Consider the following 56,531-nt stretch of genomic DNA (forward strand, 5'->3'; position numbering starts at 1 on the left):
TTGACGCCGGGCCCGGGCAAGGCGCGCTCCAGGCGCGGCAGGTGAAAGCGCAGCAATTGCGCGGTGGCGCTGGTTTCCACCAGGGCCAGCCAGTGTTGCTCCTCTTCCACCAGCCGCACCCGGTCGCGCAGCGCTGGCGGCAGGCATTCGCGGGGGTCGCGCTGGGCTGGCCCGCTGTCGCGGGCGGCCCGCGCCAGCCGCTTTAAAGCCGGGTTGCCGCCCAGCAGGGCCTGAAGTTCATCGGGTAGCCTTTTCTTGCTCATACCATTTCCCTACGCTACCCTCCGGATTGTAAAAAGAATGATAACTGAGACCGCGCCGGGATACCCGGCATCCAGGGCTCGAGCCGGACCCGTGTCAATCGCACTGGTGACCGGCCCTGATGCCAGCCCTGATGCCAGCAAGAGTACGGTGCCGTGGCATTGGGCGCCAGCCCGGCCAGGCGCGACCGGCTGGCGAGCACTCGCTGGCAACGACTAATCCGGCAACGACTAATAAAGACACGCTTCATCGCATGGATGCCCCACGGAAAGGATTTCTGGCCCGCCTCATGCATATCCCGTGCCGGGGCACCGGACGGATGGGGCCGGCCATTTCTGGTCGACTTGGGGTCTGGCAAAGCGTGCGATTGAACGGCCCGGGGCGTGTGGTCCCGCTCCCGGGTTAAAGCGAATTAATAAAAGGCGCGACCACCACCATGAATATCATAGTGCTTAACAGCAAGCGCGGGCATTCCCGCACCTTCAGTTTGCCGCGTTTCTTGCCGGGTCTGTTGTTGGCCGCGCTGCTCGTGGTTCCCGTGTTCGCCGGGGTCGGCGCCTACTGGCTGGTTTATCGGGTGGCGCCGCCGGCGTACACCGATGCCGTTGCACGGCGCTTTCAGTCCTATTTGGACACCCAGACCAGCGAAGTGGCGGAGCTGCGCCGGCTCAGCAAAGAGCAATTTCAGGCGCTGACCCTGAAGCTGGCCGACGCCCAGGCGCGCCTGGTCCGTTTGGACGCCCTCGGCGAGCGGCTGGTGGACGTGGCCGGCATCGACAGTGACGAGTTCGATTTTGGCGGTGAACTGGCGATGGGCGGCCCGGAACCCCAGGAGAGCAGCGCCTTTACGCCGCCCTCGTTTCTGGAGGAGCTGGATCAACTGACCGCCACCCTGGAGCGGCGCGAACAGCAGCTTGATATCCTCGAGAAGCTGCTTGCCAACCGCCATCTGGAAAACGCCACCTTTCTGGCCGGGCGGCCGATTCTGCACGGCTGGATGTCAAGCCGTTTCGGGCGCCGCGCCGACCCCTTCACGGGCAAGCTGGCCTGGCACGAAGGGGTGGATTTCGCCGGCAAGGACGGCTCACCGGTGGTGGCCACCGCCTCCGGGGTGGTGACCTACGCGGGCGCCCGTTCCGGCTACGGCAAGCTGGTGGAAATCAACCACGGTAATGGCATCAGCACCCGTTATGGCCACGCCAAAACCGTGAAAGTGCAGGTCGGCGACATCGTGCGCACCGGCGACGTGGTCGCTTTGATGGGCTCCACCGGCCGCTCCACCGGGCCCCACGTGCACTACGAAGTGCTCAAGGACGGCCGCCAGGTCAACCCGCACCCCTATATTTACCGCGCCCGGCGCTAACGCCAGCGACAAGCTCCAGGCCTCAAGCTACAAGCGGCGGCTCCAGGCGGGAGCTTGTAGTTTGAAGCTTGTGGCTTGAGCCTTGAATAGTCACGCCCCGCACCTTATCTCCCTGGTCTATTGTGTTTAGAATGATCCCCTTTCGCCCCACCCACTGAGAATAAACGGACGTTTCATGCTGGCTACCATCGTCAAGAAAGTCTTCGGCACAAAAAATGACCGCGAACTCAAGCGGATATCGCGCCTGGTCTCCTCCGTGAACGCGTTGGGCGATGAGATCGCCCAGCTCGACGACGAGGCGCTGAAAAACAAAACCGCCGAACTGAAAGCCGCTTTTGCCGAGGGCAAGACGCTGGATGAGCTGCTGCCGAGCGCTTTCGCGGTGGCCCGCGAAGCCGCCACCCGGGTGATGGGCATGCGCCATTTCGATGTGCAGATCGTGGGCGGCATCGCTTTGCACGAGGGGCGCATCGCCGAAATGCGCACCGGCGAGGGCAAGACCCTCACCGCGACCCTGCCGGTGTATCTCAATGCGCTGTCCGGCAAGGGCGTGCATGTGGTGACGGTGAACGATTATCTGGCCGAGCGGGACGCCAACTGGATGCGTCCTTTGTATGAGTTCCTGGGGTTGAGCGTGGGCGTGATTCTTTCCCAGCAGCCACAGGCGCAAAAACGCGAAGCCTACGGCTCGGACATCACCTACGGCACCAACAATGAATTCGGCTTCGATTACCTGCGCGACAACATGGCGTTTCGCCTGGAAGACCGGGTGCAGCGCCCGCTCAACTACGCGGTGGTCGACGAGGTGGATTCCATTCTTATCGATGAAGCCCGCACCCCGCTGATCATTTCCGGCCCGGCGGCGGATTCCTCCGAGCTGTATAAGCAGATCAACCTGTTGATCCCGCAGCTTAAGCCGCAGGTCGAGGAAGAGGGCGAGGGCGACTACTTCGTGGATGAGAAGCAGCGCCAGGTGGAACTCACCGAGCAGGGCCATCAACTGATCGAATCGCTGCTGGTGGAGAACAACCTGCTGGAAGCCGGCGAAAGCCTGTACGCCGCCCACAACCTGAACCTGCTGCACCATGTGCACGCGGGGCTGAAAGCCTACGTGCTGTTCCACAAAGATCGTGAATACGTGGTGCAGAACGACCAGATCGTGATCGTCGATGAGCACACTGGCCGCACCATGCCGGGCCGCCGCTGGTCCGAAGGCATTCACCAGGCGGTGGAAGCGAAAGAGGGGGTGCGCATTCAGCAGGAGAACCAGACCCTGGCCTCCACCACCTTCCAGAACTACTTCCGGCTGTACGACAAGCTCGCGGGGATGACCGGCACCGCCGACACCGAGGCGATGGAATTCCGGCAGATCTATGGCATGGATGTGGTGGTGATTCCCACCAACCGGCCGATGGTGCGTAAGGATGCCAACGATCTGGTCTATCTGACCCTGGAAGAAAAATTCGACGCCATCGTCGAGGAAGTGCGCGCCTGCGTGGAGAAAGGCGCGCCGGTGCTGGTGGGTACCGCCACCATCGAAGCCTCCGAATACATTGACCAGCGGCTCACCAAGGCCAAGATCAAGCACCAGGTGCTCAACGCCAAGCAGCACCAGCGCGAGGCGCAGGTGATCGCACAGGCCGGGCGCCCGGGCACGGTGACCATCGCCACCAATATGGCGGGTCGCGGCACCGACATCATGCTGGGCGGTAACCCGGAAGAAGAAATCAAGCACATGGACGAGCCCTCCGAGGAACTCGCCGAGAAGATCCGCGCCGAATGGCAGGACAACCACGAGAAAGTGCTGGCCGCGGGCGGCCTGCACATTATCGGCACCGAACGCCACGAATCGCGCCGCATCGATAACCAGCTGCGTGGCCGGGCCGGCCGCCAGGGTGACCCGGGCTACACGCGCTTCTTCCTGTCCATGGAAGACGATCTGATGCGCATCTTCGCCTCCGACCGGGTGCGTAACATGATGCGCTCGCTGGGCCTGAAAGACGGCGAAGCGATTGAACACCGCTGGGTCTCCCGCGCCATCGAGAACGCCCAGCGCAAAGTCGAGGCGCGCAACTTCGACATTCGTAAAAACCTGCTCGAATACGACAATGTGTCCAACGATCAGCGCCGTGTTGTCTACAGTCAGCGCGAGCAGATTCTCGAATCCGAGTCTTTGCAGGCCTCCATCGAGAGCATCCGCAAGGATGTGCTGCCGGAGGTGGTGCACAGCTATATGCCGGTGGGCTCGGTGGAAGATCAGTGGGACGTGGAAGGCCTGGAAAAGATGCTCGAGGCCGAGTTCAGCTGCGCGGTGCCGGTGGGCCAGTGGCTGGAAGAAGACAAGGGCATGCACATCGAGGGTGTGGTCGAGCGGGTCGTCGAGCACCTGGAAGCCGATTACGTGGCCAAGGAAGAGCAGATTGGCACCGACACCCTGCGCCAGATCGAGAAGCATCTGATGCTGCAGATTCTCGATCGCCATTGGAAAGAGCACCTGGCCAGCATGGATCATCTGCGCCAGGGCATTCACCTGCGCGGCTACGCTCAGAAAAACCCCAAGCAGGAATACAAGAAAGAAGCGTTCGAGCTGTTCCAGACCATGCTCAACCAGATTCAGCATGAACTGATCCGCGTGTTGCACAGTTTCGAAGTGCGCCGTGACGACGAAGTCGAACGCCTCGAAGCGCAGCGCCAGGAAGAAGCCCGCATTCAGTCCGAGAGAATGAAGGCCGAGCAAGAGCAAATCGCCGCGCCCACCGCGGACGGCGAAGGCATTCAGACCCAAGGGCCGCCGGAAGTGCCGCGCACGGTGGTGCGCGAGGGCCGCAAAGTGGGCCGCAATGAGCCCTGCCCGTGTGGTTCGGGCAAGAAATACAAGCAGTGCCACGGCCGCTTGGAATCTTGATTCTCCACGGCAAACCCGGTTAAAACCTCTGTTGTGGGCGGGCGGCGATTCGCCGTGCCGCCCACACCCGCCGCCCACGAGAGTGGCACCCGTGCCAAACGCAGACGCGGTGAGCACCGCGCTTTCAATTGAAGAAGGGCCGATCATGTCGCAGACCCAATGGTTCCCGGTTACCGGCGTTAAACTGGCCGCCGTTGAAGCGGGCATCAAAAAGCGCAATCGCAAGGACCTGGTGGTGATTGAGCTGGCCCCGGGCAGCCGCGCCGCCGGCGTCTTCACCAGCAACCGTTTCCAGGCCGCGCCGGTGCAGGTGGCACGCCGCAACCTGGCCGCCAGCGCGCCGCGCTATCTGATGATCAACACCGGCTATGCCAACGCCGGCACCGGCGATCAGGGCTTCGTCTACTGCGAGGAAACCTGCCTGCTGCTCGCCGAGCTGGCTCACTGCCAGCCCGATGAAGTGTTGCCGTTTTCCACCGGCGTGATCGGCCAGACCTTTCCCATGGAGCCGTTCGAAGAGGGCTTGCCCCAGGCGCTGGACCAGCTCGACGAGCACGGCTGGGGCCGCGCCGCCGAAGGCATCATGACCACCGACACGGTGCCCAAGGCGGCCAGCCGGCGGGTGGAAATCAACGGCACAACGGTGACCGTCACCGGCATCGCCAAGGGCGCCGGCATGATTCGGCCCAATATGGCGACCATGCTGGGCTTTATCGCCACCGACGCGGCGGTGGCCCAGCCGCTGCTGGACGCCTGGGTCAAAGCGCTGGCGGATCTCTCTTTCAACCGCATCACCGTGGATGGCGACACCTCCACCAACGACGCCTGCGTGCTGATCGCCAGTGGCCAGAGCGGGCTGGCGGAGATCGACGACACCGAAAGCGAGCACGCGCAACTGCTGTTCCAGGCGCTGGAGCAGGTGTTCGTGGAATTGGCGCAGGCGCTGATTCGTGACGCCGAGGGCGCCACCAAGTTCGTCGACATTCAGGTGCGCGGCGCGCGCAGCGATCAGGACGCCCGCGCCGTCGCCGACACCATTGGCCACTCGCCGCTGGTGAAGACCGCGCTGTTTGCCTCGGACCCCAACTGGGGGCGCATTCTCGCCGCCATCGGCCGCGCCCCCATCGACCAGCTCGACGTGGACAAAGTGACGGTATGGCTGGGCGACGTGCAGATTGTCGCCGAAGGCGGTGTCGCCGACAGCTACCGCGAAGAGCTGGGCGCCGCGGTGATGGCGAAGCCGGAGATCAGCATCGTGGTTGACCTGGGCGTCGGCAGCGGCAGCGGCCAGGTGTGGACCTGCGATTTCAGCTATGACTATGTGAAGATAAACGCTGAATATCGGACGTAAGGCGCTGGACGCCGGACGCCGGACGCCGGACGCTAGACGCTTAAACCCGTGGTCCGAGGGGCTTGCGGGTTTGCAGAAAGGCATATGCGTATTGGCAAAACCGCGGGTACGAACACAAGAGTATCAGCCACCCCGGGTTTTGGTTTTAAGCGTCCGGCGTCTAGCGTCCGGCGTCCAGCGTCCCCCCCCAAGGAGCCTCTCTTGACCACTGACGCATCGCTGCCCGAAATCGTGGTGGTAGCCGGTATTATTCGCGACGCTCAAGGGCGGCTGTGTCTGAGTCGGCGGCCGGAGCACAAGCACCAGGGCGGGCTGTGGGAGTTTCCCGGCGGCAAGGTCGAGGCCGGCGAGGCGTTGGGCGACGCTCTGGCCCGCGAGCTGGACGAAGAGCTGGGCCTGCGCGATCTGGTCTCCACGCCGTTTATGAGCGTCGAGCACGCCTACCCGGATCTTCGCGTGGTGCTGCATTTTCGTGAAGTGCGCGCCTGGTCCGGTGAGCCCCACGGCCGTGAGGGCCAGCCGGTGGAGTGGGTGCCCTTGCAGCAGGTGTCCGAACGCTCGTTGCCGGCGGCCAATCGGCCGGTGGCCGCCGCCCTGCGGCTGCCCCGTGAGCTGGTGGTGCTGCCCGACGGCCTGGGCAGCGCCGCGCTGCTGTCCGGGCTGGCCAGCCTGGACCCGGCCCGGCAGGGCATCTATCTGCGCCACGCGGGCGAACAGCTGCGCGGCCTGGCGGCGCGTTGCCACGAGCTGGGGCTGCGCTTCTGGATCGCCGATGACGCCGATCTGGCCCGTCGTCTGGATGCCTTCGGGCTGCATCTCACCGCGCCGGTGCTGATGGCGCACACCCAACGCCCGGCGTTCGAGGGGATGATTTCCGCCGCCTGCCATGACCGCGCGCAAATTCAGCGGGCCATCGATATTGGCGCGCACATGGCGACGCTCTCGCCGGTGCGGCGTACCGCCAGCCACCCGGGCGCCACGCCGCTGGGGTGGCCGGGCTTTCAGGACCTGGTGCGCGAACAGCCCCTGGTGTTCTACGCGCTCGGCGGAGTGGCGCCGGACGACCTCGCCCTGGCCCGTGAGCACGGCGCTTTTGGCGTGGCCGGCATCCGCGCGTTCTGGCCGGGCTGATCGCCAGGCTTCAACGGCCGGCGTTCGCCGCCGCCCGTTGCGCTCTCTTCAGTACAAATCGTCCAGGTCGTCGCCCGGTTCGGAGGGGTCGCCGGGGATGCCGTGGCGCTCGGAGGCCCAGTCACCCAGGTCGATCAGTTTGCAGCGCTCGCTGCAAAAGGGTCGCCATGGGTTGTCGTCCCAGCGGCTGGGTTTGCGGCAGTGTGGGCAGGGATAGATCAACGTCGGTTTATCAGGCATAACGGTCGGCAAGCTGCAGGTAATGTTGGTGGAGTGCATTGAGGCGCTGGTGCAGATCCTCCAGCGGGCCGTGATTTTCAACCACATCGTCGGCCAGCCGCAAGCGTGTTTCCCGATCCATCTGGGCGCGCATGATCGCCTCCACCTGACTCTCGGGCACCTCATCACGCACCACGGTTCGGGCCATCTGCAGCTCTGGAGCCACGTCCACCACCATCACCCGCTGCACCATCTCTTTCTGGCTTCCTTCCAGCAGCAAGGGCGACACCAGGATCGTGTACGGGCTGGCGCTGGCTTTGATCTGACGGCGCAATTCCAGGCCGATGGCGGGGTGAGTGATTGCTTCCAGGTCGCGCCGCGCCTGCTCGTCGGCGAACACGATATCGCGCAGCGCGCGGCGGTTGAGGCTGCCGTCGCTCTGCAGAACATCGCCGAAGCGATCAGCGATGGCAGCCAGCGCCGGGCTGCCAGGCGCCACCACCACCCGGGAGGCGAGATCGGCATCCACAATGGTAATGCCCAAGCGGCCGAGATAATCGGTGGCCGCGCTTTTGCCGCTGCCAATGCCGCCGGTAAGGCCAACCACGAACATAGGGGGGCTCCAAGAATTCGGTCAGCCGCGAAGGTACCGGCGTGGAAAGGAAAAATCCAGGGGGAGTTGCTGGCTTGAAGCTGCAAGCTTCAAGCTTCAAGCCGCAAAAACACCTCCAGATAGGCTTCAAGCCGCAAGCCGCAAGCTACAAAAAGACTTCCAGAAAGGCTTGACAGGCTTTGCGGGGCCACGATCCTTTTCTGGCTTGCAGCTTGCAGCTTGCAGCTTGCAGCTTGCAGCTTGCAGCTTGCAGCTTGCAGCTTGCAGCTTGCAGCTTGCAGCTTGCAGCTTGCAGCTTGCAGCTTGCAGCTTGCAGCTTGCAGCTTGCAGCTTGCAGCTTGCAGCTTGCAGCTTGCAGCTTGCAGCTTGCAGCTTGCAGCTTGCAGCTTGCAGCTTGCAGCTTGCAGCTTGCAGCTTGCAGCTTGCAGCTTGCAGCTTGCAGCTTGCAGCTTGCAGCTTGCAGCTTGCAGCTTGCAGCTTGCAGCTTGCAGCTTGCAGCTTGCAGCTTGCAGCTTGCAGCTTGCAGCTTGCAGCTTGCAGCTTGCAGCTTGCAGCTTGCAGCTTGCAGCTTGCAGCTTGCAGCTTGCAGCTTGCAGCTTGCAGCTTGCAGCTTGCAGCTTGCAGCTTGCAGCTTGCAGCTTGCAGCTTGCAGCTTGCAGCTTGCAGCTTGCAGCTTGCAGCTTGCAGCTTGCAGCTTGCAGCTTGCAGCTTGCAGCTTGCAGCTTGCAGCTTGCAGGTTGCAGCTTGCAGCTTGCAGCTTGCACCCTAGCTGAGGTTAAACAACCCCAGATACCCGCTGACAATCGGCTCGCCCCAGAGCAGGGCGATCCAGCCGGCGATGGCCAGGTAGGGGCCGAAGGGGATGCCCTGGCCCCGTTTGACGCGGCCGCCGGCCATCATCGCCAGCGCAAACACCAGGCCCACCACCGACGACAGCAGAATCACCAGGGGCAGGTATTGCCAGCCCAGCCAGGCGCCCAGCGCGGCGAGCAATTTGAAATCGCCGTAGCCCATGCCCTCCTTGCCGGTGACCAGCTTGAACACCCAGTAGAGACTCCACAGAGCCAGGTAGCCGGCCATGGCGCCGGCCACCGCCTCCGGCAGAGGCACTGGTGACAAGTCCAGCAGGGCGGCCAGCAGGCCGGCCCACAGCAACGGGTAGGTGAGGGCGTCGGGCAGCAGGGTGGTGTCCAGGTCGATCACCGCCAACGCCAGCAGGGTAAAGCTGGCGAACAGGGTGAACGGCAACCACGGGCCGTAGCCGAAGCGCCAGGCGCACAGTGCCGCCACCAGCGCGGCCAGCAGCTCGATGATCGGATAGCGTTTGCTGATCGGCGCCTGGCAGGCGCTGCAGCGTCCGCGCAGCGCCAGCCAACTGAGCACTGGAATGTTTTCGTGCCAGGCAATGCCGTGATCGCAGTGCGGGCAGCGTGAGCGTGGCACCAGCAGATTGAACAGCGGCTCGTTGTGTTCGGGCTGGCCGAGCAATTCGCGGGCTTCGCGGCGCCAGCCGCGCTCCATCATCAGCGGCAGGCGGTGAATCACCACGTTCAAGAAGCTGCCCACCAGCAGACCCAGCACCGCGCAGACGATGATCAAGGCGAGCGGGCTCGCCGCCAGCCAATCCAGTCGCAGCATCATCAGACCACGTTGCCGAGTTGGAAAATGGGCAGATACATGGCGATGATCAAGCCGCCGATCAGCACCCCCAGCACCGCCATGATCAGCGGTTCGAGCATGCTGGTGAGGCCGTCCACCAGGTTGTCCACTTCGTCTTCATAATAGGTGGCGACCTTGGCGAGCATGGCGTCCAGGGAGCCGGATTCCTCGCCGATGGCGGTCATCTGCAGGGCCATGGGCGGAAACACACCGGTGGAACGCATGGCGAACTGCAATTGCTGGCCGGTGGAGACGTCGTCCTTCACCTGCAGCACCGCCTTGCGGTAGACCACATTGCCGGTAGCGCCGGCGCAGGCGTCCAGGGCGTCAATCAGCGGCACACCGGCGGCGAAGGTGGTGGAGAGCGTGCGCGAGAAACGCGCCACCGTGGCTTTATGGGCGATCTGGCCGACAATCGGCAGGCGCAAGGTCAGCCGGTCGACGGCGTCGGCGAACGCCCGGGATCGCTTCTTGCCCTCGATAAAGCCGTAAATCAGGCCGGCGACGACCAGCAGGATGATCAAAAAATTATTCTGCAGGCCCTCGGAAATGCTGATCACGAAGCGGGTAAAGGCGGGCAACTCGGCACCAAACCCCTCGAACAGCTCCTGGAACACCGGCACCACCTTGAGCAGCAGAATAGCGGTGACGATCACCGCCACCGCGACCACCGCAATGGGGTATTTCACCGCTTTTTTGACCTTCGACTTCAACGCTTCGCTTTTTTCTTTGTACAGCGCCACCCGGTCGAGCATGGTTTCCAGGGCCCCGGAGGCTTCGCCGGATTCCACCAGGCTGCAGTACAGATCGTCGAACAGGGTGGGGTGCTGCCGCAGTGCGCCGGCGAAATTGTTGCCGCCTTCCACGTCCGCTTTGATCTTCAGAATCACCGCTTTCATGGAGGGATTCTCCAGCCCGTCGGCGACGATTTCGAACGACTGCACCAGCGGTACGCCGGCTTTCATCATGGTCGCCATCTGCCGGGTAAAAATGGCGATGTCCATGGACTTGATCTTTTTCTTCCCACCGAAGGCACTCTGGCGTTTCTTCACCACCTTGCGGGCCTGAATGCCCTGGCGGCGCAACTCGGCACGCACCAGCGCCGGGCCCTTGCCGTTGACCTCGCCCTTGACCCGCGCCCCTTTGCGGTCGGTGCCTTCGTAAATAAAGGTGGCGGTCTTCTGTTGTGCCGCTGCTTTTGCCATACCCTGATTCCCCGCTAAGCCGACCGAGCGCGTCAATGACCGCTGGTGACCCGGCTCACCTCTTCAAGACTGGTTACCCCCTGCATCACCTTATTCAAGCCGGAGCGGTACAGATCATTGAACCCCTCCTTGCGGCACTGATCGGCGATCTCGATGGAGTTGCCTTCCTCCATGATGATGCGGCCAATGCCGTCGGTGATGCGCACGACTTCGTAAACCCCCAGGCGGCCCTTATAGCCGGCCTTGCATTTTTCGCAGCCGGCCGGGCCGTACACAGTAAAGCCGCTCTGCAGATCGCTGTCCGTGAAACCCATCTCACGCAAGGACTGATCGGGAATCTCCACCGGCTCCTTGCAGTGATCGCACAGCCGCCGCGCCAGCCGCTGGGCGATGATCAGAATCACCGAGGTGGCGATGTTGAATGAAGGCACGCCCATATTGCGCAGCCGGGTCAGCGTTTCCGGCGCGCTGTTGGTGTGCAGGGTGGAGAGCACCAGATGGCCGGTCTGCGCCGCTTTCACCGCGATTTCAGCGGTCTCCAGATCGCGGATTTCGCCGACCAGAATCACGTCCGGATCCTGGCGCAAGAAGGCGCGCAGCGCGGACGAGAAATCCAGGCCCTGCTTGGGATTCACGTTGACCTGGTTGATGCCGTCCAGATTGATTTCCACCGGATCTTCCGCGGTGGAAATGTTGCGCTCCGGCGTATTGAGAATGTTGACGCCGGTGTACAGCGACACGGTCTTGCCCGAACCGGTGGGCCCGGTGACCAGAATCATGCCCTGGGGCTTATGCAGCGCGTCCATGTACATCTGCTTTTGCTCGGGCTCATAGCCGAGCGCATCGATGCCCATCTTGGCGCTTTCCGCATCCAGAATCCGCAGCACGATCTTCTCGCCGAACAGGGTCGGGCAGGTGTTGACGCGGAAATCAATCGAGCGGGTCTTGGAAATTTTCAGTTTGATGCGGCCATCCTGAGGCACCCGCCGCTCGGAGATATCCAGCCGCGCCATTACTTTCAAGCGCGCCGCCAGCTTGCTGGCGGTGGTGATCGGAGGCTTGGACACGGTCTCGAGAATGCCGTCCTGGCGGAAGCGCACCCGGTAGGTCTTCTCATACGGCTCGAAATGCAAATCCGAAGCGCCGCCTTTAATGGCGTCCAGCAGCAGCTTGTTAACAAAACGCACGATCGGCGCATCGTCCGCCCCGGACGCCGCGTCGTCCTTACCGGCGTTGTCCGGCTCTTCCGCTACGTCCAGCCCGTCCAGATCGTCATCGAGATCGTCGAACGCCTTGCCTTCCTGCTCCGACTCCAGCTTATCGATCCAGCGCAGCAGCTTGTCGTCCTCGGCGATCAACGTTTCCACGTTGAGGCCGGTATTGAATCGGATCTCTTCCAGCGCGGGCAGATTGGTGGGGTCGGACACCGCCACGAACAAACGGCTGCCGCGCCGCATCAGCGGCAAAATGGAATGCTTCACGATCAGCCGGGTATCGACCAGATCGCGGACCATCATGTCCCCGGAAAAGGCGTTCAGATCGATCAGCGGATCACCGAATTCCTCCGCCGCCGCCCGTGCCAGCGCCATCGACGACACCTTGCCAGAGGCGGTCAGATGCCGCACCAGCGGCACCTGCTCCCGGCGCGCATCGGCGGCCGCCTGCTGGGCGATTTCCACGGTCAGATGGCCATCATTCACCAACCGGCGGGCCAGGCCACTCAAAGACGACGACGAAGTGCTCATGGGCAACAAATCAGCAGGTTATGATTTCTATTATGAGAAGAAGGGCTTACTTGCGAAACAGATTGGCAGCGTTGCTCCCGGCTGTAAAGTCCGCCCCGTCAACCACTTGGCGCCGCTGCTTAAATCACGCCTGAAGTGACACAACCGGGCACCCGGGCGTGACCATTTGCGTCACACGATGACAAAAAACGGCAATTTCCCAAAGAGCGGCCATCGCAAAAACGGCCGTCCGCCGGGCGTGAAAAGATTGGCCCGATAGCTGCATAGAGGAGACAGGCGCTCGCCGGGGGTGGGCACAATAAAAAGTTTTCCAAGACGGAGAAGCTGAACATGAAACAAGTGCAGAAGGGTTTCACTCTTATCGAACTGATGATCGTGGTGGCGATCATCGGTATTCTGGCTGCCGTGGCTCTGCCGGCTTATCAGGATTACACCAAGCGGGCGAAGATGAGCGAAGTGATTGGCTTTGCTGCTGCTGCTAAGACTGCGGTTACTGAAACTTTTCAATCCAGTGGGACTTTGCCCGCTGACAACGCAGCAGCGGGAATCGATTCAACGCCAGGTAATATCGAGTCCGAATATGTCGAAAGCGTGACCATTGCTACCGGCGTAATTACAGTTGCTGTTCAAGGCACCAACGACACCGCACTAGACGCTGCTGCAGTTGTGTTCACGCCTGTCGAGCCTGGTACTTCCACCACTATTACTACCGGTTATTCCGGCTCAATCGCTTGGCAATGTACTGTGACTGGGACCGAAGTGGCTAAATATTTCCCGGCTAACTGCCGTGGCGGTGCAGCTGCTCCTACTCCGTAATGTGATCTGCTATTCGCTACAAAAAAAGGAGGCTTTCGAGCCTCCTTTTTTTTGGGGATTGAAATGGGAAATGTTCAAATAATAAATCCAAATTCCGCTGTTAAAAATACTACGGGGGACGAAGGTTATCTTTGGGGGCCCTATCTGGACTTCTTTTTGCTGGGTGGTGGCTCGCTCTTTGTATTGGTTCCGGTGGTTTTTCTTTGGTCTGGGGATAGGGATATGGCAAGCCTTGGTGCGCTGTTTCTCCTTTTGGCTAATTTTGTAAACAATCCTCATTTCGCTCATTCTTATCAGATCTTTTATAAAGATTTTGGGGGGCGAGCTTTTGGTGCGCTATTTCCGGCTTCCCTTCGGGCGCGATATATTTTTTCTGCAATCCTGGTGCCTGCCATTTTGCTTTGCTTCTTTGCATATGTTTATTTTCAGAGCGATGTCTTAGCGTTGGGATATGGTGCCAACTTGATGCTGTTTCTTGTTGGTTGGCATTATGTCAAACAGGGTTATGGAATGTTGCAGGTGGATGCGGCATTGAAGAAAAATTTTTTCAATGACAAAGAGAAAAAAATTCTGGTAGGGAATGCCTATATCGTCTGGGTGACATCTTGGGTTCTGGCTAACCATTTATTTCATGAAAACCAAATATGGGGTATCTCCTATTATGCATTTGACATTCCTTATTGGATTCTTTGGGCCTTGGGGGCGGTTTCGTCTTTAGGCGCTATAATTGTGACGCCTATTCTCTTTGGAAAGGTTGTGGCCCAGGAAAAAGGGGCGTCATTACTTAATGGCTCGGTTGCCTATGTGGTAAGTCTATATGTGTGGTTGCTTGTGCGGCACCCGGCGATGCTTTTGGTTATCCCAGCATTCCACTCTCTTCAGTATATGGCGGTGGTTTGGAGGTACAGGCTAAATGTCGAGAAGAAGAGAAGCGATCAATCTTTAATATTTAGTCGCTCATACAGCGTGAGAATGCGACTTTCTATGTTTTTCGCAATAGCAGTGATTTTAGGCTATCTGATGTTCTGGGGATTGCCTTTGTTTTTTTATGAATTTTTTGACTATGATCAAAGTGTTTTTGGTTCGTCGCTCTTCCTCTACTTCTTCCTTATCTTTGTAAATGTCCATCATTACTTTATGGACAGCGTGATATGGCGGAAGGGGAATCCAGACACAGGTAAGTATTTGTTTGGCTAGTAAGCGTTTAAATGAGATCTAACAGTGAAGGATCATTTTCCATCACCGCCGACGCCCTGTTGGGCGTCCTACTTTCTTGCTTTTCCAAGAAAGTAGACACATCCCGCGCAGCGGGTGAACGCACGCAGTGCGGGCCGTAGGCCGGAGCGAAGCGGAGTCAAGAAGGACATCCCGTTGTGTCGCCCTCCGGGTACCCTTCATTCTCCAAACAAGAGGCGCGGGAAATTGATGGCCGGGTCGGCGACGCGACGAGCCTGCGGCCCCGGCCCCGAGCTTGCATGCGCGGGGCGCTACGCCGGGCGAAGCATGCTTCGCTGATTCCAGCTTCGCCCTGTCGTCCGCCGCCTCAGTTGGCTGTCCCTGGCCAACTGACCCTATCAATTTCCCGCGCCTCGGCGACACAACAGGGGGAATGGCTCTCCAGAGATGTACGGTAAGGCCTTGGCCATCAGAGGTGGAGATCGGACCGAGGAGCTTGCCCTAAGAACATTGATGGCTCGACGCCATCCCGCAGTCGCGGCCTGGCGGTGTTATGACCCGTGGCGGCGACGCTGGCCAGTGAGCAGGGCAAGGACGGTCCCGGAAGGCACCGCCCTTGCCCCGCGCCCCTAATCGGCCGCCAAATCACGATCCCCAACTTCCCGCTAAACCGCGATGAATCAAGAATGGCCACGAAACGCGGCCATTTTGTTAAGCGGAGCAGAGCTCGGACCTACTTACTAAGCGGAATCAGTTGCGAGCGCTGGTAACTGCCCTCTGCTGTATCGGTATATTTGATCATCAGAGTACCGGGTTCCGCTTCGGCGAAATCTTCCGGATCGGTTGATCCCTGAATAATGATGGGACAGATGATGGCCTCGGTGGTGTTCTCCGCCTGACAAATCACCGAACTGCCAGGCAGCGAGAAGTCGGAATCCAATGTGATGGTGGCGCGAAAGGTGCTGAATGGCGCGTTACCATTGGAATCCGCGATCACTGCCCAGTAGCGATTGAAGCCCGGGACGACCTGCAACTGGCTTAGTGGGCTGATGCCGGCCGGGGTTGCGGATCCCCATTGAGAAACGCCTTGCCAGCCGATGCTATTTGGAATCGCATCAACGAAGTACGCATGTATTTGATCGGTCGAGAGCACCATCACTTGTGAATCGCGCACGTTTGCCAGGTCATCACAGTGATTCAGGTTACGAGCTTCCGTGCTGCATCCGAGGCCACGGAAGTGGGTGCCGGCCTGATCGTATTCGCCGTTGGTGTTGTGATCCCGAAAGTCTTCGCTGTAGTCGACGCCGCTGTCGTGCAGCCCGGTTTCGTTGTCGTCCCGGAACGCCTCGGGCAGAGCCAGCCAGCTTTCATTGCTGTCGTAGATATTGTTGCCGTTAACGTCGACAAACGATTCTTCGCCTTCGGTCCATGCGCTAACGGTATTGCGCCCGTAACGATCCGTCGCCAGGCACGGGATTCCAAAAACAAGTCCGGTCTGTTCAGCGGTAGAAGAATCACCCGTGAAGCACTCCCGAGTGGCGCGATCCGTATCGAAGTGGGCGGTTTGCACGCCCTGGCTGGTCCAGACCACGCTGCATTGGCCTTCGCTGGTCGTGCAGCTTCCATCGATGTCACCGAGCTCAGTGGTGAAATTGATGCGTGTGCCGTCCGGCGCCCAATTGCCGAAGCGATCAGCGGCGCGCACGTTTACGTCGACCGTTACGCCCTGGTGGCTCCCCGCCCTCGGGTTAATGGTCTCCAACGCCAGCGAGAAACGGTTCTGGGTGATTGGCCCGGATTGCACGGAGACCGAGCCGGTCGCGCGGATGTCGGCATTATCAACCAGCTTGGCGATCACAAAGGCGGACAGGGGCACGGTGCCGCTTCGCACCGTCACCTGAACCAGGCCATTGCTGTCAGTGGTGCTTTGCTCACCGGAGGTGATCGAAAAGCCACCATTGCCGGAAGACACCTCAAAGGCGATCTCCTGCCCCGCGCTGACGGGGTCGCCGTTGCTGTCTTTAACCTGGAAGCTCAAGGTCGACGACTCCGGGACACCGATCTGAGACGAACCGAGTAAGCCGATGACCGGAGGCTCGGCACCTTGAAACGTCATCGAGGCAGCTGTGGATTGGATCACGGTGATGGTGTCCGAGGTGGCGGTGCTGGTCTCGCCAGCCAGGGTGACGGACGCTGTGATGACGTCGTCGGCACAGTCGTTCGCTGGCGTGTAGCTGGTTATCGCGGTGCCGCCCACCGGAATGATTTCCGCCGGATCGAAGCTGGCTTTGCCCGCACTGGCACAGGTTGAGGAAAACGTCACCGTAGCGGTGCCGCTCCAGGGTATGTTGCCTTCGGCGTCGACGAGATTGACCAATGCCGACAGTGATGACTTGGCGTTGACGGTGGTGTCAGACAGCTCTATTTCGCCCTCCTGGAAGTCGCCCCCGGTACCGTTGCCCAACAAAACCGAAACGGCGGTATCGTCGTTGTCATCGCCGTCAGCGCCATTGCCGCTGGTCTGGAAGTTAATGTCGCTGGTTACTTCCTCGCCATCGACCGTGGTGGTGGCGGTAATGGTGCCGGCGCCGGCATCCTCGCCCGCGTTCAGCGCAATCTCCGCGACACCGTCGGTGTTGGTCAGGGCGGTACCCGAGACCGGATCAAGTTCACCCAGAGTCGTTTTGAAGGTAACCACCATGCCGGCCAGGTTGCTCTGGTCGGCGGAGATCATCGCGCGGACCCGCGCCGACCGGTTGCCGGTAATAGGGCGATCGACGGTGCCAACAACCACGCCTTCGGCGTCGGCCAGCGTTAGTGCCATGGTCGCATTCGCGACGTTATCGTCCGATCCGTTGTCCTCGTCGCCGGTGTCGCCCCCATTGTTATTGCCCGGGTCGATTTCGGTGTCGCCATTACCGGGAATCAGGTCTTTACTGTCACTGCCGCCACAGGAAGCGATCAGCACTGAGACCAGAATAAGGGCAATAAAGCGAATCCCCAGGAAATGCGACAAGCTGGAACGGTTGAATCTTGATTGCGACATCACTGTCTTCCCCATGTGAAGCTGGTTGTCCAGGCCGAAGAGCGAAGCGCTCTCCCTGGCCGTGATCCGGTATTTTTATGCTTGCGATAAAAGGGCATAACTTACACGCAACCACCACGACCGGTTCGAGGCGACTCAAAGCCCGACGGGTGGACAGCGTTGGATTGTCTTATGCGTTTTCAGGAGGCATGAATGGCGATGCTTCGCTCTTGTCGGCCCCCGTTGCAATGCCAGCCCCTTTAGCCCCTTTTTGGCGTTGCGTTGTGGTTATGAATGCTACCAATCAATAAAGATCGTTATCGGAATTTACCTTTTTAAAGAGAGGGCGGCAATGGCCAGGCGTCGCGCCCATGGCTTCCCGGTAGAGACGGTTTTCCGCAGCCTGCTAAATCGATGACTCGCGAAACACCACCTCCAGAGCATCAGCGTCCAGCATGCGATCAGCCCAGCTATTGAGCTGTTCCGGGGTGGCATCACGGACCTGGTTCTCGATGGTCTTGGGCAGTGCCACATAACTGCGTTCCAGCAAGCGCAGCAACAACTCACGTCCGCCTTCCCGCCTTCCCGCCAGCCCTCCAGATGGCCCTCCTGTTTGGCGAGGCGTTCGAAACGGGTCACGTATTGCATGGTGTCCGCTCCTTCCAGGGTGGCGATTCTCCGCCACAGGCTCTGTGCGCTTTAGCGGGAAATCCATGCGGGCGGTCTCTATCCGGGACGCGAATCTGTGTGGGTGCCTTCCGGGATCGCTCAAGCCGTCCATGGGCGCTCCCGTTTTTGGCACCTGCCAAAAAGGGTCCCGGAAGGCACCCACACAGCTCCGCTTCGAGATAGCGGAACCGTTCCGGGTACCAACAACGATGAACCACGTGGGGTAGAGGTGGCGGCTCCGTGGGGGCCCACCTTTGAGCCGGCAGGCTCCGATTTTCGCTCCACCCGGCGTCTGCAACGGCCGATGTCGCCGAGGCTCATTGCTAAGCGGCTCAGGGCGCGGCGCCCTGAGCCGCGCCCCCGGCCGCTCATCCGCGAAGAACCAGAAGTAAGGCCTGACCCCCGGCACCAGGCACTACTGGCATCAATCCTTGTTGCGTCATCAAATCTGATTCAAAATGGAATCAAATATGGTTCTGGAGGTTTGGCTGATGAGAACGACCGTGACGATCGACGACGATCTTTACCAACAGGCCTTGGCCATGGCCGGACCGGAGGTGAACAAGGCGGATTTATTTCGCGAGGCGATGCGTACTTTCGTGCGTGTTCAGGCGGCGAAGCGCTTGTCTTCTCTGGGAGGGGCAGCGCCGGATATGCAGGATATTCCTCGTCGTCGTGATGACGAGCGCGCTGTATGAATGTTTTGGTCGACACTTCCGTCTGGGTCTCGCATTTCAAGGAAACCAACCCGGTACTATCCGCCCGTTTGCTGCGGGATGAAGTGTTAATTCATCCCTTCATAATTGGAGAAATTGCCTGCGGAATACCTCCGGCTCCTCGCCAGCGAACGCTTGCCGACCTTTTCTTGCTGGCTCATGTCAATGAGGCGACGGCCACGGAAGTGATGGCGTTTATTGATCGTAAGGAACTTTATGGGAGGGGATGTGGCTGGGTGGATATCTCCCTGCTGGCTTCAACCTTGATGACCCCGGATTGCCGTTTGTGGACTCGGGATAAGCGCTTGGCAATCCTCGCGGATCAGTTTGGGGTTGGACTTGAGAGCTGATTGGGAGGGAGAGCCCGGAGGCGTTTTGCTGATTCGAGCCTTGCTTACTGGTCTGCTCTCAATGGCCATGCCGCTCGGAAACCCCGCTTCTGGTTGAATGGTAGTATGGCGCTGTGGCGATCATAAGTGGCGGAACACCGCCTCCAGGCAGTCAGCGTCCAACACGCGATCAGCCCAGGCATTGAGCTGTTCCGAAGTGGCATCACGGATCTGGTTCTCAATGGCGTCGGGCAGCGCCCCAAAACGACGTTCAAGCAAGCGAAGCAACAGGTCACGTCCGCCTTCCTGCCGACCCTCTTGATGGCCCTCCTGCCGACCCTCTTGCTTGGCGAGCCGCTCGAAGCTGGTGACGTATTGCATGTGTCTCTCTCCTTCGACGGTGATAAGGCGTTGCCGCAGGCTTTGTTCCAGGTGGGGCGGCAGCGCCATCAGCCAATCGATGATGCGTAATAGTTGAATAATACGGCGTTTCTCCCAGCCCCGGCCATAGAGCAACCGGATCAGCCGGTACTTGGCGCGATAGCGCCGTGCGCTCTGGTTGCGGGTGCCTTGTGTACGCAAATGAGCAAGCGTCACCAGGCCAAAGGGATTGTCGCTGCTGGCGAGGGTCTTTTCCCCGCGACGGTAGTCGAGCAGTTTGACGCTGGGGTACTCCAGCGTCCAGTTGCAGCCAAGCACTGACTGCCGGTAAGGTCCGGGCCGCCATCCGGGCCGGCTGTCGGCCAGCATGGCCAGGCTGGCCACGGGCCGGCGGAAACGGTCGAAGATGCGGTAGTGGTAGATCATCATGCGTTCGGCGAAGTCGGCTTCGGGGCTGCTTTGGATTTCGATGTGCAGATGAATCCACTGCTCGCCGCGGCCGCACACCAGCGCCACTTCCACCAACTTGTCCACCACGCGCCGCCCGGTGTGGGATTCCGGCACGATTTTCTGTAGCTCCTGATCCAGGAAACGATAGGGCTGTTGCCAATCGATGGCCCGCCAGGCGCCAGGAAAATAAAACGCTATAAAATCCGGCAGCATTATTTCAATGGCTTCTTTCCACGGTGAGTCGTACTGATCCTGAGTCATGCCTTCGCGCCGCTGTTTCAGGGGACGAAAAGTCTGGCACGGCAAAGCCGCCGTGGCTGTCAGCCACGACGGGAGAACGATGTAGGTGGAAAACCCTGAGACAGGTAAGCCAGCGAACACCAGGCGTTCATCGGGTGCCAGCGGGGTGTCGGGTCGCGGCGATCCGGGTGGCTCAGTTCAAAACGCGATAGCCACGCCCGCGCATGCAGTTCTTCAATACCTGTTTCTTCTCTTGCTGGGCATCGCCGGCTTTGCCGGCGCCGCCGACCACCGCCCCGGCGCCGGCACCCATGCCGGCGGTGCTGGAGTTGCCGAAGATGGCGCCGAGCAGCCCGCCGATCACGGCGCCGCCAACGGCGCCTTCGGTGGCGTCACGGCCGGTGCCGACCTGGTCGGCGACCTGCTGGCATTCGTTGAGATCCTGCTGGTATTGGGCCGGGTCGACGCCTTTCTGGTCGACGATCACGCGGTCGGTGGAGGCACAGGCGCTGAGCAGCAAACCGGCGAATAGGGCAGTGCAGGGTAACAGGTGGCGCATCATAGAGGCTCCTCGGCACGGGCCGACCGAATATCATTACAGTCATTCTAGGGCCTGTTCTCACTACTTGCATCCCACCTGCTGGAGGCCAGAAAGCCACCAAGCTTTTCTTCTCGCGCCTTGATGGGTGGATTTTTAGCCGCAACAGGAGTGATGTAAGTAGTGTGAACAGGCCCTGGCTTGCACGCCGACGCGCCAAGCCGACGAGAATTGTTTGATAAGGTTTTCCGATTGCCGCGTCAGGCGTTGTGCTGAATAACCGTGCGGGCGAAGCGGGACAGATCGTCCAGTTGGCGCTTGATGATGGCGACAACAATGGGAAGAAGGATTTTCTGATAGTTGTGAACGGCGGTATTTCGGAAGCCCACCATCTTTCTGAGCACACCGCCGAGAGGGGGGTCGATGTAACCGTGCTGGACCAGCAGCTCAAACAGCTCGCCGGAACTTTGCGGCATCCCCAGGCGGTCTCGTTTCACGAGGTAGGCGGCCAAATCAATGGCGGCTTCACAGGCGCGCTGAATATTCAGAATGGCGGCATCCTGGCGTGTGAAATCCTGATCGAAACGGTCGCCAGCGTTGCGGTATTCTTCGCGGGCCCGGTTGCAACAGTGCTCAATGGTCGCGGCCTTATTGATGATGACATCATCGACCATAGATGGAACCCGACTCTTTAATGCGATCAATAATGGGCCGGCGAATAATTTCCCAATCCCAATACTCGCGTTGGGCCGCCGTCGTAAACAAATCTCCGGCGTGATCAGCCTGCCAGAGCAGCTTGCCCTTGCTGACAATCTGGAACTTCATCACCGTGCTCGCGCCGCCAAGGTCGACAAGATCGACATCACGATGGGCCACTTCCGCCAAGCGCGAAGAGAGCTCCCACAACGCCACCGGGTCCAAGGCGTGATCGCTCAACACGGCAATGTCCAGGTCGCTGTTCCGGTCAGCGCTGCCATCGGCTTCGCTGCCAAACAGGAACACCGCCCGCAGGCCAGCCACATCCCTGCGGATCAAACTAATGAGCTTTTCAAGGGTATGGGTCATTTCAGGCACCTTGCCTCCAGCGAAATGGAAGTCACTGACTCTTGTGAGCCGCAAGCCACGACGCCGAGGTTCGCTGAATTCACTATATCGAATCCCTTGTGGATGTCACCCCGCGGGTTTACACGTAAACCCGTATTGGGTCACGAGGGCACCTCAATTAAGCCGCAGGGACAGGTCCACGGCCTGAACATGCTTGGTCAGAGCGCCGGAGGAAAGATACAGATCCCGCACGCCGGGCAGGCGGGTGGCGTCGTCCACGGTGCAGTTGCCGGAGATTTCCAGGGCGCTTTCCGACGCCAGCTTCACCGCCTCTTCGATCATCGCTGGCGAGAAGTTGTCGAGCATGATCTGGTCCGGCGCCAGAATGGCGGCCTCGCGCAGTTCATCCAGGTTTTCCACCTCGATGATGATCATCTTGCCCGGCGCGTTTTCCCGGGCGGTGCGAATGGCGGCGGTGATCGAGCCGCAGGCGGTGATGTGGTTTTCCTTGATCAGGAAGGCGTCATAGAGGCCCAGGCGGTGATTCTGGCAGCCGCCGCAGAGCACCGCGTATTTCTGCGCGGTGCGCAGGCCCGGCAGGGTTTTGCGGGTGTCGAGCACGGTCACCCGGCTGCCGGCCACGGCGTCGGCGAAGCGCCGCGCGCTGGTGGCGGTGGCCATCAGGGTCTGCAGAAAGTTCAACGCGGTGCGCTCGCCGGTGAGAATGCGCCGGGTATGGCCGTGCAGGGTGCACAGCACGGTGCCGGCGGCCACCCGGTCGCCGTCGCGCACGTGCCATTCCAGGTCCACGCCGCCGAGGCGCCGGAACACTTCGTCGGCCCAGGCGCGGCCGCACATGACCGCGTCGTCGCGGCAGGTGATGGTGGCGCTGGCGGTGGCGCTTTCGGGAATCAGCGCGGCGGTGATGTCACCGTCGCCGATGTCCTCTTCGAGGGCGAAGGCGACGGTGCGGGCAACGTCCTGGCGGGCGTATTCGGGCAGCAGCGGGCCCTGTTCGGGAGATTCGGGAGTATTAACGGTCATTGAAAAACTCGTTGCTAAGGCGCACCACCACGGGCGCCAGAAGTAACAGGGCGATCAGGTTGGGGATCGCCATCAGGATGTTCATGATGTCGGCCAGCGCCCAGACCAGGTCCAGGCTGACAATCGCGCCCAGCGGCACCGCGATCACCCAGACCACACGAAACGGCAGCACGGCGCGCTCACCGAACAGGTACTGGGTGCAGCGTTCACTGTAGAGGCTCCAGCCGAGCAGGGTGGTGAAGGCGAAGATCGCCATGCCGCAGGTCACCACCACGTCGCCGAACGTGCCGAAGGTGCTGGAGAAGGCCAGGGTGGACAGAGGCGCGCCCTTGGCGCCGCTGGTCCAGGCACCGCTGGAAATGATCGCCAGGCCGGTGATGGAGCATACCACAATGGTGTCGATGAACGTCCCGAGCATGGCGATGCTGCCCTGCCGGGCCGGGTGGTCGGTATTGGCCGAGGCGTGCGCGATGGGGGCGCTGCCGAGGCCCGCTTCGTTGGAAAAAATGCCGCGCGCCATGCCGAAACGGATCGCCTCTTTCACGGCGGCGCCAGCGAAGCCGCCCGCCGCCGCGGTGCCGGTGAAGGCGTCGTTGAAACACAGGGCGATGGCGCCGGGCAGCGCACTGGCATGATCCACCAGCACCGCCAGGCCGGCGGCAATGTAAGCCAGCGCCATGAACGGCACCACGAACGTGGCGACCCGGGCGATGCGTTTGACGCCGCCGAGCACCACCAGCCCGACCAGCACCGCCAGGGTCAGCCCGGTGGCCCAGGTGGGCACGCCGAAGCTGTCGGCGAGGCCGTGGGCCACCGAGTTGGTTTGCACGGTGTTACCGATGCCGAAGCCGGCGAACATGCCAAAAAACGCGAACACCAGCGCCAGCCAGGTCCAGTTCTTTCCCAGGCCATTGCGGATGTAATACATCGGCCCGCCAACGAATTGGCCGAGGCTGTCCTTTTCCCGGTAGTGCACCGCCAGCACCGCTTCGGCGTATTTGGTGGCCATGCCGAACAGGGCGATCAGCCACATCCACACCAGAGCGCCGGGGCCGCCGGAATGAATCGCCGTGGCCACGCCAACGATATTGCCGGTGCCGATGGTGGCCGACAGCGACGTGGCGAGTGCCGCCCCGGCGCCAATGGTGCCCTCGCCGGTGGCCGGCCCGAGAATCTGCCGGATGCCGAAACCGAGCCGGCGAAATTGCAGAAAGCCCAGCCGTATGGACAGATACAGGCCGGTGCCGGCGATCAGCGCCAGCGCCGGCCAGCCCCACAGGAACGAGCTGACCGCTTTCAACAGGGTAACGAGATCGGCCATGGTCAAGGATTCCGGTTGGTTGCGCGCACTGCTCCGGCGCTGCGGTGGTTGGCCCAAGCCGCCGGGTGCGTCTGTTTATTGACGGTATTTCACGCCGCTATGGTGGTGAAGCGCTCAAGATTAGGGAATTTATTGCTGTTGGAAAAGGCCGCTGTTTCGTGAATCTGACTGTCCGGTGCTGGCAATCGGGGCTTTCGGGCTCGTCGCTGTTGGTTGGCGCCGTTGCTCTGGAGCCGTGGAGGGCGATTGCCGTGCCTGCCAACTGGTTCAAAATTCGTAGTTGCGGTTCGTGATAGCGTACCAAAAGGTGATCGCCAAGCCAGCCAGATTCGTTTTCCGAGCCCGCTGTCTGTTGCCCGTTGTGCCCGTTGCGGCTGTTGCCCATTGTGCCTGTTGCCCATTGCGCCTGTTGAGAGTGGCCATGTCCAAGGTAACCCGATTAACACCGAAACCCGCCAATGTGCGAACCGCGCCAAACGCGCCGCTTCCCCGTGCCCTGGAAAAGGTGCGCGAACGGGTGCTGGAGCGGGCCGGCGGGCTGCTTTCGGACATGCTCGATGGCGCCGACGACACCCTGTTTAATCTGTCCGAGAAAGAGACCGACAGCGAGCGCGTGCGCTATTTCGATGCGATGCGCGAGCTGCGCATCCAGCGTGCCGGGCTGGAGACCGGATTCCGGCAGGCACTGAGCCGCCATTTTCAGGAAGCCGGCCAGCCACGGCCGGACGCCATCCCGGCCAGCGAAGTGGATGTGGAAAGTCTTGCCCTGGTGCAGGAAGAAGAGCTGGAAACCCAGGTGGCGCTGGATAACCTCGCGCGCCGGGCGCGCAACGGCTGTGAAGAATCCCTGCGTGCCTTTATGCACCGCCTCGAATACCTGTTCGAGGGTAAGCGCGCGTTCACCGAAAAGAACAATCCGCTGGACCCGCGCCAGCTGGCGGCCAGTTTCGCCGGGGCGCTGGAGCGGTTGCCGCTGGATATCCGCTCGCGGTTGATCGTATTGAAGCTGTTCGAGCGGGTGGTGCTGGACGAGGCCGGCGGGCTGGTGGAGGAAGCCAACGGTATTCTCGCCGACGCCGGTGTACTGCCGACGATGACCCGCGTACCGGTGACGCCGACCCGGCCTCACGCTGGCGCCCGGGCTGGCGGCGCCCGGCCGGCGTCGCCGACGGCCCATGGCGAGGCGCCGCCGGACGGCGCCGACAATCCCATGTTCGGCCTGCTCCAGGAATTGCTCGCCACCCTTAACGGCCTGGGCGGCCCCGCGCCCGCCCCCGCCGCGCCGGCTCCGCTGGACAGCCGCGCCCTGGCCGGTGCCCTGGCGGTAATGCACGACGGCGTTGCCCATGTGAACGGCGCGCCGCTGGCGTCCGGTGAACCGGTGCAGGCGCTCAGCAGCGGCGATCTGTTCGGCTTGCTGAACCGGCTTCAGCGGTTGGAGAACGCGCTTGAAAGTGGCGCGTCGTTGGCCGGCGAGCGCAGCGTTCGCAGTGAGCTTTCCGGCCTGCTCGAAAGCGAAAATGACGGCGCCATTCACGCACTGGAACGGGCCGACGACGACGTCATCAACCTGGTTTCCATGCTGTTCGACTTTATTCTTGATGACGAAAACCTGCCGTCGGAGATCAAGGCCCTGATCGGCCGCTTGCAGATCCCGCTGCTCAAGGTGGCGATCAGCGACAAAACTTTCTTCAGCAACGAACGCCACGACGCCCGGGTCTTGCTCAACACCCTGGCCCGGGCCGGGTGCCAGTGGGACCCGCAGCAGGGCATCGCCGACGAGCTCTACCAGCGCATCCATCGCGCCGTACACGTGGTGATCGACAACTACGACGACGACGCCACCCTGTTCCGGGACTTGCTGGACGAATTCGACGGCTATTTTGACGAGCAACGCCGCCGCGCGGAGCGGGTCGCCGAGCGGGTCCGCGAAGCGGAGGAGGGCAAGGCGCTGGGCGAGCAGGCCAGCGAAGCGGTGAGTGAGTACTTGCGGGCACGGCTGGCCGGGCGCGCGCTGCCGGACGTCACCGTGCGCCTGCTTCAGCAGGGCTGGCAACAGGTGCTTTATCTGACCTGGTTGCGCAATGGAGTGAACAGCGAGCAATGGCGCCGGCACACCAAGGTGGTGGACGCCCTGGTGTGGAGCGCGCTGGCCCACGAAAGCCGTGCCGATCTGGAAAAACTGCGCGACCTGAGCCCCAAGCTGCTGCGCGCGGTGCGCCACGGCCTCGAATCGATCGAATACGACGGCGCGGAAATCGAGACGCTGTGTGACCAATTGCAGCGGCTGCACGAGACGCTGCTGGCCGGCCTGGACACCGAGCGGGTGGCGCTGCCCGCGCCGCCGCCGGCACCGCCGCCCGCCCCGACACTGCCCGAGGACCACGAACTGATGACCCTGGTCCGCCATCTGCCGGTGGGGCAATGGCTGGAAACCGGCGAGGGCGAACAGGCCCGGCGCATGCGCCTGGCGGCGAACATTCGCGACGGCAGCAAGCTGGTGTTCATCAACCGCCGGGGCATTAAAGTCGAGGAATTCGACGGCGCCGGCCTCGCCGCCGCACTGCACCGTGGCGAAGTCAGGCTGATCCAGGAAGGCGCCCTGTTCGACCGTGCCCTGGAAGCGGTGATCGGCGACCTGCGTCGACGGCATCAAGGGTTCAAGCCACAAGCCACAAGCAAAAACACCTCTAGAAAGGTTTGACGAGTTTTTCGGGGCCGTCACGCTGTCCTGGCTTGCAGCTTGCAGCTTGCAGCTTGCAGCTTGCAGCTTGCAGCTTGCAGCTTGCAGCTCGAAACTACCCCCATGCTGACTCTCACCGACCATTGGATCGATCAGGCCCGCCGGGTGCCTTCGCCGAACCATAACGAGCGTCCGGACCCGCACGACATTGCCTTGCTGGTGGTGCACAACATCAGCCTGCCGCCGGGGCGGTTCGGTGGCCCGGAGATCGAGGCGTTTTTCCAGAACCGCCTGGACTGCCAGGCCCATCCCTATTTCGAGCAACTGCGCGAGGTGCGTGTCTCCAGCCATTTTCTGATTCGCCGTGACGGTGAGTTGGTGCAGTTCGTGCCGTGTCACCGGCGCGCCTGGCACGCCGGCGTGTCCCACTGGAACGGTCGCGACAACTGCAACGACTTCTCCATTGGCATCGAGCTGGAGGGCACCGACACGCTCGCCTACGACGCGCGGCAATACCGCGCGCTGAACCTGCTGCTGGAAACGCTGATAGCGGCCTACCCGAAGCTGTCGCGGCACACCGTGACCGGCCACCAGCAGATCGCGCCTGGGCGCAAGACCGACCCCGGCCCGGCATTTGACTGGAGCCGCCTTGATCCCGGCCAATGAGGGCAAGCAGGGCGGCGTTGCCTCGCGCCCGCGCACGGACCATGATCGACACAGGATCGGATTCGAGGTACTGCAATGAAACTGCTTGTCATTCTTCTGGTGCTGGCACTGCGCCGCCTGGACGGAGGCTGGCCGGCCTGGCTGGCGCGGCCTGATCGTCATCAGCGCTGGCTGGCGGCCCTGGCGCCGGGGCGCGAGGGAACCCTGGGCTGGTGGCTGGCGGTGGCCCTGCCGTCGATCGTGGCGGCGCTGTTGTTCGCCTGGTTCGACGGATTCTGGGGCGCCTTGGCCACCTTGCTGCTGGGCAGCCTGCTGTTGTTGTGGCTGGTGGGCGTGGAAAGTGAGTTCCGGCAGACCGATGAGTTGCTGGTGCGGGGGCGGCTGAACGACCCCGAGGCGCTGATGAAGCGCGCCGAGGAGGATTTTCAACAACCCGCGGGTGAGCCCGACCAGGACTGGTTCCATGCCCTCGGTGCGCGGCTGCTGATGCGTGTGTTCAACCTGTTTTCCGCCCTGTTCTGGTTGTGCGTGCTGGGGCCCGGCGCGGCGCTGCTGCTGGTGCTCAACCGCGCCTGGCTGGTGCGTCACCCGCGGCACAGCGACTGGTCGCGCAGTCTGGACGCGGCGTTAAGCTGGATTCCCTGCCGGCTGACGATTGTCGCGTTCGCGCTGGTCGGCCATTTCGCCGCCGTGCTGCACGCGGTGGCCGGGCGCCTGTGGCGGCTGGACGACAGCCGCGAGCTGCTGGGCGTGGCCGCCGGCGCGACGCTGCGTGAAGAGGTCAAGGAAGCCGGCTCCGTGTTTCAGGCCGGTCTGGATTGCCTTGAGGCGATGCACGGCTTGCTATTGCGGGCGCTGGCGGTGTGGTTGATCTTCATTGCTCTGTGGACCCTGCTCGCCTGGTGAGGTGAGGTGAGGTGAGGGGCGTCCGACATCCGTCGTCCAACGCCATGAAGGGTTGCCGTGGCTGCCCGGTCACGCTACCTGTTAGTATTGCCTCAACGGCCTATATACCCAGTGCCGTTCGTTCCCATGCCAGCGCGGCGATCCCGCGCCGGTACAGGCAAATGCGAGTAAAGGACGCAAGCCCATGCAGAAAAGAAATTTTTTTGACGATGTGGACCCCGCCGAAACGCGGGAATGGCTCGAGGCCCTGGAATCGGTGCTCGAGCGGGAAGGGCCGGAGCGCGCCGCCTGGCTGCTCAAGACCCTGACCAATGAAGCCCAGGAGCAGGGCGCGTTAAGAACCCGTCTCGACACCCCGTACCTGAACACCATTTCCCCCAAGAATGAAGCGCCGATCCCCGGTGACATCTACATGGAGCGCCGTATTCGCTCGCTGATCCGCTGGAATGCGCTGGCGATGGTGGCGAAGGCGAACCTCGACGACGATGAACTGGGCGGCCACATCGCCAGCTTCGCCTCCTCGGCGACGCTCTACGACATTGGTTTCAGCCATTTTTTCCACGCCCCCCATGAAGACAACCCCGGTGATCTGGTCTATTTCCAGGGCCATTCCGCGCCGGGCATTTACGCCCGCGCCTATCTGGAAGGGCGTATCACCGAACAGCAGATGGACAACTTCCGCCGCGAAGTGGACGGCGAAGGGCTGTCGTCCTACCCGCACCCCTGGCTGATGCCGGACTTCTGGCAATTCCCCACCGTGTCCATGGGGCTGGGGCCGATGCAGGCGATCTACCAGGCGCACATCATGAAGTACCTGCAGAACCGGGAGCTGATTCCGGATCGCAAGCGCAAGGTATGGGCGTTTCTCGGCGATGGCGAGATGGACGAGCCGGAATCCCTTGGCGCGCTGTCGCTGGCCGGTCGCGAACAGCTCGATAACCTGGTGTTCGTGGTCAACTGCAACCTGCAGCGGCTGGATGGCCCGGTGCGCGGCAACGGCAAGATCATCCAGGAGCTGGAGAGCCTGTTCCGCGGCGCCGGCTGGAATGTGATCAAGGTGGTGTGGGGCCGGCTCTGGGACCCGCTGCTGGAAAAAGACACCGACGGCCTGCTGCGCCGGCGCATGGACGAATGCGTGGACGGCGAATACCAGGCCTACAAACGCTACGGCGGCGAATACACCCGCGAGCACTTCTTCGGCAAATACCCGGAGCTGAAGAAGATGGTCGAGCACATGAGCGATGAGGACATTTACCGTCTCAACCGGGGCGGCCACGATCCGTTCAAGGTGTACGCGGCCTATCACGCGGCGGCCAACCACAGCGGCCAGCCCACGGTGATCCTGGCCAAGACCGTCAAGGGTTACGCCACCGGTGCCGGCGAGGCGGTCAACAAGGCCCACCAGATGAAAAAGATGGATCTGGACAGCCTCAAGGAATTCCGCGACCGCTTCGACATTCCCATCGCCGACGACAAACTCAAGGATCTGCCCTACTACCACCCCGGTGACGACTCAGCGGAAATGCGCTACATGAACGAGCAGCGCGAGAAGCTGGGTGGCTATATGCCGGTGCGCCGCCGCGAGGCCAGCCAGCAGCTCACGATTCCCGAGCTGGATGTGTTCAAGAGCTTTCTCGAAGGCAGCGGTGATCGCGAACTGTCCACCACGATGGCGTTCGTGCGCATGCTCAGCACCCTGATCAAGGACAAGAACATCGGCAAGCGGGTAGTGCCGATCGTGCCCGATGAGGCCCGTACCTTCGGCATGGAAGGCATGTTCCGGCAGCTCGGTATCTATTCGTCCAAGGGCCAGCAATACAAGCCCGAGGATTCCGAGCAGATGATGTTCTACCGCGAGGACAAGAAAGGTCAGATCCTCGAAGAGGGCATCAACGAGGCCGGTGCCATGTGCGGCTGGATCGCCGCCGCCACCAGCTACAGCGTGCACGATTTCACTTTGATTCCATTCTTTATCTATTACTCCATGTTCGGCTTTCAGCGCACCGGGGATTTCTGGTGGGCGGCCGGCGACAGCCAGGCGCGTGGCTTTTTGCTCGGCGGCACCGCCGGACGCACCACGCTCAATGGCGAGGGCCTGCAGCACCAGGATGGCCACAGCCTGGTACTGGCCAGCACGGTGCCCAACTGTGTCAGCTACGATCCCACCTACGGTTATGAGCTGGCGGTGATTCTGCAGGACGGCCTGCGGCGCATGTATCAGGACAACGAGAACGTGTTCTATTACCTCACCCTGATGAACGAGAACTACGTGCACGGGGCGATGCCGAAAGGCGCGGAAGAGGGCATCCGCAAAGGCATGTATCTGCTGCGCGAAGGCAAAGCCAAGCAGGGCAAGCAGGCGAAACAGGCCAAGCAGGCAAAGAAAGTGCAGCTGCTCGGGTCCGGCACCATCTTGCGCGAGGTGGAAGCCGCCGCGGAACTGCTGCGTGACGACTTCGGTGTGATCGCGGACGTGTGGAGCGTCACCAGCTTCAATGAACTGCGCCGCGAAGGGCTCAGCGCCGACCGCGAACGCATGCTCAAGCCGGACAAAAAAGTCGCGCCCACCTGGGTGGAACAATGCCTGGATAAACGCCAGGGCCCGGTGGTGGCCGCCACCGATTACATCAAGGCGTACGCCGATCAGATTCGTCCCTGGGTGAAGGCGCCGTATCGGGTGCTGGGCACCGATGGTTTTGGCCGCAGCGATTCACGCGCCAAGCTGCGTCAGTTCTTCGAAGTGGACCGTTACTTCGTGGTGCTGGCGGCGCTCAACGCCCTCAAGGAGCAGGGCGACGCCACCGACGCCAACATCAAGCAGGCGATCAAGAAATATGGCATCGATCCGGAGAAACCCAATCCGGTGAACCACTGATTCTCATGGCGGGCCAGGCGGTCCGCGGCCCCGCCACGCGGGGCGAAATCAAGCACCACCCAGGCTTGATTTCCTGTGCCCACCCGCACGGCCACGCGCCGCGAGGGTGGCTTGAGAAGATCGGCATCCGGTCTTTTCAACACACTGATGAGGAGTAGAGCGTGAGCAAGGAAACCATCCGCGTACCCGATGTGGGCAGCAGCGATCCTGTTGACGTTATCGAGGTATCGGTAAAAAAAGGCGACAACATTGCCGCCGAAGACACCATCGTGGTGCTGGAGTCCGACAAGGCCTCTCTGGAAGTGCCGGCCCCCAAGGGCGGTACCGTGCTGGAACTGCTGGTGAAGGCCGGCGACCGGGTCAAGCAGGGCGACCCGCTGTTGGAGCTGGATGCCGAAAGCGGGAACGACAGCGGTGACCAGGACGCCGACGACGATCAGAAAGCCGGCGCATCCGGTGACAGCGACGATCAAGAAGCCGCGCAGAGCGACGAGAAAGGCGAACAAGAGGACGAACAAGAGCGCCAGAAAGAGAGCCAGAAAGACAGCCAGAAAGAGAACGAGCAAAGCGAGAAGGCGGGCGACGACGCCAACACGCCCAAGGGCGGTGGCTCGGCCGGCGGCGGTGAGCAAGCGGTCAAGGTGCCCGACCTGGGCGACATCGACGAAGCCGAGATCATCGAGATCAGCGTGGCCGAAGGCGACAGTGTCGAGGCCGAGCAGACCATCCTGGTGCTGGAATCCGACAAGGCGTCTCTGGAAGTGCCGTCGCCGGCCGCCGGCACGGTGAAAAAGCTGCACGTGAAAGTGGGCGATAAAGTCACCGGCGGCAGCGAGATGATGACCCTGGCCACCGAAGGCGGCGACGCCTCCGGCGACGACGAGAAAGCCAACGGGAAGCAGGAAGCCGAAGCGGCGCGCAAGCCCGCCGGCGACGACAAGGCGGCGAAAGGCAAGCAACCGGCAGCGGAACAAAGCAGCGGCAAGAGCGCGAGCAAAAGCGCGAGCAAGAGCGATCCGCAGCCCGCCCCGGCGCGGCGCGAAGGCCAGCCGTCGAAAACCGTGCACGCTGGCCCGGCGGTGCGCAAACTGGCCCGGGAAGCGGGCGTGGATCTGGCCGAGGTGTCCGGCAGCGGGCCCAAGGACCGGGTCGTCAAGGAAGACGTTCACGCGCACATCAAGAATCTGCTCGAGCGCCGCGCCAGTGGCGGCGGTGTCAGCGCCGATCTGCCGGAGATTGATTTCAGCGAATTCGGGCCGGTGGAACGGGTGGCGCTGAACAAACTGCGCAAGGTGGCGGCGAAAAACCTGCACCGCAGCTGGATCACCGTGCCCCACGTGACCCAGTTCGACGAGGCGGACATCACCGAGCTGGAAGCCTTCCGCAAAAGCCAGAACAAGGCGCTGGAGAAAGAGGGCGTCAAACTCACCATGCTGGCGTTTCTGGTCAAGGCCTGTGCCACCGCGCTGCGCGAGTTTCCGCGCTTCAACAGTTCCCTGGAGCTGGGTGGCGAGGCGTTGATTCAGAAGGACTACGTGCACATCGGCATCGCCGTGGACACGCCCAACGGCCTGGTGGTGCCGGTGATCCGTGACGCCGACAAGAAGGGCCTCAAGGAGATCGCCAGCGAGATGGGCGAACTGGCCGGCAAGGCCCGCGACCGCAAGCTTTCACCGGCGGACATGAAAGGCGCCTGCTTCAGCATTTCATCGCTGGGCGGGATCGGCGGCACCGCGTTCACGCCGATCGTCAACTGGCCGGAAGTGGCGATTCTCGGCGTCAGCCGCAGCGACACCAAACCGGTTTGGGACGGCAAGGCATTTCAGCCGCGCCTGACGCTGCCGCTGTCGCTGTCCTACGATCACCGCGTTATCGACGGCGCCGACGCGGCGCGCTTCACCACCTACCTGAGCATGCTGCTCGCGGACATGAGGAGGGCGTTGTTGTAGCGGTTCGAGAGGCGAACTTAACGCTGCTTATTGAAGCGAAACGCTTCGCCTCAAGCTTTCCCTGGCCCCCTCTCCCCAACCCCTCTCCCGCGAGGGGAGAGGGGCTTTATGGCCCGGCTTAGAGCTGCTCACTGAAGCAGAACGCTCTGCCCAAGCCCTTCAGCCAGGTGCCCTCTCCCCTTGAGGGAGAGGGACAGGGAGAGGGGGTTTTGTGGACAGCATCAATCGTGATCGCGGTTCTGATCGCGCTCGGCTTTCTTCTCTTTCCAGTGCTTCATGCGCTCTTCGCGCAGTTCCTTGGCTTTGGCTTTTTGTTCCGGCGTCAGCACTTGATCAATCTTGCCCTTGGTTTCGTCATGAAGGACGCGCATTTTCTTGCCCTGTTCGTCAAAGATCGCCTTCACCTGGCCCTGTTGCTGCTCGGTCAGGTTCAGCTCCTCGGTCATGTGTTTGACCATGCGCTCAGAGCCGGGGCCGGGGCCGTGTTTCGGGCCGGCCATGGCGGTGCCCGCCAGGGCGGCGCTGGTGAACAGGGCGAGGGCGAGAGTGGTGACTTTTTTCATGGTGTTGCTCCTTGAGGCGGAGAATCAAAGCCGGGTCGATCCCGGCGTTGTCACCAGTGTCGGCTGAAAATGTGCAGCCAATATGCAGGAATCATGGAAGACGGCTGCAAGCTTCAAGCCGCAAGCTGCAAGCAGGTAGTGCCGGGCGGCACGGCCATACCGGGCCGGCATGGCTCGCTTGTAGCTTGCAGCTTGAAGCTAGGTCGTTTCGTCTGGGGTTTGCAGGCGGTAGCCGACTCCATAGACACTGCCGATCCAGTCGTGATCGCCGGGCAGGTCGGCGCTGAGTTTTCGGCGCAGTTTGCGGATATGGCTGTCGATGGTGCGGTCCGAGACCACCCGGTGGTCCGGGTAGATCACGTCCATCAGCTGGTCGCGGGTCCAGATGCGCCCGGGTTGGCGGGCCAGGGTGGCGAGCAGCTCGAACTCAATCGCGGTGAGCGCCACCCGGTGGCCGCCGTGAACCACCTCGAAGCGGTGCCGGTCCAGGTGCAGGCCGGTGTCGACTTGCTCGCCGGCCGTCGCCATGCGGCTGCGGCGCAGCACCGCCTTGACCCGCGCCACCACTTCGCGAGGGCTGAACGGTTTGCAGATGTAATCGTCGGCGCCGATCTCCAGGCCGAGCAGGCGGTCCACCTCTTCGACCCGGGCGGTGATCATCAACACCGGCACTTCGGAAAAGCGTCGGATCGCCTTGCACAGTTCCATGCCGTCGCCGTCGGGCAGCATCAGGTCCAGCAGCACCGCCCGGTAGTCCCGTTCGCGCACCCATTGTTCCGCCTGGGGGGCACTGGCGGTGATGTCCGCGTCGAAATGGCTGTGGCGCAGGTAATCGGCCAGCAACTGGGCGAGGCGGGGTTCATCTTCAACGATCAGAATGCGGGACATAGGGGGGTCCAGTTTTCAGTTTTCAGTTTTCAGTTTTCAGTGGTTGGTTTTTCTGAACACTGAAAACTGAACACTGAAAACTGGGTTAAAAAAGAATCGTAATTTGTAATCCGCCCAGGGGGCTGTGGTCGGCGGTCATGGTGCCGCCGTGGGCTTCGACGATGCGCTGGCAGATCGCCAGGCCGAGCCCGGCGCCGCCGGTTTGCCGGTTGCGTGAGCTTTCTACCCGGAACAGGTGATCGAACAACTTTGGCAGGGCGTCGTCGGGCACGCCGGGGGCGCTGTCGTTCAGGGTCAGGCGCCAGCGCTCGCCGTGCCGGGCCAGGCCCAGGTGCAATTGGCCATTCGGGTCGGTGTACTTGAGGCTGTTTTGCAGCAGGTTGTCGAGCAACTGCCGCAGGCGCACCGGATCGCCTTGAATGCGCGCGCTGGCCAGTTCGGTGCGCAGCTCGATGCCCAGGCGCGCCAGCGCCGGGCGCACCGCGTCCAGGGCGTCTTCGCACAGTTCGTCCAGATCCACGCCGGTGAAGTGATAACGCAGATTGCCGGCGTCGGCCAGGGCCAGATCGTGCAGATCGTTGACCAGATGGGTGAGCTGGCGCACTTCGGATTCCAACGCGGCGATGGTGTCGGCGCTGAGCGGGCGCACGCCATCGACGATCGCCTCCAGCTCGCCCTGCAGCACCGCCAACGGCGTGCGCAGCTCATGGGCAATGTCCGAGAACCAGCGCTGGCGGGCGCGCCGGCCCTGCTCCAGGCGTTGGCCCAGGGTGTCCACGTGGCGGATCAGTTCGCCCAGCTCGTCGCGCCGCTGGCTGCCCAGCCGGCCCTGGTAATCGCCTTCGCTGAGCCGCCGGGTGTGGCCGGTGAGCGCGGTGATCGGCGCCACCAGGTGGCGGGCCAGCAACCAGGACACCAACAAGGACAGCCCCAGCCCGACCAGCGCCATCCAGCCGGCGAAGCGCAACTGGCGGGCCTGGAAGCGCCGGTCCAGTTTGTCGCGCAGGGCGTCCTGGTCCGGGTAAGCGAGCCAGCCCACCAGGCGGTTGTTGACCTGAATCGCGACCTTGCGGCTCAGGCTGCGCGGCTGTGGCGGGCCCAGCAGCGGGCGCTTATCCGGCGCCAGCAGAGTCAGCGGCTGGGAATGGATGTCGTCGCGTTTGCGGTCCCGGTCACCGCGATCGTCGTCACGTTCCTGGTCGCGGTCGCGTTCCCCGGCCAGCCAATAGAGCCGGTGCAAAAGACGCGGGTCCTGAATCAGAAAGTCCCAGCTGCCGTTCTGCGCGTACGCCACCGCCAGGTGTTCGGCCAAGCGTTCCACCTGGGCCTGCTGGCGTTCGTCCAGATACTGGCTGAGGCTTTGCTGGAACGAAAAAAAATAAAACCCGCTGGCGGCCAGAATCAACACCAGAAACGTGGCCAGGAAGGTGAGAAAAAATTTATTGCGTATGCCCATGGAATCAACCGGCGGGGAAGCGGGCCGCGATGGCGGCGCGAAGTTCCCCAGTGTAAGCGGCGTGCCTCAGTGACCCCATAGTCTTGCACATTCTTTCAAAATCGCACCGTCTTCAAAGCCATACTGTCTTCAAAACCATGCCGGCTCAGCGATCCTGGCGGCGCACCCATTGGGGCTCGTCGGTCTCGGTGCGCAGGTTGATCACCCGCGCCATCACGAACAGCAGGTCACTGACCCGGTTGAGCACCGCTCGGCTGACCGGGTTGACGGCCTGATCGTCGTGCTGGCTCAGTTGCACCAGACGGCGCTCGGCGCGGCGCGCCACGGTGCGGCAATGATGGCACCAGGCGGCGTCCGGGTGACCGCCGGGCAGCACGAATTCCTCCAGGGGCTCAAGCTCCGCGTTCAAGGTGTCGGCTTGCGATTCCACCTCCACCAGATCGGTTTCGGTCAGCGCTTCACTGCCCGGCACCGCCAACTCGCCGCCCAGGTCGAACAGCAAATGCTGTAACCGCTCCAGCAGGGCATCCAGATCGGCGTCCAGAGCCCGGGCCCGCAGCACGCCGAGCACGCCATTGAGTTCGTCCAGATCGCCCAGCGCTTCGATGCGCGGGTGGAATTTGGCCACCCGCGAGCCGTCGGCGAGGCCGGTCTCGCCCTGGTCGCCGCTGCGGGTAATGACACGATTGATGCGGGTCTTTTCTTCCTTGGAGGCACTCATCGGGTTTCTCCCTGAAGCCAGGCGGGGCAAGGCGCCCCCTTGAAGGTGGTTCGCCGAGAGTACCCCGGCGCTGGCAACGGGGGAACCGACGCCGGCCCGGCGCGGGAATTTTTGTCACTGTTTTCCAATCGGATGGCGAGCGCGCACCGCCGCCACGATCCGCTCGTGGCTGGGCAGGGCCAGCCCCAGCGTGGCCGCCTGGCGCAGCAGCCAGCCATTGATCGCGTCGATCTCGGTGACCGCGCCGCGTTGCGCGTCGGCGCGCATCGATGAGGTATTGCCGGCGGTGGCGCGCACCACCGCCATCACTTGGGGTAAGGAATCGCCCGGCCAGTGCGGGTCAAGACGGCGCAGTAGCGTGTCCGCTTCGGCGGCCAGGGCGGCGGCCTCGGCGTGCAACGCCGGGTCCTCCAGCAGGCGGCCATTGGCGACGTCGTGCAGGGCGGTCAGCGGGTTGATCACCGCATTGGCGATCAGCTTGTGCCATTGGCGGTCGCGGATCGCATCGCTCCAGGCGAGCCCGGGCCAATGCCGGGCCAGTGTCGCGAACCACGCCGGTGGCGTGGCCGGGCCGCCCATCCAGCTGTGGTTCTCGGCGACGATCTCATGGCGCGGGTGCTGCCCCTTCACGGCCGTGGTGGTGACCACCTCGATCAGGGTGGCGGCGCGGGGCAGGCGCCCCTCCAGGCTGCCCAGGCCGTTCTGAAGACGCAGCACGGTGAGGTCCCCGGCCAGCGGCAGGCCGGCCAGGGCGTCGTCGGTGTAGGGCGTTTTGCAGGCCACGATCAGGCGCCGGATCGGCGCGCGCAGCGCCGCCGGCGCGATCACCGGCAGCGTCAGGGCCTGGGCCGGGCGGCCGTCGGCGAAACACAGGGTTTTGTCCAGCCGCGCCGGGCCCTGGCGGCGCAGCACCGTGACCGCCTGATCGGCGTTGCGCAGGTACCAGGCGGCCAGCGTGCCCATGTTGCCGGCGCCGAGCAGAAACCAGGGTGCCGGAGATGGCTGAAAAGGGGAGGTCGACATGGCGCTATGCTAACCGCCGGCCCCGCGCGGGTCATTGTTATCCGCGTCGTAAACCCTGAATATGACGACTTCCTGATGTCTGGACCCTGCCGCTGACCATGCGCGACACCCTTCGCTCCGCCTGGCAACTGTACCGCCACCCCCGGGTGCTGGTGATGCTGTTTCTGGGCTTCTCTTCCGGTTTGCCCTACCTGCTGGTGTTTTCCACGCTGTCGGCCTGGCTGACCGTGGAAGACGTGAGCCGCGCCACCATCGGTTACTTCAGTTGGGTGGGCATCATGTTCTCGATCAAGGTGTTCTGGGCGCCGGTGGTCGACCGGCTCAAACTGCCGTTTCTGACCCGCTGGCTGGGTCAGCGGCGCGGCTGGTTGCTGCTGGCCCAGCTCGGCATCGCGGTGTCGCTGGCGTCGATGGCGCTGGTGGAACCGGTCGGCCACCTGGCCCGCTTCGCGCAACTGGCACTGCTGGTGGCGTTCTTTTCCGCCACCCAGGACATCTGCGTGGACGCCTACCGCATCGATTCCGCCGAAGACCGCTTCCAGGGCGCCATGGCCGCCACCTATATTCTCGGCTACCGCAGCGCCATGCTGATGGCCGGCGCCGGCGCTTTCTACATCGCCAGTTTTGATTCCTGGAAGGGCGCTTACCAGGTGATGGCGGCGTTGATGGCGGTGGGGGTGATCACCACCCTGGTGATCCGCGAGCCGGACACCCCGGCGCGCGAAAGCTTCGGCCGCCATCCGCTGCAATGGTTGCGCAACGCGGTGTTCGAACCGTTCCACGACTTCTTCGTGCGCTACGGGAAATACGCCCTGGGCGCGCTGGCGCTGGTGGCGATCTATCGGGTCAGCGACATCAGCATGGGGGTGATGGCCAACCCCTTCTACCTGGACATCGGCTACACCGAGACGGAAATCGCCACGGTGGCCAAGTTCTTTGGTTTCTTTATGACCATGCTGGGTTCGCTGGCGGGGGGCTTGCTGGTATCCAGGATGGGGCTGGCCCGCTCGCTGTTGGTGGGCGCGGTAGGGGTGGCGGCCACCAATCTGCTGTTCGCGGTGATGGCCGCCCACTCGCCGGTCACGGTGCTGGCCCAGGAGCCTGAGCAGATCCGCTGGCTGGCGCTGTCCTGGCTGGCGGCCGTGATCAGCGCCGACAACCTGTTCGGAGGCTTCGCCAACGTGGCCTTGATCGCCTATATGTCCAGCCTCACCAACCGCAACTTCAGCGCCACCCAGTTCGCCCTGTTCAGCTCACTGATGACCCTGCCGGGCAAGTTCATCGGCGGCTTCTCCGGCGAAGTGGTGGAAGCCGCCGGCTACCCGGTGTTCTTCAATTATTCGGCCCTGCTGGGCGTGCCGGCGATTCTGTTGGTGATTTGGTGGATGCGGCGCAACGGCGCGGATCGTCGTGTGGATTGATGTGGAGTTATGGATGCAGGATTCAGGATTCAGGATTCAGGATTCAGGATACAGCGCGAAGACCGGAGTGGCGGTGGGCTGGACGTTGGGTGTCTCGCGCTGCAAGGATGAGTGTGGGCATTGTCGTTCAAGAGTGTCGTCGTCTTGATCGGGTTGTATCCTGGATCCTGTATCGGTTTTTCCCATGACCCCTGAGTTCCGCGACGCCGTTTACCAGATCGTTGCCGCCATTCCCGAAGGGGTGGTGGCCAGCTATGGCCAGGTGGCGGTGATGGCGGGTTGGCCGCGCCACGCCCGTTTCGTGGGCCGGCTGATGAGCCGGCTTCCCGAGGGCTCCAAGCTACCCTGGCATCGAGTGATACGCGGCGACGGCGGTTTGCCGCTGGCCGGCACATCCAGTGGCGAGGTCCAGCTTCGGCGACTCGCCGACGAGGGTGTGCTGGTGATCGGCGGCCGCGTCCCCAAGCGCTGTTTCTGGCAACCCTGAGGCAACCGCCGATAGCGCGCAACGACCAGCGCGGAACACCGCGCGTCCAGGCCACCGCCGCTCCGGTCTTCGCGCTGTATCCTGAATCCTGTATCGCGGCCGTAGGCCGCCCTCTATCTCAAACCGCCATCGGTTTCGATCACGCGGCCGGTGAAATAGTCGTTCTCGAAGATGAACAGCACCGACTTGGCGATGTGCTCCGGTTCGCCGAGGCGCTTCAGGGGCACCGAGCCGACCAGCCGGTCGCGGGCTTCCGGTTTCATCGCGGCGATCATGTCGGTATTGATGGTGCCCGGCGCCACCACCCCGGTGCGAACGTTGTAGCGCGCCAGTTCCCGGGCCCAGACCTCGGCCATGGCCACCACGCCGGCCTTGGCGGCGGCGTAGTTGGTTTGCCCGAAGCTGCCGTGGCGGGCGATCGAGGAGATATTGACGATCACCCCTTCCTCCACGCCCAGGCGTACCATCGCCGCCGCCGCTTCGCGGCCGCACAGGAACACCCCGGTCAGGTTGACGTCGATCACCGCCTGCCATTGCTGCAGGCTCATGATGGACTGCACCTCGCCATCGCGGGCTTTCACCAGCAGGCCATCGCGGGTAATGCCGGCATTGTTGACCAGCCCGTGCACGGCGCCGAAATCGGCCACCACGTTCTCGAACAGCGCGGTCACTTCGCTCTCGCTGGCGACGTTGGCCAGATAGCGCTTCGCTTCGCCACCGGCCTGCTCGCAACGGGCCACGGTGTCGCGCAGATCGTCCTCGTTCAGATCCACACAGGCCAGCCGTGCCCCGCGCGCCGCCAGCGTCTCGGCGATGGCGCGGCCGAGCCCGCGTCCGGCCCCGGTGACCACCACTACCTTGCCGTTGATGTCCACGGTGGAACTCCTTATTCGGATTAGGGGAGCGGGGATTATGCGGGCATCGGACGTGATGGCCAATCCGGGGCGCGTTGGTTCGGGGCAACAGCGCCGTGCCATTCGGCTGAAAGACGTCGCTGGCTGGGCGGCGCGCCTCCATGCCAGCGACGGGTTTGATTCTCCCCGCGCCGCAGCGCGGGCACGGCCTCCTGCCATATCACGGCCTCGCCCGTGTTGTATCCTGAATCCTGAATCCTGAATCCTGAATCCTGTTCCCCACCCTTGAATCCGGCCGGCCCAACCCCATCTCGCAGGCGCGGCGGTCGATAGCGATATCGGTATCCGCCTATTGACTGGACACCGCGTGTCTCTATGATTGGCACTCGACTCGTGAGAGTGCTAATTCCGGCCCTTGAGGCGGCCAGCCGCCGGGGCCAATGAACTGTGAACTTGGAGATTGGAAACCATGAAGATCCGTCCTTTGCATGATCGCGTGCTGGTGCGCCGCGAGGAGGAAGAGACCAAATCCGCTGGTGGCATCGTGCTGCCGGGTTCCGCCGCCGAGAAGCCTTCCCGTGGCGAAGTGATCGCCGCCGGCAACGGCAAGATCCAGGAAAACGGCGATGTCCGTCCCCTGGACGTGAAGGTGGGCGACAAGGTGATTTTTGGTCAGTACTCCGGCAGCACCGTTAAGGTCGAAGGCGAAGAGCTCCTGATCATGAGCGAAGCCGAGATTCTGGCCGTCATCGAAGGCTGAGAATTGAAGGTCCGGGGTGAATGCGTTCAACCCGGACGGCGATAACCGAATTTGCAGAGGTATACGAAAATGGCGAAAGAAGTACTGTTCCGTGACGAGGGCCGTCAGCGCATGGTCCGTGGTGTCAACATTCTCGCTGACGCGGTGAAAGTGACCCTGGGCCCGAAAGGCCGCAACGTGGTGCTGGAAAAATCCTTCGGCGCGCCGCTGATCACCAAAGACGGCGTCACCGTGGCCAAGGACATCGAGCTGGAAGACAAGTTCGAAAACATGGGCGCGCAGATGGTCAAGGAAGTCGCTTCCAAGGCCAACGACGAAGCTGGTGACGGCACCACCACCGCCACCGTGCTGGCCCAGGCCATCGTTAACGAAGGCCTGAAAGCCGTGGCCGCCGGCATGAACCCGATGGACCTCAAGCGCGGCATCGACCGTGCCACCGACGCCGTGGTTGCCGAGATCAAGAAGCTCTCCACGCCGTGCGACACCACCAAGAGCATCGAGCAGGTGGGCACCATCTCCGCCAACTCCGACAAATCCGTGGGCGAAATCATTGCCCAGGCGATGGAGAAAGTGGGTAAGGAAGGCGTCATCACCGTTGAAGAAGGCCAGTCCCTGGCCAACGAACTGGAAGTCGTGGAAGGCATGCAGTTCGATCGCGGCTACCTGAGCCCGTACTTCATCAACAACCAGGAAAAAATGCAGGTCGAGCTGGAAGCGCCCTACATCCTGCTGGTGGACAAGAAAATCTCCAACATCCGCGAACTGCTGCCGGTGCTGGAAAACGTCGCCAAAGCGGGCAAGCCGCTGATGATCATCGCCGAGGACATCGAAGGCGAAGCGCTGGCCACTCTGGTGGTCAACAACATGCGCGGCATCATCAAGTGCGCCGCCGTGAAAGCACCGGGCTTCGGTGACCGCCGGAAGGCCATGCTGCAGGATATCGCCATCCTCACCGGTGGCACCGTGATCTCCGAGGAAGTCGGCCTGAGCCTGGAAAACGTGGCTCTGGAAGACCTGGGCAACGCCAAGAAAGTGAACATCGATAAGGAAAACACCACCATTATCGACGGTTCCGGCGACCAGGGCGACATCGATGCCCGCGTTGATCAGATCCGCAAGGAAGTGGAAAATTCCTCCTCCGACTACGACCGCGAAAAGCTGCAAGAGCGTGTCGCCAAGCTGGCCGGCGGTGTCGCGGTAATCAAGATCGGTGCCGCCACCGAAATGGAAATGAAAGAGAAGAAAGCCCGTGTTGACGACGCGCTGCACGCCACCCGTGCCGCCGTTGAAGAAGGCGTGGTACCGGGCGGCGGTGTTGCCCTGGTGCGCGCGCTGACCAACATCGGCGAGCTGAAAGGTGACAACGACGAGCAGACCGCCGGCATCGCGCTGATCATCCGCGCCCTGGAAGCGCCGCTGCGTCAGATCGCCTTCAACTCTGGCGACGAAGCCTCCGTGGTGGTCCAGCAGGTGAAAACCGGTACTGGCAACTACGGCTACAACGCCGCCACCAGTGAGTACGGTGACATGATCGAAATGGGCATCCTGGACCCCGCCAAGGTGACCCGTTCCGCTCTGCAGGCAGCCGCTGCCGTGGCCGGCCTGATGATCACCACCGAAGCAATGATCGCCGACAAGCCTGAAGAGAAAGGCGCTGGCGCCCCGGACATGGGCGGCATGGGCGGTATGGGTGGCATGGGCGGCATGATGTAAATCACGCCGGTCATACCGACCCGTTCGAAAAGCCCCGCCTCCGTGCGGGGTTTTTTTATGCGTTTGATTTTCTTTTTCCATGCCGCAGGTTTGTTTGCCCGGGCCTGGCCGTGTCCGTGCTGCAGCGTCGCAACAGACAACCCGTCGCTGGCACGGCCTGCTCCCACAAAACCGCCGGCTCTACGGTTCGTGCCCTCAACCGCGAAACGGCGTACCCTGCGTCCTGAAAACTGAAAACTGAAAACTGAAAACTGAAAACCGCCCTATGCCCCCTCGTGATCGAAAATTGCGTGTCCACGCGGCGCTCTTTATCACCGTTCTGGTGGCGTTGGGCCTGGCGCACCCGTGGGTCAATCCCTGGTTGCGCTATGACCGGGGCGCGGTGCTGAATGGCCAGGTCTGGCGTCTGATCACGGCCCATCTGGTGCATCTGAATGGCTGGCATTTACTGCTTAATCTGAGTGGTTTACTGCTGATTCTCTATTTTTTCCAGGATCTGCTTGATCGCCGCCGCTTCTGGCTGTGGTTTGCTTTTTGCGCGCTGGCGGTGAGTCTGACGTTCGTGTTTCTGGATACCGGTTTGCGCTGGTACCTGGGTTTATCCGGTTTGCTGCAGGGCTTGCTGGTGCTGTGTCTGGTGCTGGGCTGGCGGGGCAATCCATGGCTGCACTCACTGGTTCTGGCGCTGGTCGCCGGCCGTCTGATCTGGGAGCAGTTGCCCGGCTACGACACCGGCTACCTGAGCGCCTGGATCAACGCTCCAGTGTACGTGAACGCGCATCTTTACGGCGCCCTGAGCGGCCTGTTGCTGGCCACCGTGATGCTGGCGGCCGGCCCGGCGCGGGGCCACGCGCGGCAGGGCCACTGACGCCGCGCTTCCTTTTTTCCGGTCACGGATTTGCTAGAATCCAGCCCACGCCTCTCACTTTCTTTTTCCCGGGACCCGCCCGATGAACGAAGCTCGACGACAGTGGTACCTGAAGGCCATGGGGCTGACGCCCTGGGTGGCCCGCGCACCGCTGCCCGGGGCGGCGCCTTCGGAGCTGCTGGACTGGCGGATCGAAAGCGAAAACGACGAGGGCATGGCCGGCGAGCCCGCCACCGTGGCGGAGGCGACGCCGGTGGCGTCGCCGCAACGCCCGGCATCTCCGCCGCCCGCCGTCACTAAACAGGCCGCGCCGCCGCCGGTCGAGGCCGAACCCCAGAGGGCGCCGGAGGCCGCCGTGGTGACCGGGGAGGCGCCAGCCCTGGCGTTCACCCTGGAAGCCCATCTCGCCGGCGACACCTGGGTCATGTTCGAGCAGGAGGACGCCCAGGCGCCGGGGCTGGGCCGCTATGGCGCTCCGCTGGCGGCCTCGTTGCTGGCGGTCTTCGGCGTTACCCCGCAACGGCCGCGGCGTTTCTATTGCCCGCTCACCGCCGATCAGCCGATGAGCGCGGACGAGGCGGCCCAGGCCCTGCAGGCCTTTGTCGATGGGCTGGCCCGCCAGGCTGGCGGCGCGCGGGTGATGTTGTGCCTGGCCGAACAGCACGTGCTGGCGCTGTTCGGCGCCGAGCGCTATCAGCCCTTTACCCTGGGCGAGCGGCCGGCCCTGGCGATCAGCACCCTGGCGGAAATGCTGGCCGAGCCGGCCACCCACAAAGCCCGTAGCTGGCGCGCCATGGTCGAAGGCGGCTTCGCCGGCGGGCAGCAATGAGCCACCGTGCCACCGGCGCGCGCCTGCGCGCCATGACCCGTGCCGATCTGCCCGGCGTGCTCGCCATTGAGCAGGCCTGCCAGAGTACGCCCTGGAGCGAGGGCAACTTCCGCGATTGCCTGCAAAGTGACTATCACTGCCAGGTGGCCGCCGTGGACGGCGTGCTGGCGGCGTTCATGGTGCTCTCCAGCGTGCTCGATGAAACCCACCTGCTCAATATCGCCGTGGCGCCGGCGTTTCAACGCCGGGGCCTGGGCCGCTGGATGATCACCGAAGCGCTCACCGAGGCGGTGTCCTCCGGTATCACGGTGATGTATCTGGAAGTACGCGCTAGCAACCACGGCGCCCGGGACCTCTACCAACAACTCGGCTTTCAGGAATCCGGCCGGCGCAAGAACTACTACCGCGCTGGCGACGGCCGCGAAGACGCGGTGTTGATGTGGGCCGAACTGGCGCCGCATAAATAGAAGGCGGGACAGGGAGCAGAGCGGGCAAGGCGCTTGCACGCGACACGCACGCGCTTCGCGCTACACGCAGCACGCAAAGTCAAAACCCGGTTCGGCCGCGTGGGATCTTGATCGCGAACCGAGCCTGAAAGGCGAGGCGGGCTTGGCAAAGCCGATTCGCGGTCAAGGACCGCTCCCACACCAGAATCCAACTCCGGCGCAGGCCTGGCTGTTCTCTTCTAACCTGTGCCCTGTTCCGGCCCCGCTACAACGCCGCTGTGGGAGCGATCCCTGATCGCGAACCGAGCCTGAAAGGCGAGGCCAGCTTGGCAAAGGCGGTTCGCGGTCAAGGACCGCTCCCGCACGAGAATCCGACTCCGGCGCAGGCCTGGCTGTTCCCTCCTAACCTGTTCCCTGTTCCGGCCCCGCTACAACGCCGCTGTGGGAGCGATCCCTGATCGCGAACCGAGCCTGAAAGGCGAGGCCAGCGTGGCAAAGCCGATTCGCGGTCAGGGACCGCTCCCACACCAGTATCAAATACCGGCGTCAGTCTGGCTGTTCCCCGCATCCTGTTTCTTGTTGCCGTCTTGGGCCGGCCGTTGCGGGCGGGGGATGACCCAGCCATCTTCGCCGTGTTCCAGGTTGAGGCGGCGTTCCTGGGTAAAGTGGTCGTCTTTGGCGAAATCGCCGAATTGCACGCGCACCGCCGCCAACGCCATGATCATGGCGAAGCGGTCCATGGCGTCGCGGTCTTCGTCGTTTTTGATTTCCTTGGAGTAGTCGGACAGGTCCCGTTTCGCGCGCAGGGTGTAGCTCACGGCGAGGGTGTAGTGGTCGTCGTCCTGTTGCTGGCGATCGGCGATTTCCACATCGTCGGCTTCCAGCAGGGCGTCCAGGTGCGCTTCTTTGAGCTCCCGGTTCAGGGCATCGCGGATCACGTCGTTATCGGGGGCGTTGCCGCAGGCGCTGAGCAAAACCAACAGGGCAAGCGTGCAAAGGGCAATCGGCGCCCGCAAAAGAGAAGGGTTCATGGGTCGTCCTTGTTATGGTTCCGGCGCCGGTCAGCGGTGCCGTCGCCTGCAACTCTAGCAGGGTGGTGAAAAAGCCACAAAAGCGCTTTCGTGGCCCGTTGCGGGGCCGCTTTAGCGACCCATCGCTTGTTGCACCTGCTGGGCCCAGGCGGTGCTGTGCCGGTAGGCGACTTCGTAGTAGGGCTTGTCCAGTAACCAGGCCAGCGCCTCGAAGCGACCGCTCTCGTAGTGCTCCACCTCGTTGAGGATTTCGCCCAGGTCGCCCTGGCGGTGCACCAGCGCCGCTTTTACATCCTGGCTCAGGGGCACCTGGCGCATCAGTTCCTCCATGGAAATGTCCATCAGGGCGTCCAGACGCGACAGCAGGCCGACGATAAAATGATTCACCGGCCGGCTCTTGCCGGACAACTCGGCCAGAATTTCACACATGCGGCCTCGCACCAGCATGCTGCGGGTCAGTTCCGCGGGTTTGTCTTTTTCGCCATCGACCAGAAACAGGTTGGCCCAGCGTTTAATCTCTTCCATGCCGAGCAGGGCAATGGCGTGGGAGAGGGAGTCCACTTCCTTGCCGAAGCCGAGCGCCGCGGAATTGACGATTTTAAGGATGCGGTAGGTAAGGTTGGCGTCCTTGATGGCGATCTCCTCCAGGGTGGAGGGGGTCGCGTGGGGGTTGTGCAGCTCCGAGAGCAATTGCAGCAGCACCAGCTTATTGCCGGCGATCTTTTTGCCTTTGACCGGGTAGGGCTGGCTGAGAAAGTCGCCCTGATAGTAGGTGAAACCGAGCCCCATGCAGCGGCCGAAATCCTCGCGCCGGTGCAGGTTGTCGGCGAGCAGATCAAGGCCGTAAGGTTTGAGTTTTTCCACCGCCTGTTGCAGGCGTTCCAGACCCAGCGTGGCGATGTCGAGCTTAACGATGTGGACCACGCCGAGCAGCACGTCCAACGCCGGATTGTCCGGTTCAAAACCGGCCAGCGCGAGCCGGTAACCGCGCCGGCCGAGGCTGCGCAGCCGGTCCACCAGGGCGCCGCTCACTTTGTCGCGCGCCGCGACTTCCAGAATGTACTGTTTCTTGGGCAGGTCGGGCAGTTCCGGGGCGAGCAGGACTTCATCGGTGACGCGCAGGAAGGTGGAGATGCTTTGCACCTTGCCGCCCTGAAAGATGTGCGTGTAGGTGCCCAGAATCACCGAGCTGGTGGCTTCGATGTCCGATAGCGAGGCGCCCTGGGCGCTGTCGCCGCCGTGCAACAGCAGTTCGAAGGCGGCCACGTCCTGATTCTTGGTGAAGACCGGCCGGCAGGCCAGCACCACGTCGAGTTTGTCGTCGTCTTCGACCGCTTGCGTCGCTCTTGTTACCAACGCTGTTCTCCAGTAATCCAAGGGAGCGGAAGGGGGCGGCGCTGGCGCCTCAGGCCCGTGACGAGAGCTGCCCGCCGTGGCCGCGTGCCTGCCCATCCGGGCCGTACAGGCCGTGGCCGGCGATCTTGCGCAGGGTTTCCAGCAGGCGCTGATTGTTATCCAGACGCAGGCCGATCAGGCCACCGTTGAGCTGATTGAGGCGGCGCGCGCGCTCGGCGCCGGCACGACTCTCCAGCCACACCGGCAGGCAGTGCGCGTCGCGGGCGGCTTGCTCGTCGCCGTGCCGGTCATCGCGGTAACCGAGGCGGCGCTGCACCTGGCGGCGCTGCTTCTCGAAGCGTTCCAACTCGGCCAGGGCCTCGCTTTTGCGCTCCGCCACGCCGCGCAGTTGCTCGCCGTCGATGTGCCCATCGCCGAGCAGGCCGCGTTCCTCGGTGAGCAGCGCCACCAGGGTCTCAAGGTGTTGCCGGTGGCGCTCAAGGTGGCCGGCCAGGCTCACGGCTGCTCTCCGCCCAGCAGATCCTGGACGCTGGCGATCAGGCCATCGGCGATGCGATCAGCGCGGATTTCCAGGCGGCCTTCGGCGATCGCCTGGCGCAGCTCATCGACCCGGGCCTGATCGATGTCCTGGCTGCCATCGTTGCCGGATTGGCTGAGATGGGTGACCGAGGCGCTGTCGCCGGCACCGCCGCTTTTCACCGCGTCGGTGGCGGCTTTTTCGCTGCTTTTGCCCGGGCTCACCGCGTTGTTCTGGCCCAGATGCGAGATATTGTCGATCTTCAAGGGAAATCCCTCCGTTGCTCTTCCCCCCTGATATCGGCGGGCCGAGAGAGAACTTTAATGCCGGTCAAGCGCTGGACGCCAGACGCTGGACGCACGCGCTTCGCGCTACACGCTCGAACAGTGCCACCGGCCACGCCTGCGGATTCGCAAGTCCATTTTGCGCCCCGCCCACGCGGCGTTGTAGACAGGTTCTGACTTTGACGTTGATCTTTTAGCGTCCAGCGTCCAGCGTCCAGCGCGAAGCGTGCAAATGCTTACGCATCAATAATCCACCGCCACTTGGCCGCGCCCGGTGACGGTGGCGGTGAGGGTTTGCCGGTTGTTCATTCGTATGCGGATGCGTTCGCCCAGGGCGCCGTCTTGCAGGGCTTCGCCTTCGCGGGCGATGCGAAAGCCTTTGCCGCTGGCGACCACCGACACATTCTGGCGGCGGCTCACCAGGTTCCGCTGGCGTAGTTGGCGGTCACTGAGCACGCTGTTGGCGGCCAGCGGCCGGGTCAGCACCTGGCCCAGCGCTTGATCGGGATCGCGAATGGCGTGGCGTGGCAACTCGCTCAGATCGCCCTGTTTGCGCTCCAGCATGCCCGCGCCGATTACTTCGCCCGCGTCCAGGGCGCGCCGTGTCACCCAGTACTCCCCGATCACGCTGACGCGCGCCTGAAGGTAGCGCACCCGGCCGTGCTCTCCGCAACGGATGCCCACCGACACCCGGCCCTGAAGGCGCTGGCCGTGGCCGGGCAGAAACGGGCGTGGATTCTGGCAGGTCGTGAACGCCGCATCCGGCGCCGCCACCGTGACCCGCACCTGCTCGCCGGGCCGGGCCGCCGCCTGCTCCAGAAAAGCCCGCACGGTTTCGGCCAGGGCCGGCGCACTGGCCAGCGCCGGCGCGCCGGCCATCAACACCAGCATGGGCAGAAAGCGGATACATCGTTGCAGGCAGGGCGCCATGGCGTCGCGGTCCTCGGGCCGGTGGAGGTTCAATGGCCCATTCTAGGACGTCACCGCCCCGGCGAAGAAAAAGAAATGGCGGTGAAAAGCCGGCCTTTTTGTCGGTTTGCCCTGACGCCGCTGCTCGTACTCTGCACTCTGACCCTTTCCCGCGAGCCTGGTGTTCGTCGGGTCGGGATGAGTGATACGCGAGGGAGCCTCCGGATGATCGACCAGCTTTCCGCCGCCCTGAACTTCCATCAGGAGGCGTTGAATCTGCGCGCCGAGCGCCAAAAGGTGCTGGCGGCCAACATCGCCAACGCCGACACGCCGAACTACAAGGCGCGGGATTTCGACTTTGCCAGCGAGCTGTCCCAGGCGATGGCCAGCGGCCGCGCCAACGCCGATGGCCTGGCGCTGGCGACCACCTCGGCGCGGCATATCCCGGCGTCGTTGCCGTCGTCGTCCGGGGTGCGCGATCTGCTTTACCGGGTGCCCGAGCAGCCGAGTCTGGACGGCAACACCGTGGACATGAACCGCGAGCGGGTGCAGTTCGCCGACAACGCGGTGCGCTATCAGGCGGCGTTGAGCTTGCTCAACGGCCGCATCCAGGGGCTTAAATCGGCGATGCAGCCTGAATAGTAAGAGGTGACGGATGTTTTCGGTTTTTGATATTTCCGGTTCGGCGATGGCGGCGCAGTCGCAACGCATGAACGTGACCGCCAGCAATCTCGCCAACGCGGACAGCGTCACCGGCCCCGATGGCCAGGCCTACCGGGCCAAGCAGGTGATGTTCGAGGCGCGCGGCGAAAACGGCATCGGCGGCGTCGGCGTGAGCCGCGTGGTGGAAGACCCGTCGCCGTTGCGGCAGGAATACCGCCCCAACGATCCGCTCGCCGATGAGAACGGTTACGTCAGCTTGCCCAACGTGGAGCCGGTCAACGAGATGGTCAACATGATCTCCGCCTCGCGCTCCTACCAGGCCAACGTGGAAGTACTCAATACCAGCAAGCAATTGATGCTGAAGACTCTGACCCTGGGAGAAAGCTGATGTCGGTTTCCAGCACCACCCTTGATGCCAACGTGGTCAACAGCATGAACGCCGGTGCCGCCGCGACCACTGGCGGCGCCGGCGCGGATCTGCAGGACAGCTTCATGACCCTGCTGGTGACGCAGCTGAAAAACCAAGACCCGATGAACCCGATGGAAAACGCCGAGATGACCTCGCAGCTGGCGCAGATCAACACGGTCACCGGCATCCAGGAATTGAATGACACCCTGGCCGGCATCACCGGCCAGATCGACGCCGGCCAGACACTGCAGGCGGCCGGTTTGATCGGCAAAGGCGTGCTGGTGCCCGGCGACCGGGTGCTGGTCGGCGAGGACGGCACCACCACGCCGTTCGGTATCGAGCTGGGCAGCGCCGCCGAGGAGGTCAACATCACCATTCGCGATGGCAGCGGCCAGGTGATGCGCCGCTTCGAGCTGGGTGCTCAGCAGGCCGGCGTGCAGTCGTTCTCCTGGGATGGCCTGCTCGAAGACGAGACCACGGCGGCGCCGGAAGGCGCCTACAGCGTGTCGGTGGAAGCTCTTACCGGCGGCAAGAGCCAGGACGCCCTGGCGTTGAATTACGCGCTGGTGAACAGCGTCAGCAGTTCCAAACAGGACGGCCCGCTGCTGGATCTGGGCGGCATTTCCGAGCCGGTGGGGCTGGACGACGTCCGCCAGATTCTGTGAACACCACGGCACCAACAACGACCGATTGAAGGAGCGTCACCATGGGTTTTTCGCAAGCATTGAGCGGCCTTAACGCCGCCGCCACCAATCTCGACGTGGTCGGCAACAACATCGCCAACTCGCAAACCGTGGGCTTCAAAGGCTCCAGCGTGCAGTTCGCGGACGTCTTTACCGGCGCCCAGGTCGGGCAGGGCACGCGGGTCGCCGCGGTGTTGCAGGACTTTTCCGACGGCACCCTGGAGACCACCGGGCGCGGTCTGGATCTGGGCCTGAACGGGTCCGGGTTCTTCCGCTATCTGCAGGGTGACCAGGTGGTGTACTCGCGCAATGGCCGGCTCACCATGACCCAGGACGGTTACCTGGAAAACGCGCAAGGCGCGCGCCTCACCGGCTTCCCGGCCGGGGTGGGCACCGGCGGCCAGCCAGAAGCGCTGCGGGTGCCGGCGGGCTCCATGGCGGCGGCGGCCACCACCCAGGTGGAGGCATCGTTCAATCTCGACGCCGATTCCGAAGTCATCGACCGGGGCACGGTGCCGTTTGATCCCACCGATGGCGACAGCTATTCCTACGCCAACACCGGCTCTGCTTACGATTCCCTGGGTGTGCAGCACACCATGACCACCTACTTCACCAAGACCGGCGAAAACAGTTGGGAAGTGCGGGTCGCCGTGGACGGCAATCCGGCTGCGAATCCTGGCACGCTGGCCTTCGATGGCAACGGCAATCTGGACGAAGCGAGCAGTACGTTTCCCGCTTACGAGTTCACCCCTGGTGGTGGCGCCAACGAGATGGCGATTGCGATTGATTTCGATGGCACCACCCAGTTCGGCAACGATTTCAATATGGATTCGTTGAATCAGAACGGCTACACCGCCGGTGCGCTGGTGGGCATCAGCATCGACAACGATGGCAATGTGATCGGCAATTACGCCAACGAACAGTCCCAGGTACTGGGCACCATCGCGCTGGCCAATTTCCGTAACGCGGAAGGCCTGGAACCGGCCGGCGACAACGCCTGGGTGGAAACCGGCGCCTCCGGTCAGCCGCTGCTGGGCCTGGCCGGTGTTGGCATGTTCGGCACCCTGCAAAGCGGCACGGTGGAAACCTCCAACGTGGATCTGACCAGCGAGCTGGTGAACCTGATCATCGCGCAGCGCAACTACCAGGCCAACACCCAGACCATCAAGGTCCAGGACGAGGTGCTGCAAAGCGCGGTGAATCTGCGCTAAGGATCGGCCAACGGGAGCCTGAATCATGGATCGTATTCTCTACACCGCCATGGGCGGCGCCAAACAAAGCCTGGACCAGCAGGCGGTGGTCAGCAACAACCTGGCCAACGCCTCCACCGCCGGCTTTCGTGCCCAGTTGCACGCGATGCGCGCGGTGCCGGTGCTCGGCGACGGCCTGCTGGCGACGCGCACCACGGTGATGGCGTCGACGCCGGGGGCGGATTTCACCCCGGGCGCCATCGAAGCCACTGGCCGCGATCTGGACGTGGCGATTCAGGGCAACGGCTGGCTGGCGGTGCAGGGCGAAGATGGCTCGGAGGCCTACACCCGCCGTGGTGATCTGCAGGTTGATGGCAACGGCGTGCTCAACAGCGCCGGGCACCCGGTGATTGGCGAGGGCGGCCCGATCGTGGTGCCGTTGGGGGCGCAACTTTCGGTCGGCGCCGACGGCACGCTCAGCGCCATTGGCGCCGGTGAATCGCCGGACGCTCTGGTGGAAGTGGGCCGCTTGAAACTGGTCGATCCCGGCAACGCGACGTTACTGCGCGGTCAGGATGGTCTGTTCCGGGCGCCGCCCAACGCCGACGGCGACGCCACCCGGCTGGCCGCCGACGAAGCGGTGCGGGTGATCTCCGGCGCGCTGGAGGGCAGCAACGTCAGCGCGGTGGAATCGATGGTGTCGATGATCGACGGCGCGCGCCGCTATGAAATGCAGATGAAAGTGATTCAGAGCGCGGACGAAAACGCGCAGCGGGCTGACAGCCTGCTGTCCATACAGGGTTAAAGGAGAACACCATGATCCGATCACTGTGGACCGCCAAAACCGGTCTTGAATCGCAGCAGGTGAAGATGGACGTGATCGCCAACAACCTGGCGAACGTCAGCACCAACGGCTTTAAGAAATCGCGCGCCGTGTTCGAGGACCTGCTCTACCAGAACGTGCGCCAGCCGGGCAGCCAGAACGACATTCAGAATCGTCTGCCCTCGGGCATGCAGATCGGCACCGGGGTGCGCCCGGTGGCCACCGAACGCCTGCACAGCAACGGCGGCCTGGAAAACACCGGCAACTCCCGGGACCTGGCCATCGACGGCAAAGGCTTTTTCCAGGTGCTGATGCCGGACGGCTCCATTGCCTACACCCGCGACGGCAGCTTCCAACTGGATGAAAACGGCCAGATGGTGACCTCCAGTGGTTACCCGCTGGACCCGGCGGTGATCATCCCCGACAACGCGCTGTCGGTGTCGATCGGCAAGGACGGCATCGTTTCGGTGACCCAGCCCGGCGACACCCAGAGCAACGAAGTGGGGCAACTGACGCTGTCCACCTTCGTCAATCCCGCCGGGCTGCAAAGCATTGGCGAGAACCTGTATCTGGAAACCAGCGCCTCGGGCATGCGCACCGAAAGCATGCCGGGCATGAACGGCGCCGGCCGTCTTTATCAGAACTACGTGGAGACCTCCAACGTCAACGTGGTTGAAGAGATGGTCAATATGATCCAGACCCAGCGTGCCTACGAGATCAACAGCAAGGCGGTGCAGACGTCTGACGAAATGCTCAGCCGGCTGACTCAGCTTTAAGCGCCGGCGGCGGGAGCGTAAAGCGATGGCGTGCAGGCTCAAACAAGCGTTGATCACGGTCACCGTGGCAATGGCGTTGCTGGCGGCCGGCTGCGCGCAATTGCCGCGCCCGTCGGTGGTCGGCGAGCAGGAAAAGGTGGAGATCGCGCAGCCGCCGCCGCTGCAACCGGACGGCTCGATCTTCCAGGCCAACCGGGGCTACCGGCCCCTGTTCGAGGACCGCCGCCCGCGCATGGTCGGTGATGTGCTGACCATTATTCTTGATGAGCAGGTCAGCGCCAGCAAGAACTCGCAAAGCAACGCCACCCGTAGCGGCTCCAGCTCGCTGACGCCCACGGTGGTGCCCAAGGGGTTGGAAGACCTGAGCGACTACGGTTACGACCTGTCCGGCAACAACGATTTCGAAGGCGGCGGCGGCTCCCAGGCCAACAACACCTTCAGTGGCACCATCACCGTGTCGATTTTGCAGGTGATGGCCAATGGCAACCTGCGGGTGCGCGGCGAGAAACAGATCGCCATCAACCAGGGCACCGAGTTTATCCGTTTTTCCGGCGTGGTCGATCCGCTCAACGTGGCCGGCGACAACTCGGTGCTCTCGACCCGGGTGGCCGATGCGCGCATAGAGTACGTCGGCGACGGTTACATTAATGAAGCGCAGACCATGGGCTGGTTGCAGCGCTTATTCCTGAATATTTCACCGTTCTGACGAGGGTGTCGCCGTGCGCACGGGAAGACCGCGATTGAAACCGCTGCTGAAAACCGCCGTCGTGCTGATGCTGCTGATGCAGGGGATGGCGCAGGCCGCGCCGTTGCGTGAACTGGCGGATTTTGCCGGGGTGCGCGACAACGTGCTGATCGGTTACGGCCTGGTGGTGGGGCTGGATGGTTCCGGCGATCAGACCATGCAGACGCCCTTCACCACCCAGTCGCTGACCAATATGTTTTCCCAGCTTGGCATCACCATTCCGCCCGGCACCAACATGCAGTTGCGCAACGTGGCGGCGGTGATGGTCACCGCCAATCTGCCGCCCTTCGCCCGTTCCGGGCAGCGCATCGACGTGGTCGCCTCGTCCATCGGCAACGCCCGCAGCCTGCGCGGCGGCACCCTGTTGATGACGCCGCTGAAGGGCGTTGACGGCGCCACCTACGCGGTTGCCCAGGGCAATCTTCTGGTCGGCGGCGTGGGCGCCGAAGCCGGCGGTTCCAGCGTGCAGATCAACCAACAGGCGGGCGGGCGCATCAGCAACGGCGCCCTGGTGGAAAGAGAGGTGCCGCTGGAACTGGGCAGCAACGGCGGTCAGCTTGAATTGCAATTGCGCGCCGCCGATTTCAACACCGCCCTGCGCGCGGTGCAGGCGATCAACGGTGAGTTCGGCCGCCCGGTGGCCGCCGCCCTGGATGGCCGCAGCATTCGCCTTCAGGGGCCGATTGATCCCAATCAGCGGGTGGCGTTCATGGCCCGGGTGGAGCGCATTAATGTGCTGCCCATGGAGGCGCCGGCGCGGGTGGTGATCAACGCGCGCACCGGCTCGGTGGTGCTGAACGGCCGCGTTACGCTGAAGCCGGCCGCCGTGGCCCACGGCAATCTGTCGGTGGTGATCGACACCCAGTATGGCGTCAGCCAGCCGTCGCCGTTCGGCCAGGGAGAAACCGCCGTAGTGCCGGACAGCGACATCAGCATCAGCCAGGAACAGCGCGCGCTGCAGGTGGTGGAAGGCGCCGACCTGATGCAGGTGGTGGACGCGCTCAATGCGCTCGGCGCCACGCCACAGGATCTGATGTCGATTCTGCAGGCGCTTAAAGCCGCCGGTTCCCTGCAAGCGGAGCTGGAGATCATCTGATGAGCGTGGATTCCCTGAGCGGCCATTTCGCCCTCGATCTCAAGGGCCTGGAGCGGATCAAACACAGCGCCGCGCGCGACCCGCAAAGCCAGTTGAAAACCGCCGCCAATCAGTTCGAGGCGCTGTTTTTGCAGCGCATGCTGAAAAGCATGCGCGACGCGATGCCGAAATCCGATCTCAACGACAGCTCACAGATGCAGTTCTACCAATCCATGTTCGACCAGCAGATGGCCCAGCATCTGGCCGGTAAGGGCTTTGGGCTGGCGCAGCAATTGATCGGCCAGCTTTCCGGCGATGCCCCGGCCGCCGGCCAGCATGAGATTCCGCGCGCGTCTCCACAGGCGCTGTACGGCGCGGTGCCGGCGGCCGGCGCGGTCACGGTGACGGCCGGCGCTCGTGCCGGCGGTGCCGAGCCCGAGCGCTTCATCTCCCAACTGGCCGGCCCGGCGCGCGCCGCCAGCCGCCGCTCCGGCGTGCCGGCTGAGCTGATTCTTGCCCAAGCAGCGCTGGAAACCGGCTGGGGCCGCCGGGAAATCACCACCGCCGACGGCGGCAACAGCCATAACCTGTTCGGCATCAAAGCCACCGGCGGCTGGGCCGGCGCCAGCACCGAGGCGGCCACCCATGAATACGTCGCCGGCGAACGGACCCCGGCCCGTGAACGCTTCCGTGTATACCGCTCCTACGACGAGGCGTTCGCCGACCACGCCCGCCTGCTGGGAGAAAACCCCCGCTACGCC

Annotated in this window: 55 protein-coding genes and 1 pseudogene (1 of these 56 running past the window's edge); 30 read left to right on the forward strand and 26 right to left on the reverse strand. The window is 62.9% G+C overall.

All coding sequences use genetic code 11. The features are described from left to right. Positions 1-263, reverse strand: a pseudogene (locus CGS25_RS14170) (hypothetical protein); the annotation flags it as partial. Positions 264-697: 434 nt separating this feature from the next. Between CGS25_RS14170 and CGS25_RS14175 the strand changes: the two are divergent. The 4 genes from CGS25_RS14175 (at position 698) to CGS25_RS14190 (ending at position 7,011) form a co-directional block, all read left to right on the forward strand. Continuing rightward, positions 698-1,624 carry a M23 family metallopeptidase gene (locus tag CGS25_RS14175; RefSeq protein ID WP_089032932.1) on the forward strand — a complete coding sequence of 309 codons (927 nt, stop codon included), beginning with the start codon at positions 698-700 and terminating at the stop codon, positions 1,622-1,624. 175 nt (positions 1,625-1,799) lie between these two features. Beyond that, positions 1,800-4,529 (forward strand): preprotein translocase subunit SecA, encoded by a 2,730-nt coding sequence (gene secA, locus CGS25_RS14180; protein WP_101675868.1) that lies wholly within the window; start codon positions 1,800-1,802, stop codon positions 4,527-4,529. 145 nt (positions 4,530-4,674) lie between these two features. Next, positions 4,675-5,880 (forward strand): bifunctional glutamate N-acetyltransferase/amino-acid acetyltransferase ArgJ, encoded by a 1,206-nt coding sequence (argJ, locus tag CGS25_RS14185; RefSeq protein WP_089034563.1) that lies wholly within the window; start codon positions 4,675-4,677, stop codon positions 5,878-5,880. A 201-nt stretch (positions 5,881-6,081) separates the two neighbouring features. Beyond that, the gene (locus tag CGS25_RS14190) at positions 6,082-7,011 is read left to right on the forward strand and encodes a Nudix family hydrolase (protein ID WP_232802419.1); all 930 of its coding nucleotides are present in this window, start codon (positions 6,082-6,084) and stop codon (positions 7,009-7,011) included. A gap of 48 nt (positions 7,012-7,059) precedes the next feature. Here the strand turns inward: CGS25_RS14190 and CGS25_RS14195 are convergent, their stop codons facing one another. The 6 genes from CGS25_RS14195 to pilB form a co-directional block, all read right to left on the reverse strand. Further along, a complete protein-coding gene (locus CGS25_RS14195; RefSeq protein ID WP_089032929.1) occupies positions 7,060-7,251 on the reverse strand; it encodes a DNA gyrase inhibitor YacG in 192 nt (63 codons plus the stop codon). Continuing rightward, positions 7,244-7,843: a dephospho-CoA kinase gene (coaE, locus tag CGS25_RS14200; protein ID WP_101675870.1), complete on the reverse strand. Its 600-nt coding sequence runs from the start codon at positions 7,841-7,843 to the stop codon at positions 7,244-7,246. The genes CGS25_RS14195 and coaE overlap by 8 nt, the downstream gene beginning before the upstream one ends. A gap of 89 nt (positions 7,844-7,932) precedes the next feature. After that, positions 7,933-8,607 carry a hypothetical protein gene (locus tag CGS25_RS19050; RefSeq protein ID WP_157933838.1) on the reverse strand — a complete coding sequence of 225 codons (675 nt, stop codon included), beginning with the start codon at positions 8,605-8,607 and terminating at the stop codon, positions 7,933-7,935. Position 8,608: 1 nt separating this feature from the next. Continuing rightward, a complete protein-coding gene (locus tag CGS25_RS14210; protein ID WP_101675908.1) occupies positions 8,609-9,481 on the reverse strand; it encodes a prepilin peptidase in 873 nt (290 codons plus the stop codon). A gap of 2 nt (positions 9,482-9,483) precedes the next feature. Further along, positions 9,484-10,707, reverse strand: a complete 1,224-nt coding sequence (locus tag CGS25_RS14215) for a type II secretion system F family protein (RefSeq protein ID WP_089032927.1) — start codon at positions 10,705-10,707, stop codon at positions 9,484-9,486. Positions 10,708-10,739: 32 nt separating this feature from the next. Beyond that, complete coding sequence (pilB, locus tag CGS25_RS14220) at positions 10,740-12,452, reverse strand: type IV-A pilus assembly ATPase PilB (RefSeq protein WP_089032926.1); 1,713 nt, start codon at positions 12,450-12,452, stop codon at positions 10,740-10,742. Here pilB and CGS25_RS19055 point away from each other — a divergent pair. The 3 genes from CGS25_RS19055 to CGS25_RS14230 all read left to right on the forward strand — a co-directional run bounded on the left by CGS25_RS19055 (position 12,451) and on the right by CGS25_RS14230 (position 14,465). Continuing rightward, positions 12,451-12,591, forward strand: coding sequence for a hypothetical protein (locus CGS25_RS19055; protein WP_157933839.1), 141 nt, complete (start codon positions 12,451-12,453; stop codon positions 12,589-12,591). The genes pilB and CGS25_RS19055 overlap by 2 nt on opposite strands. Positions 12,592-12,782: 191 nt before the next feature. Continuing rightward, positions 12,783-13,268: a pilin gene (locus CGS25_RS14225; RefSeq protein WP_101675871.1), complete on the forward strand. Its 486-nt coding sequence runs from the start codon at positions 12,783-12,785 to the stop codon at positions 13,266-13,268. Positions 13,269-13,331: 63 nt separating this feature from the next. Beyond that, on the forward strand, positions 13,332-14,465 hold the full coding sequence (locus tag CGS25_RS14230; protein WP_101675872.1) for a hypothetical protein: 1,134 nt from the start codon (positions 13,332-13,334) through the stop codon (positions 14,463-14,465). 712 nt (positions 14,466-15,177) lie between these two features. Here CGS25_RS14230 and CGS25_RS14235 read toward each other — a convergent pair. Together CGS25_RS14235 and CGS25_RS19060 are read right to left on the reverse strand one after the other, a co-directional pair. Continuing rightward, positions 15,178-17,490 (reverse strand): Ig-like domain-containing protein, encoded by a 2,313-nt coding sequence (locus CGS25_RS14235; protein WP_101675873.1) that lies wholly within the window; start codon positions 17,488-17,490, stop codon positions 15,178-15,180. A 385-nt stretch (positions 17,491-17,875) separates the two neighbouring features. Continuing rightward, positions 17,876-18,031, reverse strand: coding sequence for a hypothetical protein (locus CGS25_RS19060; RefSeq protein ID WP_157933840.1), 156 nt, complete (start codon positions 18,029-18,031; stop codon positions 17,876-17,878). A gap of 577 nt (positions 18,032-18,608) precedes the next feature. Here CGS25_RS19060 and CGS25_RS14240 point away from each other — a divergent pair. Next, positions 18,609-18,836: a type II toxin-antitoxin system VapB family antitoxin gene (locus CGS25_RS14240; protein WP_232802421.1), complete on the forward strand. Its 228-nt coding sequence runs from the start codon at positions 18,609-18,611 to the stop codon at positions 18,834-18,836. Beyond that, on the forward strand, positions 18,833-19,204 hold the full coding sequence (locus tag CGS25_RS14245) for a type II toxin-antitoxin system VapC family toxin (RefSeq protein WP_089032922.1): 372 nt from the start codon (positions 18,833-18,835) through the stop codon (positions 19,202-19,204). Before CGS25_RS14240 ends, CGS25_RS14245 begins: the two co-directional genes overlap by 4 nt. Positions 19,205-19,324: 120 nt before the next feature. On the opposite strand, the gene CGS25_RS14250 is transcribed toward CGS25_RS14245, so the two are convergent. From CGS25_RS14250 to CGS25_RS14275, 6 genes are all read right to left on the reverse strand, one after another. Beyond that, positions 19,325-20,275, reverse strand: a complete 951-nt coding sequence (locus tag CGS25_RS14250; RefSeq protein WP_089032921.1) for a DUF4351 domain-containing protein — start codon at positions 20,273-20,275, stop codon at positions 19,325-19,327. 172 nt (positions 20,276-20,447) lie between these two features. Continuing rightward, positions 20,448-20,816, reverse strand: a complete 369-nt coding sequence (locus CGS25_RS14255; RefSeq protein ID WP_232802423.1) for a glycine zipper family protein — start codon at positions 20,814-20,816, stop codon at positions 20,448-20,450. A 236-nt stretch (positions 20,817-21,052) separates the two neighbouring features. Further along, on the reverse strand, positions 21,053-21,466 hold the full coding sequence (gene hepT, locus CGS25_RS14260) for a type VII toxin-antitoxin system HepT family RNase toxin (RefSeq protein ID WP_089032920.1): 414 nt from the start codon (positions 21,464-21,466) through the stop codon (positions 21,053-21,055). After that, positions 21,456-21,857, reverse strand: coding sequence for a type VII toxin-antitoxin system MntA family adenylyltransferase antitoxin (mntA, locus tag CGS25_RS14265; RefSeq protein ID WP_089032919.1), 402 nt, complete (start codon positions 21,855-21,857; stop codon positions 21,456-21,458). Before mntA ends, hepT begins: the two co-directional genes overlap by 11 nt. Before the next feature lie 153 nt (positions 21,858-22,010). Further along, positions 22,011-22,880: a carboxylating nicotinate-nucleotide diphosphorylase gene (gene nadC, locus CGS25_RS14270; RefSeq protein ID WP_101675874.1), complete on the reverse strand. Its 870-nt coding sequence runs from the start codon at positions 22,878-22,880 to the stop codon at positions 22,011-22,013. Further along, on the reverse strand, positions 22,870-24,201 hold the full coding sequence (locus CGS25_RS14275) for an alanine/glycine:cation symporter family protein (RefSeq protein ID WP_089032917.1): 1,332 nt from the start codon (positions 24,199-24,201) through the stop codon (positions 22,870-22,872). The genes nadC and CGS25_RS14275 overlap by 11 nt, the downstream gene beginning before the upstream one ends. A gap of 421 nt (positions 24,202-24,622) precedes the next feature. On the opposite strand from CGS25_RS14275, the gene CGS25_RS14280 reads away from it, so the two are divergent. The 5 genes from CGS25_RS14280 (at position 24,623) to aceF (ending at position 33,280) form a co-directional block, all read left to right on the forward strand. Further along, positions 24,623-26,905, forward strand: coding sequence for a DUF1631 domain-containing protein (locus CGS25_RS14280; protein WP_101675875.1), 2,283 nt, complete (start codon positions 24,623-24,625; stop codon positions 26,903-26,905). Positions 26,906-27,007: 102 nt separating this feature from the next. Then, a complete protein-coding gene (ampD, locus tag CGS25_RS14285) occupies positions 27,008-27,550 on the forward strand; it encodes a 1,6-anhydro-N-acetylmuramyl-L-alanine amidase AmpD (RefSeq protein ID WP_101675876.1) in 543 nt (180 codons plus the stop codon). 75 nt (positions 27,551-27,625) lie between these two features. After that, a complete protein-coding gene (locus CGS25_RS14290) occupies positions 27,626-28,456 on the forward strand; it encodes a regulatory signaling modulator protein AmpE (protein ID WP_101675877.1) in 831 nt (276 codons plus the stop codon). 184 nt (positions 28,457-28,640) lie between these two features. Next, positions 28,641-31,331, forward strand: coding sequence for a pyruvate dehydrogenase (acetyl-transferring), homodimeric type (gene aceE / locus CGS25_RS14295; RefSeq protein WP_089032913.1), 2,691 nt, complete (start codon positions 28,641-28,643; stop codon positions 31,329-31,331). 161 nt (positions 31,332-31,492) lie between these two features. After that, a complete protein-coding gene (gene aceF, locus CGS25_RS14300; RefSeq protein ID WP_101675878.1) occupies positions 31,493-33,280 on the forward strand; it encodes a dihydrolipoyllysine-residue acetyltransferase in 1,788 nt (595 codons plus the stop codon). Between the two features lie 221 nt (positions 33,281-33,501). Here aceF and CGS25_RS14305 read toward each other — a convergent pair whose 3' ends face one another. The 5 genes from CGS25_RS14305 to CGS25_RS14325 all read right to left on the reverse strand — a co-directional run bounded on the left by CGS25_RS14305 (position 33,502) and on the right by CGS25_RS14325 (position 37,931). Next, positions 33,502-33,843, reverse strand: coding sequence for a Spy/CpxP family protein refolding chaperone (locus CGS25_RS14305; RefSeq protein ID WP_101675879.1), 342 nt, complete (start codon positions 33,841-33,843; stop codon positions 33,502-33,504). A 198-nt stretch (positions 33,844-34,041) separates the two neighbouring features. Further along, positions 34,042-34,731 carry a response regulator gene (locus CGS25_RS14310; RefSeq protein ID WP_089032910.1) on the reverse strand — a complete coding sequence of 230 codons (690 nt, stop codon included), beginning with the start codon at positions 34,729-34,731 and terminating at the stop codon, positions 34,042-34,044. Between the two features lie 85 nt (positions 34,732-34,816). Next, a complete protein-coding gene (locus CGS25_RS14315; RefSeq protein WP_101675880.1) occupies positions 34,817-36,187 on the reverse strand; it encodes an ATP-binding protein in 1,371 nt (456 codons plus the stop codon). A gap of 145 nt (positions 36,188-36,332) precedes the next feature. Then, positions 36,333-36,908, reverse strand: coding sequence for a cob(I)yrinic acid a,c-diamide adenosyltransferase (locus tag CGS25_RS14320; protein ID WP_089032908.1), 576 nt, complete (start codon positions 36,906-36,908; stop codon positions 36,333-36,335). Between the two features lie 114 nt (positions 36,909-37,022). Continuing rightward, complete coding sequence (locus CGS25_RS14325; RefSeq protein WP_101675881.1) at positions 37,023-37,931, reverse strand: ketopantoate reductase family protein; 909 nt, start codon at positions 37,929-37,931, stop codon at positions 37,023-37,025. Positions 37,932-38,029: 98 nt separating this feature from the next. On the opposite strand from CGS25_RS14325, the gene CGS25_RS14330 reads away from it, so the two are divergent. After that, positions 38,030-39,352: an AmpG family muropeptide MFS transporter gene (locus tag CGS25_RS14330; protein WP_232802424.1), complete on the forward strand. Its 1,323-nt coding sequence runs from the start codon at positions 38,030-38,032 to the stop codon at positions 39,350-39,352. A 184-nt stretch (positions 39,353-39,536) separates the two neighbouring features. After that, on the forward strand, positions 39,537-39,839 hold the full coding sequence (locus tag CGS25_RS14335) for an MGMT family protein (protein ID WP_101675882.1): 303 nt from the start codon (positions 39,537-39,539) through the stop codon (positions 39,837-39,839). A 113-nt stretch (positions 39,840-39,952) separates the two neighbouring features. Here CGS25_RS14335 and CGS25_RS14340 read toward each other — a convergent pair whose 3' ends face one another. Continuing rightward, positions 39,953-40,714 carry an SDR family oxidoreductase gene (locus CGS25_RS14340; RefSeq protein ID WP_101675883.1) on the reverse strand — a complete coding sequence of 254 codons (762 nt, stop codon included), beginning with the start codon at positions 40,712-40,714 and terminating at the stop codon, positions 39,953-39,955. A 448-nt stretch (positions 40,715-41,162) separates the two neighbouring features. Between CGS25_RS14340 and CGS25_RS14345 the strand changes: the two genes are divergently transcribed. The 5 genes from CGS25_RS14345 (at position 41,163) to rimI (ending at position 45,330) form a co-directional block, all read left to right on the forward strand. After that, positions 41,163-41,453: a co-chaperone GroES gene (locus CGS25_RS14345; RefSeq protein ID WP_089032904.1), complete on the forward strand. Its 291-nt coding sequence runs from the start codon at positions 41,163-41,165 to the stop codon at positions 41,451-41,453. Positions 41,454-41,522: 69 nt separating this feature from the next. Continuing rightward, positions 41,523-43,166: a chaperonin GroEL gene (gene groL, locus CGS25_RS14350; protein ID WP_101675884.1), complete on the forward strand. Its 1,644-nt coding sequence runs from the start codon at positions 41,523-41,525 to the stop codon at positions 43,164-43,166. Positions 43,167-43,431: 265 nt separating this feature from the next. Further along, a complete protein-coding gene (rrtA, locus tag CGS25_RS14355) occupies positions 43,432-44,034 on the forward strand; it encodes a rhombosortase (RefSeq protein WP_101675885.1) in 603 nt (200 codons plus the stop codon). Between the two features lie 82 nt (positions 44,035-44,116). Beyond that, positions 44,117-44,863, forward strand: coding sequence for a hypothetical protein (locus tag CGS25_RS14360; RefSeq protein ID WP_101675886.1), 747 nt, complete (start codon positions 44,117-44,119; stop codon positions 44,861-44,863). Next, positions 44,860-45,330, forward strand: a complete 471-nt coding sequence (rimI, locus tag CGS25_RS14365) for a ribosomal protein S18-alanine N-acetyltransferase (RefSeq protein WP_089032900.1) — start codon at positions 44,860-44,862, stop codon at positions 45,328-45,330. Before CGS25_RS14360 ends, rimI begins: the two co-directional genes overlap by 4 nt. Positions 45,331-45,842: 512 nt before the next feature. Here the strand turns inward: rimI and CGS25_RS14370 are convergent. The 5 genes from CGS25_RS14370 to flgA all read right to left on the reverse strand — a co-directional run bounded on the left by CGS25_RS14370 (position 45,843) and on the right by flgA (position 49,460). Further along, positions 45,843-46,340 (reverse strand): hypothetical protein, encoded by a 498-nt coding sequence (locus CGS25_RS14370; protein WP_101675887.1) that lies wholly within the window; start codon positions 46,338-46,340, stop codon positions 45,843-45,845. A 111-nt stretch (positions 46,341-46,451) separates the two neighbouring features. Beyond that, on the reverse strand, positions 46,452-47,696 hold the full coding sequence (locus CGS25_RS14375) for an EAL and HDOD domain-containing protein (RefSeq protein WP_232802425.1): 1,245 nt from the start codon (positions 47,694-47,696) through the stop codon (positions 46,452-46,454). A 49-nt stretch (positions 47,697-47,745) separates the two neighbouring features. Further along, a complete protein-coding gene (locus tag CGS25_RS14380) occupies positions 47,746-48,195 on the reverse strand; it encodes a flagella synthesis protein FlgN (RefSeq protein ID WP_101675889.1) in 450 nt (149 codons plus the stop codon). Then, complete coding sequence (gene flgM / locus CGS25_RS14385; protein ID WP_101675890.1) at positions 48,192-48,479, reverse strand: flagellar biosynthesis anti-sigma factor FlgM; 288 nt, start codon at positions 48,477-48,479, stop codon at positions 48,192-48,194. Before flgM ends, CGS25_RS14380 begins: the two co-directional genes overlap by 4 nt. Positions 48,480-48,740: 261 nt before the next feature. After that, on the reverse strand, positions 48,741-49,460 hold the full coding sequence (gene flgA / locus CGS25_RS14390) for a flagellar basal body P-ring formation chaperone FlgA (protein WP_101675891.1): 720 nt from the start codon (positions 49,458-49,460) through the stop codon (positions 48,741-48,743). A gap of 171 nt (positions 49,461-49,631) precedes the next feature. Between flgA and flgB the strand changes: the two genes are divergently transcribed. The 9 genes from flgB to flgJ all read left to right on the forward strand — a co-directional run. Next, complete coding sequence (gene flgB, locus CGS25_RS14395) at positions 49,632-50,048, forward strand: flagellar basal body rod protein FlgB (RefSeq protein ID WP_101675892.1); 417 nt, start codon at positions 49,632-49,634, stop codon at positions 50,046-50,048. 13 nt (positions 50,049-50,061) lie between these two features. Beyond that, positions 50,062-50,457 (forward strand): flagellar basal body rod protein FlgC, encoded by a 396-nt coding sequence (gene flgC / locus CGS25_RS14400; RefSeq protein WP_089032893.1) that lies wholly within the window; start codon positions 50,062-50,064, stop codon positions 50,455-50,457. Next, the gene (gene flgD / locus CGS25_RS14405) at positions 50,457-51,143 is read left to right on the forward strand and encodes a flagellar hook assembly protein FlgD (protein ID WP_089032892.1); all 687 of its coding nucleotides are present in this window, start codon (positions 50,457-50,459) and stop codon (positions 51,141-51,143) included. Before flgC ends, flgD begins: the two co-directional genes overlap by 1 nt. Positions 51,144-51,184: 41 nt before the next feature. Then, entirely contained in the window at positions 51,185-52,372 is a 1,188-nt protein-coding gene (gene flgE / locus CGS25_RS14410) for a flagellar hook protein FlgE (RefSeq protein ID WP_101675893.1), read from the forward strand. A 25-nt stretch (positions 52,373-52,397) separates the two neighbouring features. After that, on the forward strand, positions 52,398-53,156 hold the full coding sequence (locus CGS25_RS14415; RefSeq protein WP_101675894.1) for a flagellar basal body rod protein FlgF: 759 nt from the start codon (positions 52,398-52,400) through the stop codon (positions 53,154-53,156). A gap of 11 nt (positions 53,157-53,167) precedes the next feature. After that, positions 53,168-53,950, forward strand: coding sequence for a flagellar basal-body rod protein FlgG (gene flgG / locus CGS25_RS14420; protein WP_089032889.1), 783 nt, complete (start codon positions 53,168-53,170; stop codon positions 53,948-53,950). 25 nt (positions 53,951-53,975) lie between these two features. Beyond that, positions 53,976-54,656 carry a flagellar basal body L-ring protein FlgH gene (locus CGS25_RS14425; protein ID WP_101675895.1) on the forward strand — a complete coding sequence of 227 codons (681 nt, stop codon included), beginning with the start codon at positions 53,976-53,978 and terminating at the stop codon, positions 54,654-54,656. Positions 54,657-54,723: 67 nt separating this feature from the next. Beyond that, positions 54,724-55,791 (forward strand): flagellar basal body P-ring protein FlgI, encoded by a 1,068-nt coding sequence (locus CGS25_RS14430; protein ID WP_101675910.1) that lies wholly within the window; start codon positions 54,724-54,726, stop codon positions 55,789-55,791. After that, on the forward strand, positions 55,791-56,531 hold the 5' portion of the coding sequence (flgJ, locus tag CGS25_RS14435) for a flagellar assembly peptidoglycan hydrolase FlgJ (protein WP_089032887.1). It continues 150 nt past the right edge of the window; only the first 741 of its 891 coding nucleotides appear in the window; it begins with the start codon at positions 55,791-55,793; its stop codon lies beyond the right edge, outside the window. Before CGS25_RS14430 ends, flgJ begins: the two co-directional genes overlap by 1 nt.

Origin of the sequence: Alloalcanivorax mobilis, assembly GCF_002864685.1 — a bacterium.
Classification (GTDB): domain Bacteria; phylum Pseudomonadota; class Gammaproteobacteria; order Pseudomonadales; family Alcanivoracaceae; genus Alloalcanivorax; species Alloalcanivorax mobilis.

Bases quoted from the DNA above. Each gene is read 5' to 3' on its own strand.
- CGS25_RS14175 (WP_089032932.1), top strand. From the start codon at position 698: ATGAATATCATAGTGCTTAACAGCAAGCGCGGGCATTCCCGCACCTTC.
- secA (WP_101675868.1), top strand. From the start codon at position 1,800: ATGCTGGCTACCATCGTCAAGAAAGTCTTCGGCACAAAAAATGACCGC.
- argJ (WP_089034563.1), top strand. From the start codon at position 4,675: ATGTCGCAGACCCAATGGTTCCCGGTTACCGGCGTTAAACTGGCCGCC.
- CGS25_RS14195 (WP_089032929.1), bottom strand. From the start codon at position 7,251: ATGCCTGATAAACCGACGTTGATCTATCCCTGCCCACACTGCCGCAAA.
- coaE (WP_101675870.1), bottom strand. From the start codon at position 7,843: ATGTTCGTGGTTGGCCTTACCGGCGGCATTGGCAGCGGCAAAAGCGCG.
- CGS25_RS14210 (WP_101675908.1), bottom strand. From the start codon at position 9,481: ATGCTGCGACTGGATTGGCTGGCGGCGAGCCCGCTCGCCTTGATCATC.
- CGS25_RS14215 (WP_089032927.1), bottom strand. From the start codon at position 10,707: ATGGCAAAAGCAGCGGCACAACAGAAGACCGCCACCTTTATTTACGAA.
- CGS25_RS19055 (WP_157933839.1), top strand. From the start codon at position 12,451: ATGGGCAACAAATCAGCAGGTTATGATTTCTATTATGAGAAGAAGGGC.
- pilB (WP_089032926.1), bottom strand. From the start codon at position 12,452: ATGAGCACTTCGTCGTCGTCTTTGAGTGGCCTGGCCCGCCGGTTGGTG.
- CGS25_RS14225 (WP_101675871.1), top strand. From the start codon at position 12,783: ATGAAACAAGTGCAGAAGGGTTTCACTCTTATCGAACTGATGATCGTG.
- CGS25_RS14230 (WP_101675872.1), top strand. From the start codon at position 13,332: ATGGGAAATGTTCAAATAATAAATCCAAATTCCGCTGTTAAAAATACT.
- CGS25_RS14235 (WP_101675873.1), bottom strand. From the start codon at position 17,490: ATGTCGCAATCAAGATTCAACCGTTCCAGCTTGTCGCATTTCCTGGGG.
- CGS25_RS14240 (WP_232802421.1), top strand. From the start codon at position 18,609: ATGGTTCTGGAGGTTTGGCTGATGAGAACGACCGTGACGATCGACGAC.
- CGS25_RS14245 (WP_089032922.1), top strand. From the start codon at position 18,833: ATGAATGTTTTGGTCGACACTTCCGTCTGGGTCTCGCATTTCAAGGAA.
- CGS25_RS14250 (WP_089032921.1), bottom strand. From the start codon at position 20,275: ATGACTCAGGATCAGTACGACTCACCGTGGAAAGAAGCCATTGAAATA.
- CGS25_RS14255 (WP_232802423.1), bottom strand. From the start codon at position 20,816: ATGATGCGCCACCTGTTACCCTGCACTGCCCTATTCGCCGGTTTGCTG.
- hepT (WP_089032920.1), bottom strand. From the start codon at position 21,466: ATGGTCGATGATGTCATCATCAATAAGGCCGCGACCATTGAGCACTGT.
- mntA (WP_089032919.1), bottom strand. From the start codon at position 21,857: ATGACCCATACCCTTGAAAAGCTCATTAGTTTGATCCGCAGGGATGTG.
- nadC (WP_101675874.1), bottom strand. From the start codon at position 22,880: ATGACCGTTAATACTCCCGAATCTCCCGAACAGGGCCCGCTGCTGCCC.
- CGS25_RS14275 (WP_089032917.1), bottom strand. From the start codon at position 24,201: ATGGCCGATCTCGTTACCCTGTTGAAAGCGGTCAGCTCGTTCCTGTGG.
- CGS25_RS14280 (WP_101675875.1), top strand. From the start codon at position 24,623: ATGTCCAAGGTAACCCGATTAACACCGAAACCCGCCAATGTGCGAACC.
- ampD (WP_101675876.1), top strand. From the start codon at position 27,008: ATGCTGACTCTCACCGACCATTGGATCGATCAGGCCCGCCGGGTGCCT.
- CGS25_RS14290 (WP_101675877.1), top strand. From the start codon at position 27,626: ATGAAACTGCTTGTCATTCTTCTGGTGCTGGCACTGCGCCGCCTGGAC.
- aceE (WP_089032913.1), top strand. From the start codon at position 28,641: ATGCAGAAAAGAAATTTTTTTGACGATGTGGACCCCGCCGAAACGCGG.
- CGS25_RS14305 (WP_101675879.1), bottom strand. From the start codon at position 33,843: ATGAAAAAAGTCACCACTCTCGCCCTCGCCCTGTTCACCAGCGCCGCC.
- CGS25_RS14310 (WP_089032910.1), bottom strand. From the start codon at position 34,731: ATGTCCCGCATTCTGATCGTTGAAGATGAACCCCGCCTCGCCCAGTTG.
- CGS25_RS14315 (WP_101675880.1), bottom strand. From the start codon at position 36,187: ATGGGCATACGCAATAAATTTTTTCTCACCTTCCTGGCCACGTTTCTG.
- CGS25_RS14320 (WP_089032908.1), bottom strand. From the start codon at position 36,908: ATGAGTGCCTCCAAGGAAGAAAAGACCCGCATCAATCGTGTCATTACC.
- CGS25_RS14325 (WP_101675881.1), bottom strand. From the start codon at position 37,931: ATGTCGACCTCCCCTTTTCAGCCATCTCCGGCACCCTGGTTTCTGCTC.
- CGS25_RS14330 (WP_232802424.1), top strand. From the start codon at position 38,030: ATGCGCGACACCCTTCGCTCCGCCTGGCAACTGTACCGCCACCCCCGG.
- CGS25_RS14335 (WP_101675882.1), top strand. From the start codon at position 39,537: ATGACCCCTGAGTTCCGCGACGCCGTTTACCAGATCGTTGCCGCCATT.
- CGS25_RS14345 (WP_089032904.1), top strand. From the start codon at position 41,163: ATGAAGATCCGTCCTTTGCATGATCGCGTGCTGGTGCGCCGCGAGGAG.
- groL (WP_101675884.1), top strand. From the start codon at position 41,523: ATGGCGAAAGAAGTACTGTTCCGTGACGAGGGCCGTCAGCGCATGGTC.
- rrtA (WP_101675885.1), top strand. From the start codon at position 43,432: ATGCCCCCTCGTGATCGAAAATTGCGTGTCCACGCGGCGCTCTTTATC.
- CGS25_RS14360 (WP_101675886.1), top strand. From the start codon at position 44,117: ATGAACGAAGCTCGACGACAGTGGTACCTGAAGGCCATGGGGCTGACG.
- rimI (WP_089032900.1), top strand. From the start codon at position 44,860: ATGAGCCACCGTGCCACCGGCGCGCGCCTGCGCGCCATGACCCGTGCC.
- CGS25_RS14370 (WP_101675887.1), bottom strand. From the start codon at position 46,340: ATGAACCCTTCTCTTTTGCGGGCGCCGATTGCCCTTTGCACGCTTGCC.
- flgB (WP_101675892.1), top strand. From the start codon at position 49,632: ATGATCGACCAGCTTTCCGCCGCCCTGAACTTCCATCAGGAGGCGTTG.
- flgC (WP_089032893.1), top strand. From the start codon at position 50,062: ATGTTTTCGGTTTTTGATATTTCCGGTTCGGCGATGGCGGCGCAGTCG.
- flgD (WP_089032892.1), top strand. From the start codon at position 50,457: ATGTCGGTTTCCAGCACCACCCTTGATGCCAACGTGGTCAACAGCATG.
- flgE (WP_101675893.1), top strand. From the start codon at position 51,185: ATGGGTTTTTCGCAAGCATTGAGCGGCCTTAACGCCGCCGCCACCAAT.
- CGS25_RS14415 (WP_101675894.1), top strand. From the start codon at position 52,398: ATGGATCGTATTCTCTACACCGCCATGGGCGGCGCCAAACAAAGCCTG.
- flgG (WP_089032889.1), top strand. From the start codon at position 53,168: ATGATCCGATCACTGTGGACCGCCAAAACCGGTCTTGAATCGCAGCAG.
- CGS25_RS14425 (WP_101675895.1), top strand. From the start codon at position 53,976: ATGGCGTGCAGGCTCAAACAAGCGTTGATCACGGTCACCGTGGCAATG.
- CGS25_RS14430 (WP_101675910.1), top strand. From the start codon at position 54,724: ATGCTGCTGATGCAGGGGATGGCGCAGGCCGCGCCGTTGCGTGAACTG.